This window comes from Halobacillus sp. ABR2_026, assembly GCF_056158545.1.
On record NZ_JBSWTM010000001.1, the window covers coordinates 2214544 to 2272214 of the forward strand.

Consider the following 57671-nt stretch of genomic DNA (forward strand, 5'->3'; position numbering starts at 1 on the left):
TTCAATTTCCATACTTCCATTTTCCTTATTAACTTCTGCTATTTCTCCTTGAACGAATGTCCCCTCTTCCACATGAGCACACCCCATCAATGCAATCGTAAAAACTGTAAAAATAAAAAACATCCTGCTTTTTGCCATGCGCCATTCCTCCTTAACGTTCCAGCTACAAAAGGTCGATATTACAGGAAATAGAAAATCACTCCGATAACATCCTCTTCCAATATCATGAGCCATTATCGAAACAAAACGTTATACACGATGAAACCTGCGATCATAAGTATCATAATAATGCCCGTGCTTTTCCATCCTAAATTCCCTAGTAGATCAGGAAGTCCTCCTCCATGAAAACTGCCAGAAGCGTCCTTTTTCATTTCTTCCTGCCTCAGTCTTTCCCGGGTGGTTTCAGGTTTCTTTTCACTCACTTGCGTCCCTCCATTCGTAGTTCCGCCAGTCTTATGTTTTTCATCAATCGTACAGAAGCGAGGGAAGTCTCACTAGCCGCTAAGCGCAGAAACCGGATATCTACGAGGTAAAGAGTGCTGGGTGAGACCCCGCAAGGCGTAAGCCTGAGGAGGCTCACCGCGCTCCCGCGGAAAGCGAGTCATCCCCCGCAGCCCCTGACTACCACACAAGCATCTCGAAATAAAGTCTTCAAGAAAAGGAGCTTTCGTTGAATAAGCCAAATATAAAAAAAGGAATTTCTATAATATTGGAAGTTCCTTTTTTTGCAGTTATATCAACACTAAACTTTAACAGAACCTTTAATAAAGATGTACCGTGCATCTGTTGCAATGATGAATCCATAAGCGACCAAGCAGCCAAACACTTAGTTTGGATTCCATTCACGCAATACAATGAATGAGGCCACAAAATCCCCTATAAGAACTGCTAAAGCCATCACACTTAATCTCCATCAGGAATGAGCAAGATTCTTCATTTATTCTCCTTACCTACCCATACGATTTCAGTTGGAAATCGTTTCACATCTTCTGTTGGATACAAAGAAGCGGTTGCTTTAACAACCGCCCCATACGTTGAATATTCGATTATAAGATCTTACCATCATTTATTTTCTTAAGCCGTTGGCGAGCGGTTTTTGAAGAATTGGTTATAGGTGTAAGACCTAATGCTTTCGCTAACCCGAACCTTGGCATATTGCCGTAAATGGCCTCATGTTGTGCAGGTTTAATTAAATAAGTCTCATGATAAATGCCAACTGCATCAGTGTTTTGTACTTTTTTATTAAAGTTCCTCCAGGCTTTCAAGTGTTTATCCCCTCGGGCATACTTCATTAAATCCTCTTCCGATTTCCAATATTGGACCATAAGAGTCGTACGGAAGCTGAAGAAATTCTCCATCGTAAGAAATCCAACATCCTTCCTTTTGAAAAGCTCTCTGACCATAGCTGGCATGGACAATAATACAGGCACCCATTTGTGCACGGCCCACCATTGATTTATACGCATACCGATCAGAAAGACGACAAATTCATTTTCCCTGGCGTTATCAGCTGTAAATCTACCTTTGAAAATCTCAGTTCCCATCATTCTTCCTCCTCAAGATTAAATAATATATCTTTAGTTTTCACACACCATTCAATAGCTGCATGAGTAGTACTAAGCCCATAATCCAGCGTAATCATCCAGAAAGGCTTATCCTTATGGTCACATGACTCTGTCAGGATCATCTGCTTGATTCCTTCATAAGTGTGATATCTCTCAAGAAGTTTTTCATGGTAGAGCTCTATTTGTTTGATCGAGGTAGATGTGTCCTGTTGGCGGCCGAAAAATAGCTTCAAAAGGAATTCATTTTTCTCTACGGGAAGTTCTTGTACAGGTTGTTGTAACCACTGGTCCAAGGCTGCTTTTCCAGACGATGTTATATGGTATTCTTTTTTATCAGGTTTTCCTTGCTGAGGTGTAATCGTCACCTCTGCAAACCCTTTATCCACTAACCCTTTCAAAGCAGGATATATTTGACCGTAGCTAATCTTCCAAAAATGATTTAAACTCCCATCAATCATTTGCTTCATCGAATATCCCGTGTGGTCTCCCGTCGTTAAAAGGCCGAGCAATGCATATAGTGTGTAGTTTTTTTGACCCATGGTACCCTCCCCTATATCTTTTTGATATATATCACTTTGATATATATAATTTATCAAATATTCAAATAAATGTAAACTTAAATTTATGGTTACTTGTATGCAATTAAGGGTTGAACCTTTCAACTTGAAATATTGAGGGGCCTGATTGACCAGATGAATATACTTGACGGCAAATTTGTTGACCATTTTCTTCCTTCCATTTAAACTGAGCCTATCAACATTTTTTGCACACACTCAACTTTCATCTTCAAGGAAGGAGAAATATACATGTTAGAGTTCCTAGAAGGAATGCACCCGGTTACCCAAGCGTTCATTAGTACATTATTCACATGGGGAATGACCGCCCTTGGTGCCTCCCTTGTCTTCTTCGTTAAACGAACCAATCAAAGATTTCTTGACAGTATGCTCGCGTTTGCAGGAGGGGTGATGATTGCCGCAAGTTTCTGGTCTCTTCTCGCACCTGCCATAGAGATGTCCTCTGATGGACCGCTCCCCTCCTATATACCAGCAGTGGTTGGCTTTTTACTCGGCGGTGCGCTGCTGCTTTTCATCGACCGCCTGATCCCATCCCTTGACACCGAACGCTATATGCACGATATCAAGGATGAAAGAGCAAAAAAACGGACAGCGCTTCTCATTTTTTCTATGACTCTTCATAACATCCCGGAAGGTCTGGCTGTAGGCGTCGCTTTTGGCGCGCTGGCTTCAAGCGGAACAGAAGCTACTCTTGCCGGTGCCATTGCCCTTGCCCTCGGTATAGGCATTCAAAACTTTCCAGAAGGAACAGCGGTATCCATGCCACTTCACAGGGATGGAATGGGGAAAAAGAAAAGTTTTATGTTTGGCCAATTTTCCGGCATGGTCGAACCGATTGCCGCTATTGTAGGGGCCTTTGCAGTCATACTCATTGAACCTATTCTCCCTTATGCCTTAAGCTTTGCAGCTGGAGCTATGATTTTCGTTGTGGCTAAAGAAATTATCCCCGGATCCCATGAAAAAGGAAATGTGAACTTAGCGTCCATCAGTTTGATGATTGGTTTTGCTGTAATGATGACGTTGGATGTTGCCCTTGGATAAAAAATGAAAACCCGACAGATTTTATCTGCCGGGTTTCTTTAATGAACCAATTCTTTGAAAACCTGCTGTGTTCGAATACCATACAGATGGTATTCCTTAATATCACAAACTTTAATGAATATACGATGGTAACTATCCGTTTTCATTAACTGCCTATTCCCGAAAAACAGTGCTTTGGTTTATTCGTATTGACGACTAACTTCTTCCAAACCACCGAAGACTCATCTACCTGAAAAATTCCTGGCTGGTTCTAAATCACTTCCAGCGAAGGATTTTTGCATTCAAACCATAAACAATCCTAAATAGAAAAACGAATAATAGTGAAACTCCTAGACCACTTAGAAACATATATATACTGTTAAAAAGAAATACTTGTGCGATCCATATCCCATTGAATACGAACCATATTATAATGGAAACATTATAAGTGATCTTAGCGAAGACGCCCTCATATCTAACCCCGAATAACTTTCTAATTAAATCTTTCATTTAATCCCTCACATTTTTTATAAGCATATGATAGATCGTCCTTGCCCCTATTACAAAACTGGTCATTTAGGCATGTTTACACGAACGATGTATTCTATTACCATTTACTATGAAATTATCTTCTCACATTTTTAACCAATTTAGTGGGAACATGTAGAAAATGATCGCTTCATGAAGGTCCCATCTGTTTTGATGGGGCCTTCTTATTCTTACCGTATCCATCTACAGGGCAGCTATATTAACTGCCACTTGCTATCCATTGATTTGATACCCCCACTTACAGCATGTACGCCATTCATCTACCCGACACCTACTTCAGCACTTCTCCTTTCTAGCAAAATGACATCGCGCCATACGCCATCCATTTCACCTATACGCTCTCGACGTCCCACTTCTCGGAAACCATACTTTTTATGTAATAGAAGACTTGAGACATTTTCAGGGAAAATCCCTGCTTGCAAGGTCCAAATTCCATTCTGTTCACTTAACTCAATCAAAGTCTTTAAGAGTAAACTGCCAATCCCTTTCCCCTTACTTGTTGAACTAACGTAAACACTCACTTCTGCAACCCCTGCATATACACGCCGACTTGAAGTCCGACTCAATGCCGCCCAACCTGCAACGTTCTCTTTTGAACGTGCAACAATTCGGCACTCAGGCATATGATCCTTATCCCACTCATCCCAAGAAGGTGCCTCTTCTTGGAAAGTTGCATTTTTTGTAGCTATTCCTTCAAGGTAAATTTCTCTCACCTGTCCCCAATCCATTGGGCGCATATTACCAATAGCTATTTTACCATCCATATCCTCACCTACTTCCATTCGTTGATGGAGGAGAAAAAACTCCCTATTCTTTTCAATATTAATATGACTAGAGGGGTCCTTAGGTATCCACCTCTAACTAAGGCAATCACTCTCCATCATGATCAGTTCTTTTCATGGCATAAAATGCACAGCATACTCTATTAAACCTGTAACACTCAATAAAAAAACCATAAAACACAACGCGTAAAGCACCATATTCCTACCTTTACTTCTATGTTTCATTTGCTTATATGTTATCCCCCCTAACACAATAGACATGATCCATGTAAACATCCCGACCGTTGAAAATAAATAAGAGGAATTCATGATCCAAGATACAGTCACAACCATATAAAAAACCATCAAAATCCAGCTAATCACATTAAACCCCCTTACTAGTGGACCGCAGAAGTTCCGTAACGAATATTATTAACGATTCTATGAAGTTGGATTCAGGATGTATAGTAATCAACATTCAAAGCCACTCTATCGAACAATCCTCAGTATTCAGGAAGTTTCAATAAAATCAGCGATCGACATCATTACATTGATCCACCTGAAGTACACGTTGGTTCAATGCTCCGTTTTCTATTTTACAAGGGTCTTCACCGTTGTTCATCTAAGACGTTTTTTATTGGTTTCTGAAGAACATTTACAAAAGTCGCGAAGACGCTAGTGGCTATAACCCCTATTAAACCTAGTGATATCGGCCCTGCGGGGTCATCCCCTGTGAAGTAAGCTAGCACCTTTAAATAAACAACCGCTAACAAAATAAAGAATATGATAATATAAGCGCATTTTTTTATTAGCTTCAATGATTGAAAAGATAACTCAGAGAGACAATTATTCTGTTCGATATAGGTTAATAGTTTAAACACTTGATACAAAGCTACAGAAAACGTTACACATATTCCATAGGCACATACTAAAAGAGGATATAGCGAATAATCACCAGGGCGCTCAATCGCATCCCTTCTAGCCGCTTCAGGCAACCAATATACACACACACCCAACACAGCAAGTCCAACAAGAAAAGCAATGACCTTCAAATATAAAGTAGAACTTATTTTTAAACTCATTTAAAGCACCTCATCGCTAATTAAATGTTAGCAATACTTTACCACATCATTTATCGATTAACAATAAATAAATATTGCTCAGCAATATTTAATCGTTACTTGGCGCAAAAAAAAAGAGCGTTTCTACCAATTGAGAAACGCTCTTCCTTTAAGCAATAACTACATTTACCTTAAACTTCCTCCCTTTACTTGGAATCTATACTGTTCATTGATCAATATGCTCTGAATCATACAAAAAGGAACACGGTTCACCGACGCTATACAAGTGTAAATGATGCATTGCTCTTGTACACGCTGTATAAAACAACCTTCTCAAGTTCTCGTCATCATACACTTTCTTAGAGGCATTGTAGATAATAACAGAATCAAACTCGATTCCTTTAGCAAGATAAGCAGGGATAATTAGGACACCTTTTTGGTACTCTTTCGTATTCTTCTCCACGAGGGTCAGATGTTGAATGGCGTTTAAAAACTGATAAGCAGCCACACTCTCTGCAGCTGACTTACAAATGATGGCGACCGTCTCTGACCCACGTTCCCTCAAATCTGCCACTTTCGCTTGAATAGCTTCATGTAGTTCGAGGTGATCATTCACCACTTTAAGAGTAGGCTTTTCCCCCTCGCGTTCAAAAGCTTTGATACGATCTCCTTCTTGAACAAGTCCGCGGGTAAACGCTATAATCTGCTTAGTCGATCGATAACTACGCTCCAATTGAACAAGTTCCGTATCATCTTCCCCATACAAACCAGAAAGATCCTCAAAGCTGGTTAAATCACCCGAATGGGCAAAAATCGCCTGGTTGAAATCGCCCAGTACCGTCATTCTCGCCGCAGGGAATAACCGTTTAATAAACTCGAATTGGAAAATCGAATAGTCCTGCGCTTCATCAATGAGGACATATTTAACCGATGAATTGGACTGAAAGCCTTGGATCAGTTCCTTCAAAAGCAAGAATGGCGTAGCATCTTCGTAATACAATTCATTTACATTCAACCTCTCACGCGTTAAGAGACAGGCTTCTTCCCACTCCGCAGGAATATCCTCAGGATTCCACAACTTTTCATCCATCGATTGATCGAATAGCTGCATGTATAACTTTTTTAAATTGATAAATTCGAGGGCGTCAATTTTTTTCCGTAAAGATTTCAGTCTTCTTTGCACAACTAAGCGCCCCAACATACGATTTTCTTGATCATAAAAATCGTAATTATCTTCTTCTAATTGATTGTATATTTTCTGAAGGTCATTTTTACCGAGCAGCTCGATTTCTTCCTGCACCCATGCCTTCTCCCTTTCCGTCTTTGCCAACTCATCAATTTTTTGCAACAACCCCTCTTTCAACTTTTCAATCCGATTTAGAAAGCGCAGGGAAGTATTCTTATTGTAAAATTCTTCAGCGATTTCTTCGGAGGACACAATGATTTCGCCTCGGAACTTAATACCTCTGAACAGCATCCCGGAAGTCTCCAATGCCTTCCGGTACCTTTTCATCCCTTCGAAAAATACAGAGGAAGCCTTGAATGGAATGCTTGCTTTTCTTGTTTGATATTGGGGATGATCCTTACATTCCAGCAGAAATTCCAACTGGTCGTACGGATCCTCAACCTTGAAGGAATTCTTCAATCGGTAATTCAGGTAATTTTGAAATGTCTCCTGCTCCATGTTCTCTTCGCCGAGTTCTGGTAACACATGGGACACGTAATTACTGAACATATTGTTGGGAGAAAAAAGAATGATCTGATCTGCTGTAACCTTTTCACGGTATTTATATAGGAAATAAGCAATCCGCTGAAGGGCTGCAGAAGTTTTGCCGCTGCCGGCCGCGCCTTGTACAACCAATAACTTAGAATTAATGTTCCGGATGATGTAGTTTTGTTCTTTCTGGATGGTAGCAACGATACTCTGCATATGTTTATGGGTGCTGTGCCCTAATACTTCCTGGAGAACTTCATCTCCGATCGTCAGGCTCGTATCGAACATCGACTCTATGACACCCTTCTTGATCGTGTACTGCCACTTCTTTTCAAGAACTCCTTCAACGGGTCCACTCGGAGTCGAATATTCAGCCGGACCAGGGGGGTAATCATAATAGATACTTGAAATGGGTGCTCTCCAATCGTAGACCAGGATCTCTTCGTTTGATTTATCCGTAACTGTCGCCACTCCGATGTGGACACACTCCGTTTCTGCAGTCCCTTGCTCCCTGAAGTCAACCCGGCCGAAATACGGTGATTTTTCGACTCGTTTAAGTTTCTTCAGTCTGTCAAAGGCATGTTTATGACTGCTTTGGGTAACAGACAAATCCTGTGCCTGCTGCCTCATTCCAATAATCGTTTCTAAATAATCATCAAACGTATCCATATTCACTTTCAGATCATCCCAAAAGTGCTTACGAATATGAATGACTTCTTCTTTGCGCTTGACCGAATCCGCTTCCACAGCATCAATTTTATTCGCCACCGTTTCCATTACCTTATCCAAATATTTCTGCTCTCTTTGAATGTCTTTATTCAAATCCTCCACTCCTCCCCTCTTTTTAAACACTATCGAACACTTTTTTCGCAGCATTTGACAAGTACTCAGTCACATGGTAAAATTAAAATGTAAAATAGGGGTATTATATCTTCTTATAATAAGTCACACTTGTGTTATGATTCTATCATTACTCATTTTGATATGCAATATAAAAGAACCTGGAAAATTCCAGGTTCTTTTTTTCTATTCCTACATAAAAAGGAACATTCCCTCACAAAAAATATGGTCTATCAGATTTGTTTTGAATATTAGGGAGTCCTTCGGTTACTGAAGAATTTTCTATTTCAGTTTTTCACCAAGCTTACATTGATCTATGCTATGAAGAAAAGTTACACAACTCTTTATTATCACTGCCACTTACTGATCGGATACTTATTGTGTTGCAAAACAATTCCAGCTTATCTGCTAAAGAAGTCAATATAATTATGAACAAAGCGGCTCGTTAACATATTTATAGCTCCAACAAGAAGTTGAGAAAAACTAATGAAGTAGTCAACATCTCCATTAGGTTAGGAAATGAATAGCATTGCTTATACTTTCCAGAAAGCTACATAGAAAAATACTAAAGCCCCCGATACATTAAGACTTGAATTGAGATATTCCTAAGTGCTTCTATACTCTTAAAAGGGGAACGCAATAGATCCCTTTCTTTATTAATTCATCTTCCTGAAAATATTGAAAGAGCGTTGAGGCTGTTTTTAAAATATCTGGTTAACAAACTGAATGAAGAAATAAACACTGTAGCCCAGAACAGCCAGACCACTTATTAATAGAATCGTTTGTCTACTCTTTTTGTTTAGCCATCTTTCTCCAAGATGTAATAGTATAGCTAAAAAAACAAACCATAGTAACGCGCCAAATAAAACTGATAATGGGTAAGCCATAGAAATGCTATTTCCATCATTTGCGATAGGTGTAAGCAAGCCCATCCACCACAATACAGTAAAAGGGTTAAAAGTAGTGATAGCTATCCCTATCCAAAAGGCTTTAAAATAATGCCTTCCGGGGTTCATTATACCCCTCATGCGTTTTTCACCCACGCCTTGAACTGTCCTCATTTCTTTAAAGATTCCCCAGGCAACATAAAAAAGCACAAAACTTCCAAAGAGCCATAGAAAAGTAACAATAATAGATTCTGTTCCAATAAAAGGCATGAGCCAAAGTAATATAGCTACTAAGACAATTGCATCCCCTGTGACAGCACCTAACCCTACTATGAGAGATGAAGTGAGCCCATACTTTGTACCATGTTTTATTTCTTCACCATTACTTGGACAAGTGGGAGAGGAGACAAAACCTATAATAAAGCCACTAAACAAGAGCTTAAACATATATGATCCTCCTTTTAATTCGATAATTCCACAACTATCGAATTGTTATTAAAAAAATTATTGCCCCCCCTTAGATGTTTGAAAAAATTCAACTAAATGATCGATTGTCTCTTCTTCAACCCAACACTCAATATTTTTCCCTTGGCGGTCCATACGTATTAATCCCGCGCGTCTTAGTTCCTTAAGGTGATGGGAAACTGTCGAGGGTGCAATATTTAACCCTTCTCCTAACTCTCCCACGGTTAACCGCATTTCTTTCTCTGTGCTCAGTTCACCCGGATTACAGTACTCGGCTAAATAAAGAAAAATGTTCAATCGATGGACATTAGAAAGCGCTTTGAACATTTCACTAAATTGATTAACGTTTTCATTATTATATTTCGACATGTTTCGAATTATAAAATAATAGGCAGTGATTGTCAAACTGACTCTATAGATATAAAAGACCTCCAATGGGAGGCCTTTTAGGAACAATTATCTAATCCCACTAATACAAATTGTTCGTCTTTTTTATCTATCGTAATCTCATTCGTTGTCCCTTGCGACAAGGACACATACCCGTTCGCTGCTTATGCCTAGTTTCTTAGCGGAACCCCTCCCGTTTGCGTGGACTTCAATCGACAAGCTTCCTCACCCCTTTTTCTGAGTACATTCAATTGGTCTTGTCCATTTCCACGTTCCCTAGGAATGTTACAGATTCCATTACTTTTAATGCCGATAGTAACTTGTGCCTCCAGTAGAATAAGGCACGTGGGTAACGCCGAATCAACTCCGCTGATTTGCGGAGGTTCCTTCTCCTTCTGGATACAAAAGTTCAATGGGACAATAAATAAATCACAAAAAAAGTGATGTAAATAGAATCTGATATTGCGAGATAAAGAGCCTGGTTCGATTCCTTTACTTTCTTAAGACTATAATTGAAAAAGCTGTCATATAAACTTACGACAAACAACAGGAATGAAAGGGCTAGAACGAATGTGTTCTCTGTAATTATTACGGCGAGTAAATAGATGAACCACCTTCGAAAAAAATTAAAGACTAAGACAATCATAAGTAATGACCATGATCCAGGATCAACTTCCAACTCTTCATCAGAAGATATATGACGGAGTCTTTTTTTGATATTCTTGTAATCCCTTACGTAATCCAGGTTGATGATCAATGCAATAAGAGAGTATGTAACAATAATCATGTATTCGTTGCCTCTTATGATTTCCCACACAAAGGTCCACCCCTCATTCCTAACTAGAGATTCAATCATTAACTATTGAAAGAGCCGCATCTAGTTATATAAACCACAACCTTTATCAGACCTTATATGATAAAGATTGAAAAAGTTAACAAGACGAGACTCACAAGAAACGAGGACCAGATCTTTCTTCCGTTAGTTATTCTGTTTTTATAAGCTTTATGTATAAAACTCAAAACAATGAGATGGAATATAAACAGAAAATAATAGAGAATTCCATAGATTCCCCACCGTGCATCTTCTAATACTTCGTTTAGAGAGCTGAACTGAAAAGCCATCATAAATATAATGACAGATAGGATCAACATACAAATAAAGAAACGGTGAATCTTATCCCAAGCGGGGTGCTTCAGGAATGTAGGACTTTTCTTAGTCTGCAGATAAAAGGTTAAACTGAATCCTCCCAGGACTAGACCCAGGAAGGTCATTGTCATTAGGACAGGTCCTCCAGAGGTAGCAGGAGCAGCGCCTAATGGAACAGCGATACCAGAATGGAAGGTTTCGGCTGTAAATGATAGAAAAACTAAGCATATGAAAATTAAGCTTTGCAATAGTGTCCAACGGGAAAATAGCATCGTTTCAATCAAACTCCTTGTTTATAAAGTATAGCGTTAAAGAGACCCGTTTCTGCATCCATGAAGATCCACCCTCCCACTCAAACTTCCAACGCATCATTACCTCAGCTTGTAACACTTGCTCCTTATGATCCCATAGTGTCGTCTTCCTTCATGAAAATGCCTGCCCCCATAATGATCACTCCAGCAAGAAATGCACTAAAACTTAATATTATTACAATCAACACAAAAATTATCCCATCATCTAAAACCAAATAAGCAAAGAAGAAAGGCAGGATAGAAAAAATGAGTGAAATAATGCCCCCGAATAACATTCGCGTTTTCTTTGTTTTGAGCACCATGGCGAGAAGCACAGATGAAAATAGTAAAGCAAAAACCAAAAGGATAGAGAAAAAGATTATGTAAGACATGAACACACCTATTCTTCATTTCTATTTGAGTAACGTAAGTAATTGTAGTTACCCTCGTGTTATTCAACCGGAGGCTCAGTGAACCCCAGTACATGGTCTTCCCTTATAAAACAAGGAAACAGCCAGAAAAATCCATCCAATCATCTTAGCCACGGGAAATGATGTTAAAAGATCTGGAGATCCTTTAACAAACGGAAACCCTACACCAAGAAAGTGTATAATAATTCCCATTCAAAAGAATCAACGTTTTTTTCAGGACTGCGGCCATTTCTCACAATGACCATAAAGCACAGGCGGCTAATGCCTCATCCCTTTACTAGTCACATCTCTCTCTACCCTTCTGGCTTTAAGTTGCGAGTCATTTTATAGACAATACTGCCGAACGCAAACTTCACTGGGTATAACGAAAGAATGATGGCTATGATGATACTAATCGTCTTTACCATTCCTGTTAAATGTAATAAATCGTTGATCACATAACTAGCTAAAACAATAAGACCATAGACAATAGCCACCGACAAAATAAATATGCTTGCAATAACTATCAAATGCAGGAAGGACATTTGTTTGATCTTCCCTAGTTTTTTGATGTTGCCATTACCCACCGAAAAAAAGAAGGAAGCCATTGGAGTTAATAATAAAAACCATGCGGAATAGCCGAACACTATCCATGATATACCCATCACCAACAGAAGCATCCAACCTAGTCTATTTAACTTTATTTTTTTCACGACCTCACCTCTACATCCAATAATTTCCTTATTTTCATTAACAACCTCTTTAGGTGGCAGTGGTTTTGCCTAACCCACAAAATTGAATCAGAGTTTAAGTATTCAGTATTTTATGTAGGCCTTTAGCCTGACCGGGATCTAAGGAGTAATATCCTCCAGAACCATCAGATAAAACAGCGCCTCCATCTTCTTGATACCAAACAAATCTTTTCACCTCTGGAGTATCTTCATACGTTTCGTCCGATCTTCTAATCGTGAAGAAGACATCTGGAGAGCTACACACTTTATCGTCAGGTTTTTCAATCTCTTCAGCAGATTCCACCAGCCCCTCCACCCGTTTTATTTTTGGGGAGTCTTCGATTACTTGATCCGTCTCCATGATTGGTCCGTCTTCTTTGGAATGAGGTGTGCCAACTAACATAATTTTATGTTTTTCTCCTGTACTTTCTACTGATGTCTCTTGATTTAACGTGTCACCGTTACTTTCTGCACACCCCACGATAAATACGGGTATACAAAGTATGAATATCATCCAACAATGTTTTTTGATAAGAACACTCCCCTTTTGTTGAACTGACTAATAATCTAAGAAGTTTCAGCACCATCCGTGAACTTTTTGTTTTCTCCAGTATCTTCTACGTAAGAAAGTGCTTGTTCGTTTCAAATAATCTCTCATAATGCTTTGGCGTTTTCAATAAGGAACGTTGGCTCCACCTCCAGACAACCAGTAGAATAGAACACCCATGGAAATCAAGAACCATATCACTCTCCATACGGGGGCTTTTCTGTTGAGCTGAACCCATTAAAAAAATCCCCCACACGTATGTCGTCATGATTGCGAAGTTAATCGAAGTGTACGAGTGCCTCAATAATGCTACCAACAAATATCATCCCTATGTATGAAGGGGATTTCAGCTGAATACTTTATTCATGGAGGTGACATTACATGGATCAAAACAACGAAGAGCAGTTGAAGGCAGCCCTCACCCCTTTTCGCAAAGACGCCACGAAAAAGACCCAAGCGATCAACGAGTCCATAAAAAAGAAACTGCCTTGGGATAGACTGAAGATTGAACAGGAGTGGGCCACGCGAAATGTGTTAAAAAGCGTCTCTCTCCCCGTGATCCATCCCGAAGATTCGCTCCTTCCAGTTTGGAATTTAAAACGCTACGAATTCCTGCTGAATGATAAACTCCCTTCTTCCGTTCACCCGAAGTTATGGTACCAGGGAAAACTGAATTTAAATGCCGGTCTTTTCCAAGTGACCGAAAACATTTATCAGGTTAGAGGCTACGACCTTGCTAACTTGAGTATTATTCGAGGAAAGACAGGCTGGATTGTAATTGATTGTCTTACGAGCAAAGAAACGGCAGAAGCCGCTTTTGAATTGATCGACAGCTACTTTGGCACAATTCCGGTCAGTGCCATCATTTTTTCTCATTCACACGTGGATCATTATGGTGGTGTAGATGGTGTCCTGAATAGTGGAACAACGGATGATGTGAAAATTTATGCACCGAGCGGATTTCTAAGTGCAGCTCTGGAAGAAAACGTGACCGCTGGTGTTGCCATGTCGAGGCGAGGATTTTACATGTATGGAGAGGTACTGCCTCGTGGAGAAAAAGGTCAAGTAGACAGCGGCATCGGCAAGTATGTATCGACTGGTGTGGTGACTTTAGTCAATTCAGCAGAAGAAATTTCCCCGTTCAAGGATGAACCTTATGTCGAGAAAGTCATCGATGGTGTGCGTGTGCAATTCCAAATCACTCCCGATACAGAAGCTCCAGCTGAAATGAACATGTACATCCCTGAAGAAAAAAGCCTCTGTATCGCAGAGAACTGTACCGCTTCACTTCATAACATCTATACATTACGCGGGGCTGAAGTGCGCGATCCTGTCGCCTGGGCGAAGTACATCCAACAAGCGATTGAGCTTTTTGGAGAAAATATGACCTCTGTATTTGAAGTGCACAACTGGCCAAGGCATGGAAGAGACTACTGCATCGATTATATGGAAAAACAACGGGACATGTATCAATATATTAATGATCAAACCTTAAGGCTGATCAATCAAGGCTATACCATCGATCAAGTAGGAAGATTGGTAACTTTTCCTGAGAGTTTAAAGGAGGAGTGGTTTAACAGGTCCTTTTACGGAACGGTCAACCATAACTCTAAAGCGGTATACCAAAAGTATATGGGATGGTATAACGGAAACCCTGTCGACTTAAACAAGCTCCTCCCGGAAGAGTCCTCAAAGAAATACGTGGACTTTATGGGCGGAGAAGATGAAGTCATAAAAAAAGCCAAAGAGAGTTTTAGAAAAGGCGATTACCAATGGGTGGCAGAAGTCATGAAGCACGTCATCTTCGCAAACCCATCCAATAAGAATGCCAAATACCTTTGTGCAGACGCTCTTGAGCAGCTTGGCTACATCGCAGAATCCGGACCATGGCGGAATGAATATTTGATGGGTGCTCAAGAACTGCGTTATGGAATTATTCCAATCCAGCAGTCTACCATTACAACAGAAGTTCTCGATATCATGACCCTCGAGCAAGTGTTAAACATGTTAAGTATCCGCATAAACGGGTTGATTGCAGGAGAGTATGATTTCAAATTAAACTTCATTATTCCTGATCGGAAAGAAAAAGCCTTAACGGAGATCAAACGAGGCATTTTCCGTTACTTATCAAAGGAACTGAAAGAGGATCAAGTAAAGGTCATCATGAGTAAAGAATCCTTATATGAGTTAGCAACCACCAACAACCGCCCTTCTCCTTCTTCCATCAAAGTTATCGGAAACATTACAAAGTGGCATCAATTCTTATGGGCGCTTGATCAAATAGAAACAGACTTCCCAATTATGACGCCTTTGAGTAAAAAACGTACCCATGATTACTAGACATTTAAACAAGTAATATCCTGAGCGATATTACTTGTTTTTTCGATTGCACCTACATAGTTATAATCATCTTCAGCCAGTCATTTCAGCTATAACGTCTCCTCCAATTTCTGTATGTTCGATCGGGAAATCAAATAAACCTGGCCTACCATGTCCATGCTGTCTCCCTTCATACGTACAGCACAATCTTTATTCGATGCATAAATATTTATTTCTTCTGACAAGGGAGACAATTCTCTTTGAACAAGTTCAAAATTATTTTCAAGATCATAATGAGATAAGATGGAGAAATCACCAAGGCCGATCCCTTCATAAACTTTGCTTTTTTCAACGTCAAACCCTAAGTTTTTCGAGGCTAGCCATTTAGCGGACATGTTGATCGCACCAGCACTTGCTCCAATCACAACGGCACTACTATTTTTAATCCACACCGATAATTCATATTCCATTAAGAAACTATTTTGCTTAAGAACATCTCCACCTAACAAGAATATAACGGAAGCCTTTCGTATTAACTTTTGGACATCTTCCTTATGAAGGCGATCATGAACTAAATGATATTCATCAAACGTAAGTCCAGCTTGATCAAGCCATGACCGTTCAGTAGCGCCATCATCTTCATTCGACTCAGAAGGAGTCGAACGGATCATAACGATTGAAGTTCGATCTTTGATATCGTCCTGTAAAGCCTTCTTCAAGTTCTCAGGAAAAAAGTTTGTAAACCAGCCTAAATAATAGTGAGTTTTCATCAGTACCCCCATTTAAAAATTTTCTGTTTTCACATTCATTAAACGATCTACTTTCACAACACCTTCTATGTAAACAAAACTAGTATTCTTATGAGCAAGTGTCCTCTTTACTTGAAACAAAAAGCATTTATTTCTTCCCTTTCCACTCTAAAATATAGGGGCAAGGTTCAGTAAAATAGAAACTTCCACACCAGGTACTACATCCATTAAAGCTGCCCAATCTTCGACTTCGACCCATTCAGCTACTAGACTGTATTCTGCACAAAGGGTTAATGCTGGAAATGATAACCCCATCGCCATCGCCAGTTTATAACCTTTTCCTGCTTTATACATATAAAGATTGATTACAGTTGCCATGATCGCGATAACTCCTACGATGAGCCATATAGCTATCCCTCCTTAGTGTTTCGGACGTGCTTCATAGGGGTGAAGTACCCCGATAATAGATTCTTTCATATCTTTATCTATACTTGTTATGACACCACCCGAGATTTCTTTATTTGTTAACCATCTGGATGCCTCGTCCTCGATTACAAAGCCAAGATAAATGCTTCTATGGCTGCAAGCCGTTGGCAGATCAATGTCTTCTTCTTCAAAGTACCTCCGGCTTCCCTTCACTTGGTACAGGTTCCACTGATGGGTATGTTCAGAACAGACGGAACTGATTAACTCCAACGAAGGAAGACAAGGTGTCCAACTGACAACCATTGTAATAGGGCCGAACCGCTCAATCGCCCCTCTCACTTCCGTTTCAAGTATTTTCTGATCGTTATAGTCCACTCTCATACTATGAATCCGCTCAGGAGTAGTCGTCTTCTTCTTTAAATTATCATGTTTAGTTTGACTTCTTCCTATAACGGAAACCATATACCCTTGATGTATCAGCCATAATGAGACGTCACTCAGCATCCCTGTTCCACCAATAATCAATGCATGTGTTCTACTCATAACCAACCTCCTTCCTATAAGAATATAACAAGCTTGATATTAACGAATCGGATAGAGGGTCACTCATGTTTCTATCATGTTCTTGATCCTTTGAATGTTTAGATCCTTGCCACTTCCCCATTCTTTAAGACCCAACTCTATAATCTGACTGATCTGTGCTATGGTAGTTAGGATTTTTAATTATTAAAATTTTTCCTAACCTCTCTGTTGACCGTTTATGCTTATAAACTGATGGTAATAAGAAATATATAGTCACCAACCATTAATTTTTCTGAAGGAGGAGGAGAAAAATTGTTTAATAAAAATAAGATGAGTAAGCACCAAAAAAGAGCAGGAGTGATTTTACTAGCCCTTCTTATAATCTTATTACCATTTCTAAATGAAAGAATTAATTCTCTACTCTTATTGTTCATATATTTCACTATCTATTGTGTGGGAATGTATACTGTAGATAAACTTACGAATGGAAATACCTCAAGTCATTAATAAAGATGATGTCTTCACAATGTTTTCCATGCTCTATTACGACTGACTCCAAGCTTTTTATTAAAGGATTAACTTAATACTGCCTTCTGTAGGTCCATTAAAATAGTTTGATTATTAGGGGTCATAGGAGGTAAGGAATCCAAATCAAAAAACTGTAAATCTCTAGTCTCGTCTTGATCTATTGTTGGTGTCCCTTCAAATTCTTCACTTATGTAAATAATGTTAACAAAATAGACTTCATCACCATTCGGATAAATGTAGTGTTGTGATTCACCAGAATAAATATTGAATAGCTCTAGATTCTGTACTCGTAAACTTGTCTCCTCAAATACTTCCCTTTTAACAGTATCTTCTACTGCTTCCCCAACTTCCACTGCTCCTCCGGGGTGTGACCATTGATGGTTGTCCCTTCTATGCTGCAATAAAACTCGATTGTGATCATCTAAAATCAGGCAACCTGCCACACTTACAACGAGGGGCATTGTGCCTACTTTTTCACGAACTTTCATAATATAGTCAGCCATGCTAACACTCCACTCTAATCATTAAAAAATCCATCACTTTTTGTAAACATTTCCAAAATCATTTTCTTCGATAGAAATGGCTCTGTCCTTGCTATTGTTACATTGTTGAACATTCAATTAATTACAATTATTTCAAAACAAGTAAATAATATCAATCCAATTCACTAATGCAAACAGATACAACTTTTAGCTGTGTTGCGTCCTTTTGCATTAGTTTATGAACTATTTAATAATATCCAACAATTAATATTGCCTCTTTTCTGTAAGACTCGAAATGGAATCTTACTTATTCATAGCAGCTTCTCACCATATGTGGCCGCTCTTTGGTGTACTTATTTGTAAAAAAGTTCGAGCTCCCCTCATACTCACACATTTGGATGACCTTATTTTCCTTCTTCAACTCTATATATCGATAGGTATGAGCCGGATCATCTGTAAACACCACCTCTGCAATGGTAGGCTTCGTCCGATTGGTATTCCGTTTGCCACTATGAAAGGTTTTCACTGATTCGATTTCACTTGATTTATAACCCTCTTCCTGCAGGTAATCCTTCACTTTCCTTTCCATCAGCACAGCATTCACGGGTCTGGAGCCGGCTAAAATAAGTGCCGGAATAACAACAGCACTTATTAGAATAATCCCCGTTACTTTTTTCACTTTACGGCTGGGCTGAAATTTACCAAGAAGAATATGAGCGGTTATCCCTCCAAAGAAGGCGAGACCGGTATAGATACAGGTCCACGTAAAAAAAGAGAAGTTTAAGTAAAGGAGTTGTGCCGAAAACGAAAGGACAAAAACGATTACAGGGGCGATGTACAGCTTGTTGAAGTAAGCGTATCCTATAACACCGAGCACGAATGCAAGACTGGGAAATAAAAATAGGACGAGTGGAATTAAGTACATAAGTAGTTACCTCCATTCAACCTTTAGTGTAATAATACACATAAAGTGTCTGATTTTCAACAATAACTACATAGAAAAGGACAGAAACCCTGAATGATCAGAACTTCTATCCTGGACGAAATAGAAACTGGAAAGCTCCTTTTCTTCATTTTCAGCCATTCCTCTATTTCCTTGGTTCTATTAAATTTTAGTGATGATATCATTTCTGTATAGGGTTTATTTACTAGCCCCCCTTATACTTGAAGCCTAGTAAAAAAGACTAAGGCCATTAATCCTTAGTCTTTTTTCGTTTGAAAATGATTTCAAAAAAAGCAGACATTCCATAACTTTTAGTTCCCGGGGCAAATATTTGTACTAATTCCCAACCATCTTTTTCATGTTCATCGATGACTTCATGGTAGTCTCCCTTTGGTTTATTAAAAGAAGACAATTCGATTCTCACAAATTTGTGCTCATACAAAATCAATGACCTCCTTTTCTTCCCTTCCATTCGTTTACGTTACTTAATCACAAAAGGTTACAAATATATGTATCCCAGCTTCTTGTATAACCGATAAGCCTCCTCATTTTTCCCGAAAACACTTAATCCAATTGATTTTACATCCTGTTCTTTGAGTGTATCTTGAAGCTTTTCAAGTGTGTTTGTTCCAAATCCTTTCCCTCTTTTTTCTATTAAGATATGGTTTATGTATGCAATATTAATTTCTGTAAGTACGCTGTACCAAAGAATTCCTACTTGTTCATTTGAATCTACGAGTACTATATTATGTACATATTGCCCCACAGTAGCTAATCCATTCTAAAACATGTCAACTATCATCATTATAAGATTCTTCTAGCGCCTGCTCAGATGTTAAGTTGAAATTTTGAGTGATTTCATTAGCATTGTCAGAAATCACAAACTCTTTATACCTATTAAGTTCTACTTCATCCACATTTACTAACTTAATTATTGTACCTTTCCATTCTATGGCAACAGTTTTAAAGCAGTAATAATTATTTCTATAAATTAGGGGACGATTCCTTTATTGCAGGATCACCCCCGTTCGTATTATAAGGTTAACCAGTTTATCTGGTTGACCTATTTTTTATGGGTTATTCTTTAAGTAGCCGGGTAGGACGTTCGCCCCCGTGGGACTCTGATCCCGTCTAGTATACTGTCCACCCCCTACTTGTAGAAACATGTTTGAGGCTGGTTGGGACTTAGATCCCGTATAACAAGCGAAGCTATGACACTACAAGCTAGGTTAGGGGCTGCCGGTGAATCTAACAAAAGGACGTGATAAAACATGGATCCAGTCATTGGCCTGGATATTGCGAAGGGAAAAAGCCAAGTACAAGCCTTTTTACAGAAGAAAGATCCTTACAAGAAGAGCTTTGTTTTCGAGCATAATGTTTTAGGGTTACATGATTTTCATCGCTTTTGGTTAGAGGTGGAAGAAATCACAGGGCGACCTCCGGTCGTCGTTTTTGAATCTACCGGTCATTACCATGAACCCGTTTTACAGTTCTTAGAAGAGCATCAAATTGTCTATTACTTGGTGAATCCGGTTCTATCTCATGAAGCTAAAAAAATGAGCCTAAGGAAAGTAAAGACGGACGCCATTGATGCCTTTCGTTTAGGGGAATTGTATTATCTATATGATGACCTTCAACCTTTCAAAAAGAAGGCTGTCAAAATCATGAATTTGAGGAATCTAACCCGTCAACATGACGCTCTAACGGGCACTTATGTACAAATTAAACTTCAGTTCCAAACGGTATTGGATCAAGTGTTTCCGGAATATAAGACGGTCTTTGGATCTCTTTATTCACCGACCTCCTTACGAACGTTACTCCACTATCAAACACCTCAAGGTGTTCGGGAGGAAACGAAGGAAAAGATCGCTGAAGTCATCCTCCACCAAGGAGTTAAACGCTCTTATGGATGGGCACTAGATAAAGCTCACCAACTCAAAGAGGCAGCAGGACGAGATCCTTTCAAGCGGAATCTATACTCGAGTCATGTGGTGAGTTTAACGATGTTCATTCAACTTCTCCTCCAATACCAAAGGCACCTATCGAAGCTACTGAAAGAGATAGATGCCCTGGCTGAATAATTTGATGAATATAAAATTATCCGATCAATTCCCGGTATTGGTGGAAAGATTGCGGCAACAATCCTATCCGAGATTGGGGATATTGATCAGTTTAACCACCCTAAGAAGCTTGTTGCCTACGCGGGGATTGACCCAAGTGTCCATGAATCGGGACAGTTTAAAGCAACCATTAACCGAATTACAAAGCGCGGATCGTCTAGCCTTCGCAAGAGTCTATATAACGCAGTCCAATGCGGAATAACCAAGAATCGCAATCCAAAACTAAGAGCTTATTACGATAAGAAACGCGAAGAAGGTAAGCCCCATAAAGTGGCGATTATTGCTTGTGCAAACAAGCTCATTCATTGGATCTATGCCATCTTAAAAAGTAAAAAGGCTTATGTGATTTAGAAAAAACCAATAAATTACTTATATAGAAAATGCTTCAAATCGATACTGTTGAAGTTTATTTAGTATGTTCATTTTTATTGTACCATGTCTGATTCATCTTTTTTACCCTTACCTATTGACCTTCTATTAGCTGGTATACGTGAAGACTCGATATCAAGATATATTAAAGGCAGTATTATTTTACTGACTCTAAAAAACACATTTTGATTGATTATTGCGGATGGGAGAGCCAGCAATATAAATAAGAACAACCTCTTTTATAATAAGAATTACGAATCTTTACCCCCTTGTTTTTTATCTAGAGGGGTTTTTCGTTGTGAAATATTTACATATTTAAGTAGTTCAGTGTAAACTGAATTTACATAAATATTCGAACAAAATTTATAATAGATAAGTTCATAATTGTCTAAATAATGTAAGTATTGTATTATAATTGTAATTCATTAAAAGCTTTTGACACGCTATTTAAATTTGGAAGGGAGGATATTTATGGAAAATTATATATGTAATGAGTGTGGAGGAGAATTCTCCAAAAATCAACTCGATTCAGAATTACTGGCAGAAGGTGAGTCTCTTTGCAAAGATTGTGTTAGCAACTTAATGGAAGATGGAAGAGACGCTGTAGATCCTAATCGTAATTTTGATTCGTATGAAGACTGGGACAAAAATGGACGTTAACTAAAATAACAGAAGTATTAAGAATAGACAGACCTCAATATAGTTGGTTAAGATTTTTTATTATTTCTTTGCTTACTATATTGGGTGCTATAGTATACTCGCTTTCCAAAACAATCAATCATTTTTTGAAAAACCAATCTTATATCTGCTCGATAAGAACCCATTTTGATCAATCTTTTGACAAATTGGGTTCTTGTTACTTATTGTAACTTGTGGGTTTGGGGGTGCTTATGAACAAACCTCATTTATAAGCTACACAAGTGGCTCACTCACCTGCAGTCACTGGCTCTATTGTCCGCAATACTCATTTGATTACATAACCATAAAAGCTTGATAAAAGCCGTATATTGCAAATACCCCAACGGCCAATTGGAAAAGACTAACGTATGGACGTTTAATTTTGTAAAATTCATCAACACTCTTAAGAATCATAAAACACCCTAAAATTAGCAAAACAAAGGGCAGCACCTTCGATGGTTCTTCAGTAAATAATGCATAACCTGCAAGAGTAATCCCTACAATTAATAATCCTGTTTTTGCCACCTTGAAAATATCACCTCACTATCCCTGGTGAAATTGTCCCTCACAAGATTAACACTTTCAATAAATTAACAAGTGATTTTTTACAATATTGCTTATGCTTCTTAAATATCTTCTTAATCACAATTTCAAGCCTTCAATTTCCCTGCACCCAACAGATAAACTAGCGATTCGTCTTGAGAAACGCCCCCTATTCTTTAAGACTCAGTTTCAAGATAATCAGAAGAAAACATAGCTTTATATTAAAAGAAAAGCTTTTTTATATCTTTAGAATCTAGTCCGTCTCCTCTTGGTAATGGAGGGAAAGATTTAGGTTGCACTCCTGGGGGTAGCTTTTCACCTTCCGGCATTTGAATAAATAGATCGTAAAATTTTTCTGTTGTCACTACTTTTGCACCTTTATCAGACTGTAGATAAACTGAATTTTTATCCTTGAAGAGGTAAACATGAATAACGATAACATCACTGAACTTTAATACACCTAACTTATTTTTCTCTTCAACATTAGAATCAATATCATAAGCTGAATTTATAGTGTTTATTATCCCTACAATTTTATCCTGGTTATTAATATCAATAGCATCCTTAGAATGTGGTTTTATGATTTGAATTCCTGCATCGTAATCTTCTATCCAAACTTGGGTATCTTCCTGTTTTTTCTCATTTTTAAAAGATTGGTTGGTATCTACTGGATAAGCGAATGATGATTGGGTAGCAACTAATAAAAGAAACGGAAAAATGAAAGCTGAATTCTTCATTTTTTTACCCCTTTCATTAAAATAAGTAGATTCAAAAGAGTTTATTAAAGAACTCCCTTTTATTATGAGACGAAATTGAGCAGGAAAAGTTTTCTTATTTTTAATAATATTCCATATAAAAAAGAAAAAGCTAAAGACTATAATTGTGATCTTTAACTTTTGCCCCCGTTAGCTTAATACTCGAAATCAAGATATATGAAGTTCAGGGTGCATTAGCCGGTATTATCAGCAGTATAAGTGTTCGTAATCAGTATGACATTTTCTATAGCCTTTTTATATTTGTGTAGAGCTAGACTAAATTCATAAAGAGTTTTTTGCTCATACAACTCTATTTTAATAAATTTTTCTTTGAGCGCATCTAATTCTTTAGTGATCTCTTCATTATCGATTAGTTCATTTGCTTGTTCAATTTGAACTGAAGAATTCAATAATCTAGTAGCTAGAGTTGATTCAGATGTTTCTAGAAGTTCTTTTAATTGTGTATCCGTTGGTGAGAAAAATGAATCTAAGTTATCTAGCTTTGGACTTTCTATTACTCCATCTGAATTAACGGCCTTTCTGGCTTCGAGCAAAAGACCGGCTGCATATTGTTTAGTTTCATCTTTAGGTACATTTTCTAGTTCAATTACAGCCCCCTCTTTATTTTCAAGAAGATCCTCTTTTGGTGTAACACCCGAAAAATACTCCTGAAAAGTAACTATCGAATTAGTTGACTCTTCACTTTTTTGGACATTGGTTACACTATTAGAATTTTCATCTAACACTGTTTGATCTTGAGAAGATTCGCTCGGTTGTACCCATACAAATGAGAGTACCAAAAGAAGAATTGCAATAATTGCTAAATAGACTTTATGCAAAATATCCCTCCTAATTAAGAACACTGTTTTAAAACTTCAATACTCTTATGTAAAATCATTTTATTTAACCCCCTCACCATACAAATTACTTCCCATACTTAGACAGAAGGCGATTACCATGTTATACAATCGCCCCCGTTTCTTTAAGACTTGAATTCGAGATGTTTTTACGATGTGTTACTACGCCCAAACTTGCCTGTTATAGGAAAAGTGAAACCGCCTAGCGTTAATCCTAATACAAGTGACCAGTTCATTTCACCGAATATGAAGTATCCGAAGAGAATAGCAGCGACTGCATAAGCGAGTGCAGAGATAATGCGATCTTTAATTCTTTTATTCATATTGCAATTCTCCTCCTATTACCTATATTTAATCTCTGTCCTTACTGACCTCTATTACCAACGGAGTACATTCCCAAACTATACCAATGTAAAAAAGGCGATCCTTCAATTGAAGAAACGCCCCCAAATCAGGAAGACTTGAAATCAAGATAAACAGATTTATGCTATTTTACTAAAGACTCGTAAAAAAGCTAATTTTTGTTATTTGATTCTATTTTCTGAACAGCTTCTTCAACTGCATCAATTACTACCTGTGGTTCCGATAACTGTGGAAAATGTCCACTTTTTTCAGCAATAATGTGTGTGCTATTTGGAGATAAGGATAGTAATTCTAATTGGTTATCTAGTCTATTTTGACGAGCTATCTCTGGCATCATACGACTTTGCTTCTCACCTGTAATAACGTATACTATTATTTCAGGAAAGGCTTCATTCTGCTGAATTTGACTGACCGTTGTCTTCACAAAATTAACTTCATTAAATTTTTTCTTGGAAGACAATGAATCAAACATAGAGAACAACTTGTTGATAGTTTTAACGAATTTGCCGTGGTGTTCATCAAGGTCGATATCTTTCGGATGGCTAGCTTCCAAAAAGACAATCCCTACTACTTCGTTAGGATATATTCGTGCAAATAAATTTGCATATAAGCCTCCTAATGAGTGTCCCACAAGCAAATATGGGGGTTCAATCCCTACTTTCTTTAATACTTCACGTAAATTTTCTACAATTGTCCTCCCATCTTGTTCTTCTTCAGGCTTATCACTACCAGCAACACCAAGACGATTATAGGAAAATACAGATGAGATTCCTGATATGTCAGGTAAAATTTTAATCCAACCTTCTATTGGCCCTAATCCGCCGTTAATTAAAACTATATTTGGTTTACCACTACCGCTAATATTATACTGAAATTTCCCTTTTGAAGTTTCAACTATATCTTTCTTTATTTTCAAACATATCACCTCATTCTATTTAGGATTTTTGTTAGTAATTTAACTATACCATCATCAATCCAAATCACATAAAACAATCATATGGTGTGAATATCTCGAAACTAAGTCTTCAACTAACCTGCCCAACTCTCTAATAATAAAGGGCGATCATTCTTATTGAATAATCGCCCCCGTTTCATGAAGACTTGATTTCGAGATAATTCGCCATTACTTATAAAACTTCAAACTGCTTTTATTTACGTTATCAAAAAGATAATCGAAGTAATCAAAAATGGTGAACCGAATATGCCAATCATCATTCCTAACCTTCTTTCTTCTCTATCTCCTTTATCTGTTGAAGCCACATTTAATTCAGACCTTCTAATAAACGTTTTCATAAGGAAAGCAGAAATTAAAGCTGACCCAAAACCGATAATATTAACTAAACTAATGAACATTTTCAGGCTAAAGAATATTGTAATTGACAATATGATTAATAAAAAGAAACCATACCTTAAAGCGTTTCTCAATGTCACACCTCTTTCTTTATTTTAATCGGGGTTATGCCAAAACAAGTAAACAAAAAATATTAACTTATGATATTCCCTATTAAATTAAAGCCCCCGTTTGTTGAAGGCTCGAATTCGAGATATACCTAAATATACTGCATCCTTATAGTCCCTTTTCCATCTTGATAAGTTACCGTTGAGTATGCTCCATTTACGAGTATATTCTGTGGAGGCATATGTCCAATATCTGCGTCATATATAACTGGTATCTCTTTTCCAAAAACATTCATCAAAGCATCCTCTAATTCAAAATCTTTGGTTGGAGAGTACCCACTCGCTCTTCCTATAAGTACTCCATTGACATTCTTAAACCATTCACTATATTTCATCTGCCACAAACACCTATATATCTCTGCAGCACTCCAATCAACAGATTCCAAGTACCAAATTACTCCTTCCTTGGCATGTTGAGTAGTGAATTCCATTACCTTATCGTATGGAGTACCAATCAAGGTTTGTAATGTATTCATGACACCTCCCAGTAATCTTCCTGAAAACTCATGAGATTTCTGACCGGTAAGTGATTTCCACTCTGTTTCTGTATCAAAGTAAAAACCTGTAGCTGGGTTCTCAAATGTTCGAGTCCAAGATGATTGGTATTGATTTGATGAGTATTGAATTACATCCTGACCTTTATTACAGCCTAAAACGTCCGTCCATTTTGTAGTAAGCTCGTCCCATTTAGGAGCTGATAACTCATTAAAATTCGTTCCATGTGCTGAAGCATTCCCAGTTATCGTCGTATATGCTAACAAAATCGTGCTAACATCTGAATAACCCAGTATCCATTTAGGGGGTAAGCTCTTAATGTAATTCCAATCAATTATAGGTAAGACTTCCATGGAAAACTGTCCTCCCCACGGAGGGATAATTGCCTTAACATTTTCATCCTCCAGAAATTTGATCAGCTCTTTTGCTCTTATAGATGCCTTAGCACTTCTAGATTTAGTTTCTGTCCATACTGTCTCACCTATTTTTACTATGAACCCTTTATTCTCGACGTTTTCTTTAGCTTTATGAACTAACATATGTAATTGCTCTTCTACCCCACTTGAAGGAGCTGTTACAGCAATCTCGTCATCTTTTTCTAATGCTGGCGGATACTTAACCACTCTATTGTCCCCCTTTAACCTCCCAAGATAATTATTTCATTATTACAAAATCAGATGCCATAATCAACCATTTATATGATAAAAAAGAGCGGCTATCCTATTAGATAATCGCCCCCGTTTGTTTAAGACTTGAATTCGAGATAACTCTTACTGTTCTTTTACTTTTGCTTATATAATGTTGATTTTTCATTATAAAATGGGAGATGTTTGTTTAGGGCGTTTCCAATAAATAAAATTCAGTTAAATACCTTATCAATTGCAGGTCTATCATAGTCTAAAATCCAGTCATAGTGTCTATCATAAGTATCTTTTATTGTAACAGGTGAAGTTGCCAACAAATCACAACCTCTGTCATCGTACACGTGAAAGATGGTTTTCCTATTGATGTTGATGAAGTAAACTCTATGGTAAATAATCGGTTTCAAACCCAAGTCTTGATTACAAATTGCTTTTAACAATGGAACATATTTAAAATCTGATGTTTTGCATCTTAGAGTAAATCTGTGAGTTTTGTATGTACCTTCTTCATCATCTTCTGGAAAAATATAAGGCAATGCTCGATGTTTCAATCTAAACAACAATGATTTATTTACATACGGGGAAAAATTCTTCAACTGATGTTTAAGGTTTTTCCCTTTATCAAAATCATTGACATCCATCACGACAAAAATCTCTTCTGTTGGAGAATGTAGGGATTCAAATAAAGTAATTGCCCTTTTATAACACCCCAATACATAAAGGTTGTTTGGATAAACATATTCCCTTCTCCAATCTACACCAAGTTCAAAACGAATCCCAATATCCCAACTATAAAACAAAGGTGGTCTAAGTTCTAAATTGGGGTAATTTTCGTTCATAAAGTCTTTTAACTGCATTTCAACACCTCGTAGTTTCTATTTACCAGTTCAACTGACTAGTAAAGCCCCCGTTTCTATAAGACTTGATTTCAAGATATGTTTCTTCAAATCGCCCTTATCTAAAACACGTAGTAGCACGAATATAACTATTCAAAATAGAGTTAAATAAGAGAATAGAAATACCAGTACAATATATTTATAAGCAATAATTGATGATTTCTTTTTAGTCGTCCCTTTTTTAACATCTTTCGTTAAAAAGTAAAGTAATACAATGATCAGAGAAAAATTAATTGTCTCTTTTATTGTTGATAGTCCCGTAAATAGTGTTAATAATAAGGCAATACCTATCAATGCCATTAATGATATGGTTATGTATTCCGCTCTAAACCTTTTGACGTCTTGCAAATTAAACACCCTCCAATAAGAAAATATTACTTTCCATTAAATGGAGTTCCCCCCCAACTTATATCTTCCCTGAACAATCGCCCCCGTTAGTTTAAGACTCGAGATCGAGATAACTTAATCATACAAAACTAAAAGGCTCAATACTTTCTATTCCAGAATCCATATTTTTTAACTTCAATTCATTATTTTTCACTTCTTCCTCACCGATGATAATTACATTTGGAATATTTTCTTTATTTGCTTTATCAAGCGCTTTACCTAATTTCTTATTGCCTAATTCTAACTCAATCTTAAAGCCTTGTTTTCTGAAGCTATCTGCTACAAGTAACGATTCCTTAGTTTTTCCTAGTGGAATTATGTAATAATCTATATCCGAGTTCACTTGTATATTATCAGCTTTACTTAATGCAGCATAAATAACATCTAAACCAAAGGATATACCTACTGTTGGAAATTCCTCATTTGTTTCCATAAGTCCACCTACTGCATTATTGTACCTTCCTCCACTACCAATGCTCGAATTTATTGATTTATCAGCTAAGAAAATCTCATATATTGTGCCAGTATAGATTCTCCAGGCCTCTTGCTAAGAATGGATTGAATATACACTGATTTTTAACACCAAGCATATCTAAATAAGATTCAAGATCTCTTAATTCGTTCAACCCTTGATTGACCATCTCACTTCGTTTTGCAATAGATTCAAAATAGCTTAAAGTTGTATTCCTTTCATCAGTCAAAAATGTTCTTATTTGGTCAATGATAGAATTGGATAGTTTTTTTTCTGCAAGTTCAGCAATTACTGCATTAACTCCTATTTTTTCTATCTTGTCTAAAACTAATATTACGTCATTAGTCATCTCTTCAGCCAATCCAAATTCATTTAGCATTCCGACTAGCAGTTTTCTATTATTATACTGAATCGTCACATCTACTTTTAGCCTATTAAAAGCTTCCAGAGCCATGCTCATTAATTCAGCTTCAGCTACCTGCGAATCAACACCTACTATGTCAACATCACATTGAGTAAATTCGCGGTACCTTCCTTCTTTAATTGGTCCATCCCTAAACACTTTTCCGATTTCGTATCTCTTGAAGGGCATTCGCAAAGTAGGATTCATCGCCACAACCTTAGCGAAAGGAATCGTGAGGTCATATCGTAATGCTAAATCTCTTTCCCCTCTATCTGATAATGTGTACATTTCTTCTAATATCTCTGAACCTCCGCCATATTTAGAAGCCAATAGCTCCGTATAGTTTAAAATCGGTGTTTCTAATGGTTTACAACCATATTGAATAAACACATCTTCTAATGTCCTTTTAATATTTCTTTTTACTACTTCTTCCCTCCCTATATAATCCTGTGTTCCTTTTACATTTTGATAGTTCATTTTCTTCATGGTTATACCTCCTGTGATTTTGAATATAAAAAAACCGCACTTGATTTAAGTGAAAAACTTAATCAAATGCGGTTCATGATAAATAGTCTTCCTATGTACGATGTTTAAATCGAATAGCAAGACTAGTACATATGATGATGTAGTTGTGAACAGTATGTAAGTTTATTCAATATCATTTTTGTTCACCTCTGATTTCTTGTAATGTATCATACTTCAAATTACTATTTTTTTCAAACATTTCCACCAATTCTTTACAAGCATACACTTTCCAAGAGAAGTATGTTAAATAAACGCCCCCGTTTCTTTAAGACTCGATTTCGAGATATCTTAAGCGATGTCCATATTTTGCTCAAGACAATAAACTAAGTTTGGTTTGTGGCAAAATCTAATATTTCTTGGTGCAATTCATTCCAATCATGATAATATTTATTGAACTCATCTGGATTTATAAATTTTCTTTCTGTCGATTCGTACTTGGCTTGAAAGTTATGTAGTTGTTCAATATCCATACGATAAAAAACTTGATAACCTACTTTAGGGTAGGGACTGTTTTCATCCCAGTGTTGGTTCTCACTGTGGTCTACTTCAATAAAGCCTAAAGGATAGCACCTTCCAGTAACATATCCTTCTTCATACGCTTCGCGCTTCATACATTCTTCCGGAGATTCTTGAAATTCGATATGTCCTCCTGGAAAATCCCAGCCTCTGTGATTTAAATTCACTAATAGTAACCTATCATCTTTAAAACAAAATCCATGTACGCTTGTAATAAATCTTCTCGGAGGAAGTGCTTTATCATACTTCCACGTTAACTTAACTACTGCTTCTCCCCAATTAACGTATTTAGTTGTCATTACTACTCTCCTCTGCAAGTCGTGATAAAAATGAGCAAATGTTAAAGAATTGCCCCCGTTACTTTAAGACTCAATTTCGAGATATGTCTTGGGAAGTCTTCAACTTGCCCCCCTTAGTTATACAACATACCTCAATAAGCCAGTTTCTTGGAAAGATAATACTGTTGATTATTATTATTAGGATGATCTTCTATTACACCAACTATTTCATAACCATATTTCTGGTAGAAATTTGGGGCTTGAAAGCTAAATGTATCTAGTTGAATGAGGTTGCATCTATTCTCTCTTGCTATTTCCTCTATATTATCTAATAACTGTTTTCCGTAGCCTTTTCCTCTAAGAGATTCATCAACCCATAAGAATTCAATATGTAAGTTATACCAAAAAATCCTTCCAGTAATGCCACCTAAAATTTTCTCCTCTTCATTTCGAAGCACAAAGCTAATATTCTTGACTGGGTGTTTTACTTCATCTGGTAATTTAGAAAGATTGTGTTCAATTACCTTTTTACGAATATAATTACTGTCTTCTTGATTCCATTGTTGAGTTATTTTCATAATGTTCCTCCATATAAGTTCTTGAATAAAATATTTTAGCACAACGATATTGCCTATATATATGTAAGAAAGGGGTAATGCTCTATTGAACAATTGCCCCCTACTATTGAATAAAATTCATTATTTATTTTTAATCATAGTAATAAACTCTGCAGATTTAGTAGTGAACTTATCCTTTTTTGTAAATCCTAGTTTTTGGTATAAATTAATTGCTCTTTTGTTAAATGTTGCGACTGATAGTCTTATTGGAATGCCGGCATAATCTTCTTTTATGTATTTAATGATAAATGAACAAAAATCATGCCCGTATCCATTTCCTGTATAATCAGGGTCCATACCAAGCCCCATATCTACAGCATTATCATTGTAAACACCATAATTATGGCCAACCGGTATTTGAGCTGTCTTACCTGTACATAAGAAACCAATTAATTTATCATTTTCGTCAGTTATAGCTTGATAAGAACCATCGAGTCGTTCTCTTATCTCTTCTTCATTCACTTCAATATTATAAAAATCATATGGCTTTTCATATTTCCAACCCAGTATCGTTCTAGCTGAATTTATGTTCATTTTCTTAATGTATAAATTCATAATGCCCTCATTTCTATTGTTTTTTTCATTAAAGTATATTCCTCAGTCCTGCCCATCCGTTAGAAATTATACAAATAGGAGCATTAATGCTTTAACAAAAAGGTGGATCAGAGCTATCTAAAATAAGCAGTCTCCATATTGGACCGGCTGCTCTTATTGTAAAGTTCTATTTTTTACGGTCTTTTTTAATGTAACTTATATATATACTAATTAACCCACCTACTGTAAAAGCAAGTACGGTAAAAGCAGATATCTGGGTACTAGGAAGGTCTCTGTTAAAAATGTTATAGAGTGATATAACCACTATCAAAAACAAGCCTATTAGACTTAGAGTTAATTTCATTTTGAAATACCTCCTGGCAAGTAATCATTTATCTCACATATAAGACCTCCGTAATTTGAATAGTAACATAATGTTTCATCTCAAATTTAAGACTTCAACTATCCTAATTAACATAAAAAGGAAGCGATCCCCAATGTTCAAGAAAAGCCCCCTTATGCGGAAGACTCGATTTCGAGATAAACTAATGAATTTCATTATAATTTAACTATACCGTTGATTAAGCATATTTTAGATATAGTCAATTTCCCAATAGATTTCATCGTCCTCATTATCACTCTGCCAAAATCCTGCTTTTTCTAATACTCGTATAGAAGCATAGTTTTCATTAGAACAGCTTGCTGTAATTTTTTTAACTTTTGGTTGTTTCAACCCCCAACGAACCATGGACATGACCATTTCAGTAGCGTATCCATTACCTTGATATCTTGGGAGGATACTATATCCTAAGTCCATTTCTCCATGTTCGTTTGGTCCACCTTTAAATCCCATATCTCCAATAATCGTGTTAGTTTCTGTATGTATAATAATTCCTTCCCACTCATTCTCTTCGGGATACTGATTAAATCGTTCAACTTTGTAAGGAAGTAATTCTTTATAATCATCCATTGGATATTCAGATGGCACATTATAACTTGTTATTCTTTCAAGCTCTCTATAACTGAATAAAGAGGCTTTCATCATTTCGGTTGTGAAAGTAACTAAAGTTAATCTATCAGTTTTGACAAATGGCATGTAATTATTCCCCTTCTATTGAATGTGTAATTGAAACTGTTTAGCTTGTAATCTATGACCATACAGGTCATATTCGTATTCTTATCCAATCTTAATTATTACCAACATTATTCCAGGTAGTGAACATGCTATAGTTCTTATTGAACAATCGCCCCCGATTGTTTAAGACTCGAAATCGAGATACTAGAGTAGTAACGGCCTTAATTTAAACCACCCACCACTTTAGGACTCAGTTAATTTAATGAACTCTTCTACATCTTGCACGCATAATTCCATTCCTTTTTCCCAGAATTCTTCTGAAGTAATATCTTCACCTAAGTGTTTCATAACTAAATCTTCCACAGTCATACTTCCAGAATCACGAAGTAAGTTTAAGTAATCTTCCTCAAACTCTTTTCCTTTCTCTTTTGCCTTTGCATAAATACCTAATGCAAATAAATAGCCAAAAGTATAAGGGAAATTGTAAAAAGGTGACTGGGTAATATAGTAATGAGGTGTCCAAACCCAAGAGTGTATAGAAGGTTGTTCTAGAGAACCATCATACGCTTCGTTAATTGATTCTTCCATTAGCTGATTTAAACGTTCGGTTGAAACCAAACCATTCTTACGTTTCTCGTAAAATCTCTGCTCAAATAAGAATCTTGAATGGATATTCATAAAGTTCATTACACTGCGTTTTAATTTTTCATCCAGTATAAATAATTTTTCTTCTTTTGTAATTGCCTTTTCCATAGATGCATCAAATATAATCATTTCGGCGAAGGTTGAAGCCGTTTCAGCAATACTTAACGGATAATGTTTATTCAAACCATTCACTGACTTCATGGCGTGATTATGGAAAGCATGACCCAATTCATGAACAAGAGTTAATACATTTAAAAAAGTCCCGGTAAATGTCATAAATATTCTAGATTCACCCGTGAAGGGAAAACCAGCACAAAACGGAATAGCAGACTTATTGGGACGATCCTCGGCCTCTATCCATCCTTCATTGAAAGCATGTCTAACAAAGCCTTCTAATTCGCTTCCAAACTGGTTAAAATGCTCCATAATGAATGGTACAGCTTCGTCGTATTTTATCTTTTGCTCACTTTTTGTTATGGGAGCCCAAAAATTATAAGCCTTCATGCGAGAATCGCCCAACGTTTCAGCTTTTCGATCCAGGTAATTCGAGAAAGGCTGTTTATATTTACTGACCACTGACCACATCGTATTCAGGGTTTCTTCTTTCATTCTGTTCTTTTTCAGAGGATCTTCTATTACATTTTGTATCCCACGTTTATTATTTACCTGTAAACGAAAGCCAGCAATATGATTTATGATTTTAGCAAATAATTCTTCCTTCTCCTTCCATATAGATTCTAATGCATAATGAGCTTCCTTACGTACTTCTTCATTAGAATGTGACCGCAAGTTAATGGCTTGTCCAACTGATAGATTCTCTTCTTTTCCCTCAACATTTATATGTACGTTAATATTACTTACTAAATTATTATAGAATCGCCCCCAAGCATGGTATCCATCAACCATTAGGTCAGCAATTAAACTTAGCTCCTCATCTGACAAATTCGCATCTGCATTTTCTCGCCATTCGTTTAGAATAAATTTATAATCTTGTAATGCCTTGTTTTCTAGTACCTTTTCCCATACATCTTCCTTTGTATTAGATAATATCTTCTTTACTTTCGATAATTCTTTTTCAAAACGAGATTCTATTTGGGCAACTTTTCCTCTTAGAATCCCAGCATCTTGATCCTTTGGATTTTGTGCAAGAAGACAAGTTATAAACGAATTAGCTTGTGATAGGTTCAGGCGAATATTACCTATGGCATCTACTACCTCTAAAACTTTACTGCCTTCATTTGTATCAAAAGATATAACACATTTTTCTAGGCTATGTACAAGACCTTCTAATCGATTGATATGATCTAAAAGTTGACTTGATTTTCCTTCCCCCTTAAAAAGATTATCTAAATTCCAAACTTTTGGATATTTGACTTTCCCCATAAAACCCTCCTGATAAATGTATTAAAAAGCTCAAAACAAACGTACGTTCTCACATTAACATATCTTGGAGGAAAAAACTTGAAAAATAAAAAGACATTGACTAACGAAATCAATGCCTCTTTTGAGTAATTTAATTAAAAGAACGACAGCCCATGTTAAACAATAGCCCCCATTACTTGAAGACTTGAATTCGAGATATATCATCAGTGGAAGAATCGATTTCGAGATAAAAGACCGTTCTAATAGAGTTTGCTTAAGCAAAGGAGGGGTTAGTATATCTGGATCCTCTGGTTTAATTTTTGATGTTCATCGTAAAATGGCAAAAGAAATCAGGTTTTCGATACTTTCTCGACAACCTGACAAATAGACAAGGCATTTATGCCTCGCTTATTTCTTAATTTAATATGTTCGTCACTTTTTGTTTCTTTTTAATCTTAAAACCAATATACCAATTATTGGGGCTATCATAAAGGTAGCACAGATTATAATATCAGCATACCAGATATACACGGGAGGAGAGGTTTCTGGGTTATATGGATCTTTACTATGTCGATAAAGATTCATGATTAATAAGAGTGCACCAAAAATAAAAAAATAGTACATTCTTTTTTCAGTTAACCATTTTTTTTGAGATTCGCCATTCTTCCCTAAATTTACCATTTAAGGACCCTCCTTCCTCTTATAACTATTAATAAAATAGATGTTACTGATGGTTTTTTGTTCTGCTTTTATCTATGTATGTAACAAAAAAATACAATGACCATGATAACAGTCCAACCAATGCAGTAATCCAGCCCTGGATATTTACTTCAAAGAATAAAACTATGAAGAAATAACCTAAACACAACAATCCAATACCCCTACTTAATTTATAACCCAAAATAGCCCCCCTCTCTAATTAGTGAAAAAGCCAATGTTTCTATTGAACAATTGCCCCCTAATCTTGAAGACTCGATTTCGAGATATATTCACTTTTGATTACATTACAAAGTTTTATAACTTCCTTATACTAACCCCCGATATTTCTTTGTAACTACGTATGTTCCTTATATATAGCTATAGGTTCTACCGCAATTTTAGGGAAATTCACTGATGCAAATGCTTCTTGAATTTGGTTGAATTCATTTATAACTTTATTCATAAAGTCAGCTAACGTTTTTTCAGATTCTAAATCAGGGTCTTTAATATTTTTGCCAAACTCATTAATTTTTTCAGTAATGCTTGTACTCTCTTTAATTGGAACTTTGGTTATTTGGCATATCATTTCCCATTTTCCTTCTAAATTAGAACCGTATTTGTAAATTATGTTCCTAATAGTTTCTCTTAAATACTCCTTATTAATAGTGCCAGCAAAAGTTAGATCAGTATTACTAGTCATTTCAATAGTTGTTAAGTCAGAATACATAGTGGATACGATCTTTGAAAATTGTTCAAACTCATCATCAGGCTGCTCTTGTGCATCACCAAACATCTTCAACATATCTAAAGGATCAAAATCGGGACTAGGGACATTACCTGTGCTTTTATCATTAATTATTTTATCTAGAACCCCGATATTAGAAAGGTTTTGAGATAATGTTTCATAATCAAATATTTCTATCTTGCCAGTAACCTTAACAAAATTTCTAGAAGTAGTTTTTAACGAACGATGGTCTAAATTAGTTACATCATTTAATAAGTTCTTTTCTTGAAGTCCTAATCTCATCTCCTCAAACGCGTAGTCGTGCAAGGACTTAGTATTTTGTAGGTTTGTAGTTGTTGTTCGATTGTAATTTACTTCTCCCGAAACAGGGAATCCCAATAACTCCATTAATATCGTTGTTTTAGCCTTGCTACCTACTTGGTTTGCTTTTTTTTCACTGTCAGTTACACTTTCCAATAGTCCACTGTTGATTTGAGCGAGTATAGATTCAATTTTGTCACCATTATAATAGATGAAATCCCTGTAAATAATAACCACCCCTCACTTAATATATATCAAAAAACTGTAGGACTAACTACTTCATAAAAACTCTAGACTAAGTCCTACATAAATTAAGACTGATACAAATATAAACCCAGAAAAGAATAACCCTTTCTGAACCCTTGTCCAATTTTTCATCCATCCCCAACGCTTTCGATCAACATCCAACCAAAAGAAATCCACGACTACCGCTAACACTACAATTACTAATGCTGCCAAACTTCCCATAGACTCCCCCCAGTTCTGTTAGGTAACTTAACTATATCATCAATAATCCAAATAATACCAACAATTACACAGCACTATTATTTAACAAATTTATCTCGAAACTGAGTCTTCCACAATCCTGCCCTTTAGTTGAAGACTCAGCTTCAAGATAAAACACAAACCAGTGCCATCCTCCTCCATTTGGAAAAGGATATCACTGGTTTCATCTAATGTTTCTATCATTCGTTTACTCATGACCCACTCACTTCATAAACGACACGCTCAGCAAGTTTCCTTCGCCTCACCGCCATTCGTGAAAAGTGGATACCTGCGAAAACGAGTCCGATGAATAACACCGCCATTCCATACCCTCCGATGACATTGCCGATGATGATCCCCAGGGCGCCGAGGATTTTACCGAACTGGAAAACGAGTCCGTTGAAAGCCATGTAGGCTCCTCTTCTCGTATCGTCGACGATATCGGCAAGGAGTGACTGCCGGGTCGGGACATAAAGCAGTTCACCAATCGAAAGGATGATAACGGCAACGAACAGACCTGGGATGTGGTTGCTGAATGCTAAAAACGCATACCCGAGACCGAACAGGGCGAACCCTGCATACATGATCGGTTCTTCCCTCTTCCCCTTGATCCATTTGGAAAATATGGAAGTGAACAGGACGATGAACAGTGTGTTGACCACGGTTAGCAGACTGATCAGGCGGATACCGTCGAGTTCGAATGCATATAGTCCGAACAGATCCATCATGCGCGGAACAATGTCCTGTTCGAGACGAACAGAAATAAAGTTGTTGCGTTGGAATTCGATGCCGAGAATGGCGATCCCACCGACCGTGAAAGCTAGGAACGGAATGTCCTTGACAACAAGGCTGTAATTTTTCAACAGCGGCTTCAGGCCAACCCCTTCTCTTGCTTTCTTTTCCATCACTTCATACGTATCGATGATATTAACGAGCGTCATCCACAATGTGACGGCACTGATACCAAGCAGGACGGCGATCAGCTCGAACAAATTCCTTTCAAAGAACCAACCACCGATCATGAGTCCGATCATCATCGATAAGTTGATAGCCCAATAGTTGATTGCATACATGAAGGCACGCGAATCTTTGGTGCTTACATCGATGAGCATCGCCTCGGCTGCTGGGTTGACAAATCCGCCTGCCATTCCGATGAGGAGGAGCATGAGAAAGGTCAACCAGGCCGATTCAAACCACGGGGAATTCGCAATCAGCATGCCGATAAAGGCGGACATCTTCAGGATCTCTCCGGTCACCATCAGTCGTTTTCTGCCGATAACATCAGCAAGATAGCCTCCGTAAAGCCCCGTCAGGAACTGGACAAACACTTGGATCAAGAGCAGAATTCCAGCTACCGTTGCATTGATTTTATTCGTGAAATAAATGGCCATGAACGGGAACACGGCCGCCCCTACGACCCGGCTCATGAATGATGTGTAAATGCGGATCCGTATGTTCGGGTGCAATTGTCTGAACATCTAACCCCCTCCTTCGTTATCCTCATTATGGACTTTCCAAAAAGGGGTAAAAAGGGTACAATCCAGTAAAATATGTCCCCTTTTAGGAGGTTATCCATGCGCGATGAACGCTATTTCACACTGCGGTCCTATTTGTTTGACCGAGAGCAAGAAAAAGTGGCTTCGTTCAAGCTCGAGGAACTCGAACAAATCTGGTATTGTTCCCGGAAAAACGCGAAAAGAGTTTTAAAAGATTATGAGAGTCGAGGCCTGTTTTCCTATCAACCCGGTCAGGGGCGTGGAAAACCTTCCCGCTTGGCATTCTCAAAACCTTTTCAAAAGGAAGTGGAGGGGTTCGTCAAGGGATGCGTCGATCGGGACGAGTTGGATGAAGCCGCCCACCTCCTTCGCCTCCCTATCCCTAAATCGTGGATTGCGAAAGCTTCCTATGATATTCGCAAGTTGTTCAACTACCGGGAACAGTCGGACCCGAAAGACATCCTACATGCCTTCATATCAAGACCAATGACGACCCTTGATCCTTTGCAAGTGTCGATTACGTTTGAAGCGCATTTGATCGAGCAGCTCGGCGATCCCCTTTTGAAATATGATCCTGACCAAGATACGGTCATCCCTCATATTGCTCATCATTGGGACTCTAGTAAAGACGGGAATAAATGGACCTTCTACCTCAGGAAAGGGGTCCGGTTCCATAACGACGAAGAGCTGACGAGTGAGGACGTAAGAGCGACGTTTACCCGGGCGATGGAATCGGATGCGTCTGTCTCCTGGTTGACGGAAGGTATTCGTACGATCGACTGTCCGTCTCCCTATAAAATGACCATCACATTGGATGAACCCAACCCGTTCTTTCCAAGGTATATGGCCGCATCCAATTTATGTATCCTGCCAGCAGGCGCTCCGTTCGATGAGTACGACTGGATCGGAACCGGACCTTTCTACTTGAAAGAACGGACGGAAAACAAACTCGTTCTTGCTGCTTTTGATGGGTACTTCAAAGAACGTCCGCTGCTTGATGAAGTCCACTTTTTCAAAGTGTCGCCTGAGGCAGCTAACATCATCAACTTCACGGTTGAAGAAGGCAAGACCGCTCGTCCTGCTCAAAAACATGAAGTGGAAACCGGCTTCCGTTTCCTGACTTTCAACTTCCATAAAGACAACATAGTGCAGAGCCCTTTCTTCCGAAAAGCCATGGATCAGCTGCTCGACATCCATGAGATGGCGGCTTCGTTAGGCTGGGAACCGTTCATAGAATCAGGAATCACGGATCCCCCTGACAACCATTACGTACCTGCCAGCAGTTTCGTCCCTGCACGGTCGAGAGCTCTCGAAAAAAATCCAGAAGAAATTCCGGCGCTCCTTGAAAAGGCTGGATACCGGGGGGAGACGCTGAAGCTGTTTCACCTTGAGTTCCCGAACGCCGTCAAAGAAGCCGAATGGCTGGAAGAAAGCGCGGCTATCTATGGCATCCACCTTGAGCGTCATCCATTTAATTTCACGAATTTTTATGAACAGGAGATGGGGAAAGATGTGGATCTCATTTTCATGGGAGAAGTTTCATCGAAAGACCCGCACTTATCGTTTCTAGGTGCCTTTCAAAACAAAAATCTATTTTTCCGCCGCTTTTTCCCAGAATGGGGCCTGAAATGGATTGACAGCAGGCTGGACCTTTTGAAAGCTGAAGAAGATGCTAAGGGACGGGAGCGGGTGATGGAGGAATTTGAAGGGTATATAAGGGAGCACCACTTATTGATATTTCAATACCATCCCGTTAAAATCCGTACGTTCCACCCGATGATCCAGGACGTGAACTTCCAGTCATTCGGTCACTTCAATTTTTCAAAACTTTGGATACCCCGATAAAATGGCAGGGCTTCCTCAAAAGGAAGCCCTGCCATATATCATTCCTTGGTTACATCTAAGAAGTTTATTTCATTTTTTAGATCTCCTGGCCCCCAAACCCATCGGTTCCGTATCGATCCAATACCGTTTGACGACATTGCCACCTTCTTCAATAAAATCTTCGTCTGCGATGCCGTTATTTTTCAAAATGGTCTTTATCGATCCTTTATTGATTTCATCACAGACGACAAGCACACGTTCGATGCCAAGTTCTCCCGCTATTTTTATAGCTGAACGGAGGCCCTCGGTAGCATAGCCTTTCCTGCGTGCGGATGGACGGATCCCGTAACCGATATGGCCGCCGGCATTCCGCAGTCCTTCGGTTAGTGCATGACGGATGTTGACCGCACCGACAACTTCATTATGCCCATCAATGTACCAGTAAGTAGAATTAGGTACGAAGCCCTCTTCAAGACCGATTCCGTTGTCGTAGTTATGTAAATCCAGCAGCATCTGACCGAAATCTGCCGGGTCTTTTCCAATCACCCAGGGTATCATCGCTTCCCCACTCTCTTTCCACTCCTCGTAGAATGAAAGGTAGGCGTCTTTCTTTTCGATAGTAGGTTCAATCAGCTTCAATGTTTCCATCTACTTCCACCGCCTTTTTAAAAACCTCTCATAACTTCTTTCCTTTTCCTGCATCGTTTACATTCCAATAGTTCTCCAGGGCTACCCTTCTTCCATCGCACACGTTCAAATGAGTGCAGGCCCAATCGGCACCTCCAGTCCTTCTCTTTCCTATTTTGAAGCGATCCTGCAATGACAAGCAAGCCGCCTGGAACGAGGATGGAGAAAAATACGATAAGATTCGTGATCACCAATACGTACAAAACTGGCGCAGATAGAACCAGGAGCCAACCGAGAGACTTCTTCGTGATCATATCACCATCTCTTATCAAAAAACAGTTCATCGAGGATGGGGATTCCATAGTGCCCGACCTCCGGGATTTCCGGTTTCATGACCCTCGCCTTTGCAACGGCATCAGGGATCACACGGCGGAGCCGGAACCCCCGCTTCTGGTAGAATGCGATGGCTTTCAAATTGTCGTTCGTTGTGATGACCTCCACCCTCACCCGTCCCAAACGGTCCGCTTCTTTTTCCACAGCCTGAACAAGAAAGGTTCCGATGCCCCTGTCCTTATCCAGACTATCGAGAGAAATAATTTCAACGGCTTCCCCATTGTCTATGTAAGAGACCCACCCGCGGATTTCCTCCCCCTCCAAGACAGCGAAACCATCCAAAGAGGGGCAATCATAGCGGCCGGAGGAAATGACCATATCGGTCCCACCCCAGTGGGTTTGAAAAAACTCCACCCTCACGATCAGGGGAAGCTCATGGACAGGTATGAGTTCCATATGGTGTTCTCCTCTGTTTTTTGTCATGAAATCTATTCATTCACTCAGGAAGTCGATCGAAGGTTTTCAATTTCTGATAGCGATCGACGGCGAGAATTCCCTGCCACTGTCTTCTACTGATGGCGAAAGCATCAGATGGTTCTCCCCAGTCCCAGGAAATGTCCCAAACGCCATCCTCATTCATCGTATCCAAATAAAAATCCAGGTTCTCCCCGATCAGGCGATGGTGTTTTTCAGCAAGGATATGCTTCGGTGAATGGATAAGATCAAGTGGGAGCGGTTTGTAACTGCTGCCCCATCCGGCTGGATCTTTATCGATGCATCGATCCGCAAGAAGGACCGTTTGGGCGTTCACGTCTTCAAACGTATAAGGCGTCCGCTCCTGGACTTTTTCTTTATGACGGAAAAGAACGTGCATCAACCGCTGGAAGCAGTTGACTTCATGAAAGTCCATCAAATCAAGGGCCATTAAATGGGATAAAGCTTTTTCGGCACTCTCCCAGCCGACGGTTGCCGATGCACTATCTTCATAGGACCAGTGAATGAGAAATCCAGCAAGTTCCGCCCCGGGATTGAACATCCAATTTTGCTGAATGCCCTCCTTCCATTGCCACCAAGGAGCATGTGGATGCTCATTGAAAGCGGGAAGGACTGAAGGCCACATCCCGGATGCATCATCATAGGTTTTCAAAAGATAGGCGATCATATCAAGAATGACAGGCTCTTTTGAAGCGACGTCCATTTCAAATAAGTACTGACCGGCGGCCCAGGTTGCCATTGGTGAGGATTCCGGCACCCAGAAATCCGGCTCGATGCCATGCCCGAACCCGCCATCCTCGTTCTGGAAGGCCTGGATGTAATGGATGACCTCGCTTTTCAACCCACCTTCCATCGAAGCATGCCAACGTGCTGCTTCCAATGGTCGTGCATTCCGCTTCATCCAGGCACTCGTCCGTTTCATCATCTCGTTATCCAGCCTCATTTCGCACACACCCTTCTAAAATGTTTTCCCTCCATTGACATTGATGTTCTGTCCGGTCATGAAAGATGAATCGTCACTGCACAGAAATTTAACCACATTGGAAATATCCTCGGGGTCCCCCATCCGCTTCAACGGCACATCTTTTAAATAGGACTCTTTTGTAGCAGCGGATACTTCTCCATGACGCTCCACGGGAATGAAACCAGGGTGGACCGCATTTACTGTGATGCCATGTTCACCTAATTCATTCGCCCATGAGCGTGTCATACCGACGACAGCGGATTTTGCGGTGACATAGTTGGAAAAACCCGGGTTTCCAAGCTTGACCACTTCACTGCCAATGTTGATGATCCGCCCCCATTTCTCCTCTTTCATCGAAGGCATCACCGCTTTGGTAAGGAGAAGGGGAGCTTTAGTCGTAAAGAGCAGTTGATCCAGATAATCTTCCCATTGAACTTCTTCTAAAGAAAATTCAGGTTGGGGGCCTGTGGCATTGTTGACCACCACATTGATCGATCGTCCTGCCAGACCTCCCGCCTCCTTTACGAGACGTGCTACATCTTCCTCAGATGTTACGTCCGCTTGGATCGCGAAAGCTTGTCCCCCTTCCTGGCGTATCGACTCAATTACTTCTGATGCGGCCGCCTCATCTCTATGATAGTTGACAATGACAATCACTCCAGCATTGGCCAAGGTTTTAGCCATGACTTTTCCAAGACCTTTGGAGCCACCGGTTATGAGCGCCACCCGTTCTTTTACTGTCATCGATGCTCCTCCTTTCATTCTCCCCTTACCAGAAGCTACCGTTTCGTCGTTCCTTCTTTACTAGCAATGGGTACAGGCGGATTTCATTCCTGATCCGGTCCCTGCCGGATTGAATGGATCATTGAAAAGCCGAAAATGAAGCCGAACAACATCGGGCCATTCGGGTCGTGTTTTGCAAAGAATTCCGTTACAGGATTCATTGGAAAATTGGTGTAGAATAACCAGTGGGAAACCGCTATGAAAAGACTCGGAAGGCCAATACCGAGGAACTCCGGCCACATGAACCCTTTGATCCTGTTTTGTTGATATCGAAGCCATAAAAAAGGAAGCGCAAATAGAATCCCGAAGGCTATCGGGTAAGTCAGGTCGAAAACGATGAGGGGGACAACTTCGAACTGCTTCTCGGCCCGCTCAACAAGAATACTTCGTACTGACAACATTCCCACCAAAGACCCCATGAGAAACATGGCAAATCCAAATTGAAACCAAAACCGCTTCATTCAAACACCTCACGTCTATGTATGACCATCACTCAAGAACCGTGATTTCCTCCGCCGTCACTTTCCGGCTTTCGGGATTTTCCGTAATAACGGTGCTTTCCTTAAGTGCAACCCGGACCTTCACCTGGGCTTCCCCACGAGCCTCTTCCCTGAATGCAGCCATATCCATGGTATCACCTTCCTGGGTATAGACCGGTGTATCATTAGGTACAAGAACTAGGCAGCGCCAGCCTTCATCCGGTTTATCTTCCATTTGATCACTTTCCACTGCCGATGAGCACTCGACTTCAAGACCGCCGATCTTCACAGCTGTCACATGACCTTCGAACGCATTAATGTCTTTGCCTGCTACACTGCAACCTACGACCAATAGTAAAAGAACGACACAAAACTTCTTCACGATGCCTCACCTTTCTGCGAATCCGAGCACAAACGACAGCGCTCTCCATTGTAATATTACTAAAAGCGTACCATGTTTGGAATAATTTGAAAATACTGACATAGGTGTTTTGGCATAAATAACCAAATTTCCTAGGATTCTAGATTTAAAAATTATTAAAAATTCTAAGCATTTCCTATTAAAAAACAAACAACATTTTCAAAAATTTATAGTTTTCAACTCATGAAGCTGAAGGCTGCAGCCCCTTCACCCGCTGTTTTTCCTCTTTTGCGACACCCACCCCATGAACATGCCCGTCCCGAAAATAATAGCAAGCGCAAGAAACGTACCGCTCCATTCAAACCCGTCTTCCATCACAGCGAATCGGTATAAATCATATTCAAACAAGCTTACCGAAAAGTCGAACATGGAGTCGTTCCATACAACAGCTGCAAAAAAGAACAACAGGTGTAAAACAAAGAACACAAGAAGCGCAGCAGCGCCAGCTTTAAATACTCTCACAGCCAGAGCCGAAGCTTTCATCGAACCCCTCTTTCCTTATCCGAAATGAACGTCTTCACTTTTGACCCTCATACGCCCGAGACCAGTGATACGGTTGAAGGTCACCGAGCGTTTTGAAAAGAAGACCACTCCCCTCATGAGTCACAGCTACCTTCACATCGTCCCCCCAAAAGAACAGCCGCTCCTGACATACCCCGCAGGGCGAAAGCACGTTATACTCGGCTTCTTCGTCTTCCCTTGCCATACATAGCGAATGAGTGACCTTCTGGTTCCGTTTATGTGCTTCCAGAATAGCCCCCGTTTCCATACACAAGTGGACAGCATCATTCATAACATCTGGTGAAACGCTCGTAAGGATCGTACCGTCCTCGATCCGGATCGCGGAAGCACCTCCCCATCCGCTTGAATACCGCTGCTCTATTAGCAACTGAGCTTCTTCATACAACTGTTGTTCGATATCCATTAGAATCCGCCTCTCTTTTTTTACCAATCTATTTATTTATACGGTAAAAAAAGGAGAAAAGTTTCATACGATTTTGGATGATCATTATAAATCTCTTAAAATTTGGGCAACCTATAGCTAATTCGTTTTCTTTCATAAGAGATACAAATGGTGTGATTCCAGTCACACTTAAGGACCGGGATGACTATGTTGGAGAAGAACCTTTCAGAGGAGGAGCGGTTATGTCAGAACTGAGAACTGGAGACGTGGTCCCTAGCTTTATTTTGCCCAATGCCGATGGAATTCAATATTCACTGGAAGCCCATAAAGAACAACATAAAGGGTGCTGGCATTTGATCGTGTTTTTCCGTGGATCGTGGTCTCAGGAGTGTGTCCGCTCGCTCCATCAACTGGAACACAACCTGGTTAATTTTCACAAAGAACATGTAACGGTCCTTGCCATTGCGTCCCAGAGCTCTCAAGGATTGAGTCTGATGGTGAAAAGAGAGGCACTCTCTTTTCCTGTGCTGGCGGATGAATTTCTAACGATCATTGAAGCTTTCGGTACCTACACGAGCAGCCAGGGAGAAGAAGTATTCGGAGAACCCGCGTTTTATCTCATCAATGATGCCGGAGAATTACTTTACCAACAGAAGCAGTCAGGGCCCTACGGAAGGTCCTGTCCCGAAGATTTGCTGAAAACCATCGGTAACATTAAACAATCGCAAGAAGAAAAGGGGAGCGCATCATAACGCCCCCTTTTCTTCTTGCGATTGTTTATCGTATTTACAAAAATCATATCCGAGAGCAGCGAGATCGATGCCACAAATGGACGTTGAACACGTATGAACCCTCCTCTATCTCGCATTAGACTCACGATTCAAGAGAATAAGCACTATAGATAACCTTCTCTCCATTCCCTTTTCAACAAAGAATACATGTAGTGATCATAATAACGTCCTTTATAATAATGTTTTTCCCGGAAGACTCCTTCCCTGGTAAAGCCTAGACGTTTCAAGAGATTGTATGACCGTTCATTTCCGACAGCAACAAACGCTTGGACCCGGTTCAGGTTCATATGTTTGAATCCACTGTGAATACACGCGGTTAACGCTTCCTTCATCAAACCTTTTCCCCAAGCGTCCGGAAACAGGTCATATCCAATTTCTGCCCTATGATTGCGGGTGTCCCAAAAATGGAACCCGCACGTACCTACAGGAACTCTTCCATTTTCCTTATCTTCAAGGATCCAGCGGTTATAGCCTTTCTGTTCCGGATCTGCATACCAATCCACAAGGGCCTTGGCCTGCTCGGGATTCTCCATGTCGGTTTCATCATACAAATATTCACAAACTTGTTCGTTACTGAAATGCTTCCATATGAAATTCACGTGCTTCTCACTGACATTCACTAAGGTCAAACGGTCGGTTTCAAGTGTAGGAAAAAACATGGGCTCCCCCCTCAGGTTTTGGGACATAACTATCGTGGACAATGGCTTCTATTCGATTAAGTTAAAGGATCTGTTAAAGTTTAGTGTTGCTATTACTGCAAAAAAGGAACTTCCAATTCCATGGAATTTTCTCTTTTTTTAGTTGGCTTATTCCACTAAAGCTCCCTTTTCTTGAAGACTTTATTTCGAGATGACGGAGGGTTCATTGCCTGGTTGAGCGTCAGGGGTGGCTGGGAAGCCACTCGCTCGTATAATATAGTTACCAGATCATTTTTGGTGGACCTCACTACCTTCTTCCGAGGTATAATGAGGGCAATCAGATGGAGGTGTCGACGCCTCGCTTGAAGCCATGTCTTCGTAGGAAAGAATGACACCTCCCTCTTTACAGGATAATCCGTATAAGCTGGATGACACGTCGTTGTCGTATATCTAACGAGCCTGGATACTTGTAAAGATTCGGAGGAACCCTCCCATCTGGTAATTATTACAGGGCAGGTGGATTTTTTTGTATTATCTCGGCATTGATATTGGGAAACAGAACCATGAGGCTGGTTTAATTGATGAACATGGCCAACCGATAGGTAAAACCGTACGTTTCTCTAATTCCAAATCAGGGAGCGACAAACTTCTAAATTTTTTAAATCAACACGAGATTACACCAGATAATTGCGCATGTGGACTTGAGGCCACAGGTCATTACTGGCTATCCGTCTTTTCATTTCTACATAAGCTTGGATTTAAAGTAACCTCGTTCAATCCTCTACAATCCGATGCCTTACGGAATTTTTATATTCGTAAGACGAAAACAGATGAACGAGATGCGTACCTCATCGCTCAGGTTATCCGGATTGATAACCCGGAGGCTACCCCATTTATTGAAGATGACCTCCTTCAGTTAAAGAACTTGGAGCGACTTCGCTATTCTTTAGTGGACCAAAGTTCAGATATCAAACGAAAGATTATTTCTCTTCTCGATCAAGTGTTTCCGGAATATGAACGTTTGTTTTCCGATACTTTTGGTGTATCTTCTACCGAAGTTCTCCTTCATTATCCTTTGCCTGAAGACCTTCTATCTATTGATACAAAAAAACTGGCTGAGCTCCTAAATCAAGCTAGTAAAGGGAGATACGGCGAGCGGCGTGCTCAGGAAAAGGCAGATCAATTGAAAGAAAAAGCACAGGAAAGCTTCGGCATATCCATAGGAGGAGAAGCATTTCGGGTGCAGATTCACATTCTCCTTGAACAACTATCCCTCTTGGACCGACAAATTAGCGAGATAGAAGCATCGCTCATAGAGCTTTCAAATCGCCAGGAGCACTACTTAACTACAATTATCGGTATTAGCGATGTTCTTGCGGCAGCCATATTAGGGGAGATCGGTTCCATCGACCGTTTTGAACGTCCTGAACAACTCGTTGCCTTCGCAGGATTAGATGCTTCTGTACACCAATCAGGCAACTTCCAAGGAAACAGGATGAAGATGTCGAAGAGAGGGTCTCCTTACCTCCGTCGTGCCATATGGCAAGCCGCTTTTGTCGCTAGCTTTCAAGATCCAGCTTTGTCTCAGCACTATAAAAAGCTAAGAAAACGAGGGAAAGCCCACGGAACAGCCGTGGGAGCTGTAGCCCGTAAGCTGACCCACATTATCTTTGCGATATTAAGGGATAAGAAGCCTTACGAGTCTCGCCCGAAATAAAGTCATAACAGAATTAAGCTAAAAGCTTTTAAATGCCTCTTCCAAGAGGTTTATTTGGCATGGAGACAAAAATGCTTCATAAAGGATAATGAAATTTCACTTTACAACCTTGACTTTTTATAGCTGGTCTTTCCTGTGGGGGAGTGGCGAGCCTCCTCAGGCTACCGCCCTGCGGGATCTCGCCGATCTCCTTTCTCCCACGGGAGTCTCGCAGCTTCCCAACCACCCCATTCGATCATGCGAGAATCGAACCCCTACACCAAGAAAGACCACTTCCCCCCCTATTACTACCTATAGTAAGAAAGTGCTCTATAACAAGCGGTTATGAGCTCCATCCATACGATGGAGATAAGGGATACAGCCCTCCATTCGTATAGTGTGCGCCTACTGAAAGTAGTTTCGAGACACTTATATGGCAAAAGGGGCGGAGGGGAATGGCGAGACTCCTGCGGGAAAAGAGTGCTTGGTGAGACCCCGCAGGACGTAGTCCGAGGAGGCTCACCGCGCTCCCGCGGAAAGCGAGTCATTCCCCTCAGCCCCTATCCACTCAACAAAAGTCTCGAAACGGAGTCTTCAACAATCCTGCCATTTAGTGAAAGGCTCCGTTTCGAAATAATAATTCAACAAGATTACATGGTTGGGTCGTAAAAGTAGATCATCTAAAGATTTCGACACTTGGAAATAAATTACTTTTTACCATCCTATCATTCATTGTCCCTTCGATCTGTTGATGCAAATATCAACACTGAACTTTAACAGAGCTAAGTTAAGAATAAAGAAACATAAAGAGCAGGAGAGCGGCCAACTCTCCTGTAAATAGTCGAAACGATTTATTCTCTAACCTTCTCTTCAAGGCTCCATCCTCCTCTGTTCAACGAAGCACGCCAGAACAAGTGGAGGATGCCTGCTGTGGCAGCTCCATATCCGACAAAATGAAGGGCAAGAAATAATAAGAAAGTTCCATAATCACCGGCATCAGCAAAAGAGTTACCAGCAATATGACTTTCATTACTAATAGCTATAACGTATAGAGGACCGAAAACAAACCAGAAACGTTTCCAAAAATATGGCTTGAATGCTTCCAACATTTATATACCTCCGTTCTTAGTAAGACCGATCGATCTCCACATCTTCCTGTACGTCACTTTCCGTCGTTGGTTCATTGTTGGATAGTTGTTCATTCAATACACCGACTTCTTCCCGCAGCATGCGCAATTCCTCTTGAATCCCCTGTAGTTCTACCGTATAGTTATTCGTTTGAATCGATGGGCTGTTTCCTCCGTCGGAAGCGGCACAGCCCGCAAAAAGGATACAGCCACCCAGAAAATAAATAGGACCTCTCAATTTTTCGATATCCACGTTAGTCCTCCTTTCTCAACATGGATTGAATATAAGCCGTGTCTCTTTCATCAATTTTATAGAAAGACGCATCCTGCCATGTTCCATTTTTCTTTTCTGCGAGGATCGCACCTCCATCGATGAACCAAAGGCGGTAATCAGCAAGGCCGATATGCCGCTCTTTACTGACCAGGTCCACTGAGGCGTCCGGCTGTTCTACATCCACCGAAACCCTTTCCGCAGGTTCTTTATCCAGAAGAATCCCAAGCATAGAGTCTATTTCCGCCCGGTTATCGACATCTGAAAGAACCCTTCCTGAAGGTTGATCAGCCCCTTCTTTTTGAATGGACATTTCATAGACAGGATCATCAGAGGTCCATACACCGGTAATGTAGCCACCACCGAATAAAAGGCCGAGTCCTGCTATCCAAAATAGAACTTTCCACATGATAATCCCCTTTCTGTATGCTTCAGTGCCCGTCCGAAAGCGCCAAGAAAAAAAGCCTCTTGTCAAAGCAGGTGTGTGATAGATGATCCGCCATTCCACATCCATCCCTTAGAAAGAAAACGCCTCCAGAAACGAACATCCTGTCGTATCGAATACGAGTAAGAAACGTTTGATAGCTATTTCTCCTCCTCAGACCACTCCTCACGTAATAAAGAAAACAAGAGGGCATCATGGTTACGATCGTCCTGGAAGAGATAGCCTCTCAGCCGTCCTTCCTCTTGGAAACCTAATCGTTTGAGAAGAGCGTAAGAAGGCTCGTTGGCGGGAAAAGTTACAGCACCCAGCCTGAATAGATTCAAATCTTTGAATGAATACTGGATGACTTCAGATAAAGCTTCCGACGTGATACCTCTCCGCCAGAACAATGGATCCAGCTCATAACCAACTTCCGCTTTCCGACTGTAGGGACTCCATTGATTCAAGCCGATCGTCCCGATGAATTCGTCCGTTTCTTTCCAAATCATCCCCCAGCGGATGCAATTCTTTTCCTGGAATCCATCACTGAAGGAACGTACGATGTTTTCTGCCAGTACTCTGGATGTCAGAGAAGGCATCCCGTAATACCGGGTAACTTCATCTTGGGACATGATCGCGTAATAGCGGTCGATGTGATGCTCAGAAATATGGACGAGCTTCAAACGTTCGGTTTCCAATTCATGAAATTCCACGATGTTCTCTCCCCTCAGTACAATCGCTCCGTATAACTTTTATTCAAACGTTTCTGCATAGAACGTTCATCCAGCTGAAGTCGCTTGGCGTGATCCACAAGCATCTCTTGCGGCAGAAGGCCGCTCTTCTTTTTCAAGCCATGTGGCCGGGTCCCATAACCCTGAACGTTTGAACGCTTTTGCACAATGGATGTAACACTCCTCCACCTCGACGGCAATACCAAGTAGTGGGGCTTTCCCTCTGACAGTCATTTTTTCAAGCAGTTCCTTGTCTCTCACAATGGACGCTTTCCCGTTCACACGCAAGGTTTCTCCTAGTCCAGGGATGAAAAAAATCAGACCGGCATGAGGATTCTCGAGCAGATTGCGCATAGAATCGACCCTCTTGTTGCCCGGACGTTCGGGGATGATCAAGTACTTTTCATTCAATACATGAACGAACCCTTTACCGTCACCTCTTGGGGATACATCACAATTTCCTGCCCCATCAGAAGTTGCAAGAGTTAGAAAAGGTGATTGTTGGATGAATTCGACACAATGGACATCCAGATGATTGATTTGTTTATTTTGGACGAGTTCACTCGGTTCTCCTATGACCTCCCGCAGCTCGTTTTTCGAAGTTATGATATGTTGGAACATCTGCCATTCCTTCTTTCCTATCAATAGTAATCAGCTGAGATTTATGAAAGTTTCGCTTACATGAAAATTCTCATTGCACAGCTGCCTTTTTTTATGTAAATTAGACAAGTATGTTTTTTAGGAGGGATCATCTATGAATCAATCAACGACACAACGGGTACAAATGACAGCTGCAGACCCTTCCGCGATCGGACTTTTCGGACTGGCTATGGTTACACTTGTGGCTTCTTCCGCTAAACTCGGGTGGACAGACGGCGTTTCTTTCGTCCTCCCATGGGCGATCTTTCTTGGTGGGCTTGCCCAGCTGTTCGCTGCTGTACAAGATGTCAAACATAACAATACGTTCGGAACGACAGCTTTCGCCGCGTTCGGCCTCTTCTGGTTCGGGGTCGGCTTTTCCTGGCTGATCGACTTCGGCGTTTTCGGGGAATCGGCCGCTCAGGCAGTCGATCCTCATCAACTCGGAATTGCTTATATCGGTTATCTGATCTTTTCCCTGTTCATGACCGTCGGCGCTATGGAGACGAACAAAGTGTTGTTCATCATCTTCGTATTGATCGATTTCTTGTTTATCGGACTTTCTCTGTCCACACTCGGTGTGGCTCCACACGCGACACACCTTGTAGCCGCCGTAGCTGAATTGATGATTGCCATCATGAGTTTCTACGGCTCAGCTGCCAGCGTATTGAACGTCCATTTCGGAAAAGTTACGCTCCCACTAGGCAAACCGTTCGGCATTTTCAAATGATAGACGCCGGGATTCTGTCCCGGCTTTCTCTATGAACCCAGCTTTTCGATTAGAGGGCGAACCGTCTTCCAGAATAGGAGAACAAGCCCCATACCGATAAGCACCCAACTTGAGATCAACGGAAACATAAGTCCCCCGTCCTGTACAGCGCTCCAATATTTCCCCGGTGGTTCTCTCCACTCTTCCATTAAAGACATGCGGATTACTGCACTTACCGCTATGAACCCGTAAAGCACAATACCACTGAAAAACATCAAAAAACCGACCCAGTCCCTCTTCTCCATCATGGTTCTCCTATCCATAAATCGCCTTTTCCGCTGCATGACGATCATATTTATTGACGTAAAATTTAAACTCCACCATGTACTCATACCTGTGGGCAGGCGAACCTACTGAAGGCGTCTGGCTGAACGCAGCTACCCTGTAACCAATTCCTTGTTCCACCAATTTTGAAGATACCGTGAAATAATCCTCCTGCTGAAAAGTCGTATAGACCAGTGTACGCTTATTCGAAAAGATATAGGAAAGTAGATTCTTGAGGTCTTCCATTCTATGTCCTCCCTGTATGCTGGTTTTACTCTATCATAATTCCTTTCCAATATTAACCTCTCTGACGCGTGTTTATGACATCTGCTGAATTTCCAAAAAATGATTGACGGAATAGAAAGTGTCGAATATGATACAACTATAAATTGTATCGATAGAGTTCAAGACTTTTGATAGGATGTCTATCATACTGGACTCTGAACCCGTCACCAGCGAGGAGGTTGTCAAATGTTAGCCAAACTATTCAATTGGTTCGGACCGGGGTTACCGAAGGTCGATCTTGTACTGAGCAAAACCGAATATACCCCTGGAGAAAAAGTAACGGGCTCCTTCCATTTAATTGGAGGGTTGAATCAACAGGTCATCCACCGATTGGAATGTGATTTGATGAAAAAAGGTCCCGGAAACAAAGCCTCCCTCATCCAGCCGGTCACGACCGTTCTGATGAATCGTGAACTTGATTCGAAAGAAGAAAGTGAATACCCCTTTCATTTCGTGCTGCCGGAAGAGCTCGATATTGAAGATTCTGAAGCGACCTACCTCCTTCAAACGAAGCTGGTGCTAAAAAACGAAGCCCAAACGTCAGACACAGACGAAATTCATATTGTCATCCGTTAAAAAAGGAAAGAAGCGTACATCTTCTTTCCTTTTTTAATAGGCTCTGTTAAAGTTCAGTGTTGATATTTGCATCAACGGATGGGGGAGTTGGGAAGCTGCGAGACTCCCGTGGGAGAAAGGAGATCGGCGAGATCCCGCAGGGCGGTAGCCCGAGGAAGCTCTAGGAAGATCGCCACTCCCCCACAGGAAAACGAGTGGCTTCCCAGCCACCCCTGACGCTCAACCAGGCAATGAACCCTCCGTCATCTCGAAATAAAGTCTTCAAGAAAAGGGAGCTTTAGTGGAATAAGCCAACTATAAAAATGAGAAAATTCCATGGAATTGGAAGTTCCTTTTTTGCAGTACTATCAACACTAAACTTTAACAGAGCCTTTTAATAAGTACACTGTCAGGTTTACATAATTTTATTATTGAAAACTCACCCTATTCAGTTCCCACGAATAAACGGTTTCTTCCAGACATTCACCGTGAATGGTTATGGTCAACTGGTCTACTTTTTCAGCTCCTGTCGCTTCATAAAAGGAACAAGCCGGATTCAGGGACAAGACCTTTACGTCCAACCGTCGGCACCCAGCGGTTTTAGCCCCTTGGAACACAGCATGTAACAAAGCTCGACCAACCCCTAGCCTGTGGTATTCCTGCAAAATATAAATCGAGCTCAATTCTGCCTTCCCTTTTTCCGTATCTGCTGGATATACCCATGTAGCAAAACCGAAGACCTGCCCTTGATCATTTTCTGCTACAAGGATGTTCGAGTTTTCCATGTTCTCCTGCCACAGCCTTTCCCTTTTCCCATAGGTCAGACGGTCAAGGTAAGCATCTGGAATCAGGCCTCGGTATGTTTCCAGCCAGGCATCTACATGGACTTTAGCAATGGCTGGAACATCCCCATGACGGGCTTTTCGTATCTTCATTTAGTCTTCATCCTTTTTCCCGCCAAAATCGTACCCGGACTTTCCCCAATAGATTAAAAACACGGCAGGGGCTATGATCATCGCGATGGCGATTATAAAGTTCATATTAACCCTCCTTATTATGGTAACGATTAACAGCACGGGTACGTTTCACATATACTCGAATTTTTCAAAAAAGCTCTGTTAGAGTTAGTTGTTGATTTATGAACTTTATGCGGAGCCTTTCTAAACTAAGACCATATGGTGAACGTGTGATTTCCGGATGTAAGGTTCAACCATTAACTGCTGATCGGAAGTTATTCCTTACAAAAGTAGTCGTTTCTAGAGACCGTTTTAGCAAAGGGCAGAGGGAAACGGTGAGATTCCTATGGGACGAGTGGGACCGGTGAGACCCGGAAGACGGAGCCTGAGGAGACTCAACGCCCGCCCTATGGAAAGCTTTCAATAGCGAAATCGTCCTGATAGACACGACGGGGATAACTCAAACAGGAACGGGATGTGATTTTCATTCCTTTGCTCGTTGACTTATGACGCTTGTTTTTGGACGATGGAGCAAGATGAACCTTTTACTCAAGCCCTATTACCTATACAAAGATGAACCTCATGTTAGAAAGACCACCACTACACTTTACCTGAGCCTTCATAAAAAAAACGCCACCTGCAACAGGTGGCGTTTCACGGTTATGCGGCCATTTTGTCTGACTGCCCTTTTTTGATTTTTGAAATGGCGTGGATGTTGATCAACATCCCAGCAGAAAACATCATCATGAGCAGTGATGTTCCCCCGTAACTTACGAACGGAAGCGGAACTCCGGTCAAAGGCAGAAGCCCCGTAAGCCCGCCAAGGTTGATGATCGCCTGAATCCCGATCAAACCGGAGACGCCGATCGCAAGCAGGCGTCCGAACGTATCATGACTTTCCATACTGATGTAGAAACCGCGCAGGACGATCAAACCGAGCAGCAGTAAGACGACACCTACACCGATGACACCGAGTTCTTCTGCAATAACAGCCATGATGAAATCGGTGTGAGCTTCTGGCAGGTAGCCGAGTTTCTGCACTCCGCCTCCAAGGCCCGTGCCGATCAAACCTCCATTATGGATGGCCAAGTAGGAATTGATCAACTGATATCCGGCATCATCCGCATATTCAAAAGGTTGATAAGCCCCGTCAAATCTGGAAAGCTGTTCCTCACTCAGACCGAAATTGTACATAAAAACAGCTCCGGCAAGAGCGATTCCGATCATGGAAAATAAATGGACTTTCCTCAGGCCGCTCGACATGATGATGAGTCCGGATACAGCGAGAGCGATAAGGGCTGTCCCTAAATCAGGCTGCTTAAGAATCATCGCCACGACCAGCATCATCAGGATGATTGGCGGCAGCAATGCCCGCGTGAAATCTTCAATATACCCACTCTTCTTTGTGAAGATTGTCGCCATATAGATAATCAGTGACATCTTTGCAAGTTCGGCCGGCTGGAACTTCCCGAGACCCGGGACCGGCAGCCATGACTGGGCATTGTTGGACGTATGTCCAAAGACGAAGACGAGCGCCAGCAGAACCACCGTTCCAAGCAGGATCAGCTTGAATAGACGGCGATAATTTTTATAAGGGAAAATCATCCCTAGGAACAGGGCGACAAGTCCGATCCCCCATGCCATCAACTGCCTTTTGAAAAAGTAATCAGGGGTTACTTCGTAGACCATGACACCACTGACCATACTGGCACTGTACACCATCACCGTTCCGAATGCAGACAAAGCCAATACAGCAAATAGGATGGTAAAATCAACGTTCTTCAAAATTCTGCGTATCATGTGTAACCCTCTTTCGTTTGGTGCTATTATGTAAATTATAAGGCTTCTTCGTTAGTAAAAAAAGCATTCCTTTCAAATTACTCCGAAAGTCTATATAATTACGATTAGATTTGTAGGAGGTTTGTGGAATGATTTATTTTTATGTCGGATTAGGTGGGATGATCGGCGCATCCCTTCGGTTTCTGATCGGTGTATGGCTCAAGGATCCTGACCTGTGGTTCCCCTATTCCACATTGACCGTCAACTTGACCGGAAGTTTCCTGCTCGCCTGGTTCACCATGGGACTCGTAGAAAGATACTCCCTGTCAGCCACGTGGAAAGCGGCACTCGGAACCGGCCTCGTAGGCTCGTTCACGACGTTTTCCACGTTGAGCATGGACGCGGTGTCTCTATATGAAAACGGTGACCTGCTGCTCAGCCTGGTTTACATTGTCCTGAGCATCTCAGGAGGCCTCCTAATGTCGACATTTGGGTTCAAGCTCGGAAAAAGGAGGGAAGTATGATGCTTAGTCATGTGCTGCTCGTCGGAGCGGGCGGGTTCTTAGGGGCCGTCCTCCGCTACGGAATCAGCCAATGGATCAACAGTCAGACGACGACCGATCTTCCAATCGCCACCTTACTTGTCAACGTTGTCGGTTCTTTATCCCTCGGAGCTTTAACTGGAAGCGGCCTTTCCTCTACTTGGATGCTTTTTTGCGGAACGGGTCTTCTCGGTGCGTTCACGACGTTCTCCACATTTAAACTGGAAGCCATCCAGCTCCGCATGAAGAGAAAATGGAAACGGTTTATCCTATACACCATCCTCAGTTATGTATTGGGAATCCTGCTTGCCTGGCTCGGATATTTTTCTGCAAGTACATTTCTGCAATAACGATGAAAAAGGCACCCCTAATGGGGTGCCTTTTGGTTTACTGGAAATCATAAGCTTCGATGATCCGGACGGATAGCTTTTCATAACCTTGTTCATTCAGGTGAAGAGCATCACTGAAATACCGCGATGATTTTTCCTCGAACAGATCATTCGTCGGGATATATGTGATGTGATCATACGAATCTATGATTGACTGACTGGAACGATTCCATGCAGTAATGATCTCCCTTATTTCGGGCTTGTCCGGAAACGGATTATACAATCCGAGAAAAAGGACAGGCGCATCCGGATTTTTCTCCCGAATGTGGTCGAGGATCATTTTCACATTTTTTTCATAATCCTTTTTTCCAAGTGCTATTTTTTCTTTATGCAGAGGGGAAAGATCTCCTCC

At 40.2% G+C, this 57671-nt stretch carries 66 protein-coding genes and 4 pseudogenes (2 of these 70 only partly in view); 12 read left to right on the forward strand and 58 right to left on the reverse strand.

The window, feature by feature from the left end; genetic code table 11:
- From ACXADE_RS11425 to ACXADE_RS11440, 4 genes are all read right to left on the reverse strand, one after another.
- Positions 1–138, reverse strand: partial view of a hypothetical protein gene (locus ACXADE_RS11425; RefSeq protein WP_474980594.1) — the start only. The gene continues 195 nt to the left of window position 1, outside the view; only the first 138 of its 333 coding nucleotides appear in the window; it begins with the start codon at positions 136–138; its stop codon lies off the left edge, out of view.
- A 95-nt stretch (positions 139–233) separates the two neighbouring features.
- On the reverse strand, positions 234–422 hold the full coding sequence (locus ACXADE_RS11430; protein WP_474980595.1) for a DUF6366 family protein: 189 nt from the start codon (positions 420–422) through the stop codon (positions 234–236).
- A 624-nt stretch (positions 423–1046) separates the two neighbouring features.
- Positions 1047–1544: a DUF4188 domain-containing protein gene (locus tag ACXADE_RS11435; protein WP_474980596.1), complete on the reverse strand. Its 498-nt coding sequence runs from the start codon at positions 1542–1544 to the stop codon at positions 1047–1049.
- A complete protein-coding gene (locus ACXADE_RS11440) occupies positions 1544–2104 on the reverse strand; it encodes a PadR family transcriptional regulator (protein WP_474980597.1) in 561 nt (186 codons plus the stop codon). The genes ACXADE_RS11435 and ACXADE_RS11440 overlap by 1 nt, the downstream gene beginning before the upstream one ends.
- A gap of 267 nt (positions 2105–2371) precedes the next feature.
- Between ACXADE_RS11440 and ACXADE_RS11445 the strand changes: the two genes are divergently transcribed.
- Complete coding sequence (locus ACXADE_RS11445; RefSeq protein WP_474980598.1) at positions 2372–3181, forward strand: ZIP family metal transporter; 810 nt, start codon at positions 2372–2374, stop codon at positions 3179–3181.
- Between the two features lie 788 nt (positions 3182–3969).
- On the opposite strand, the gene ACXADE_RS11450 is transcribed toward ACXADE_RS11445, so the two are convergent.
- From ACXADE_RS11450 to ACXADE_RS11495, 10 genes and pseudogenes are all read right to left on the reverse strand, one after another.
- On the reverse strand, positions 3970–4473 hold the full coding sequence (locus tag ACXADE_RS11450; RefSeq protein WP_474980599.1) for an N-acetyltransferase family protein: 504 nt from the start codon (positions 4471–4473) through the stop codon (positions 3970–3972).
- 605 nt (positions 4474–5078) lie between these two features.
- Complete coding sequence (locus tag ACXADE_RS11455; protein WP_474980600.1) at positions 5079–5552, reverse strand: DUF2975 domain-containing protein; 474 nt, start codon at positions 5550–5552, stop codon at positions 5079–5081.
- A 205-nt stretch (positions 5553–5757) separates the two neighbouring features.
- Complete coding sequence (helD, locus tag ACXADE_RS11460) at positions 5758–8067, reverse strand: RNA polymerase recycling motor HelD (protein ID WP_474980601.1); 2310 nt, start codon at positions 8065–8067, stop codon at positions 5758–5760.
- Between the two features lie 719 nt (positions 8068–8786).
- Positions 8787–9419 carry a LysE family translocator gene (locus ACXADE_RS11465; RefSeq protein ID WP_474980602.1) on the reverse strand — a complete coding sequence of 211 codons (633 nt, stop codon included), beginning with the start codon at positions 9417–9419 and terminating at the stop codon, positions 8787–8789.
- 57 nt (positions 9420–9476) lie between these two features.
- Positions 9477–9806, reverse strand: coding sequence for an ArsR/SmtB family transcription factor (locus ACXADE_RS11470; RefSeq protein WP_474980603.1), 330 nt, complete (start codon positions 9804–9806; stop codon positions 9477–9479).
- Positions 9807–9947: 141 nt separating this feature from the next.
- Positions 9948–10209: pseudogene (locus tag ACXADE_RS11475) on the reverse strand (IS1595 family transposase); the annotation flags it as partial.
- Positions 10210–10233: 24 nt separating this feature from the next.
- Positions 10234–10611 carry a hypothetical protein gene (locus tag ACXADE_RS11480; RefSeq protein ID WP_474980604.1) on the reverse strand — a complete coding sequence of 126 codons (378 nt, stop codon included), beginning with the start codon at positions 10609–10611 and terminating at the stop codon, positions 10234–10236.
- A gap of 757 nt (positions 10612–11368) precedes the next feature.
- Complete coding sequence (locus ACXADE_RS11485; protein WP_474980605.1) at positions 11369–11653, reverse strand: hypothetical protein; 285 nt, start codon at positions 11651–11653, stop codon at positions 11369–11371.
- Positions 11654–11985: 332 nt separating this feature from the next.
- Positions 11986–12384, reverse strand: coding sequence for a disulfide bond formation protein DsbD (locus tag ACXADE_RS11490; protein ID WP_474980606.1), 399 nt, complete (start codon positions 12382–12384; stop codon positions 11986–11988).
- 94 nt (positions 12385–12478) lie between these two features.
- Positions 12479–12805: a hypothetical protein gene (locus tag ACXADE_RS11495; RefSeq protein ID WP_474980607.1), complete on the reverse strand. Its 327-nt coding sequence runs from the start codon at positions 12803–12805 to the stop codon at positions 12479–12481.
- A 525-nt stretch (positions 12806–13330) separates the two neighbouring features.
- Here ACXADE_RS11495 and ACXADE_RS11500 point away from each other — a divergent pair.
- Positions 13331–15289: an alkyl/aryl-sulfatase gene (locus ACXADE_RS11500; RefSeq protein WP_474980608.1), complete on the forward strand. Its 1959-nt coding sequence runs from the start codon at positions 13331–13333 to the stop codon at positions 15287–15289.
- An 89-nt stretch (positions 15290–15378) separates the two neighbouring features.
- Here the strand turns inward: ACXADE_RS11500 and ACXADE_RS11505 are convergent, their stop codons facing one another.
- The 7 genes from ACXADE_RS11505 to ACXADE_RS11535 all read right to left on the reverse strand — a co-directional run bounded on the left by ACXADE_RS11505 (position 15379) and on the right by ACXADE_RS11535 (position 19684).
- Positions 15379–16038, reverse strand: a complete 660-nt coding sequence (locus ACXADE_RS11505) for a Type 1 glutamine amidotransferase-like domain-containing protein (protein ID WP_474980609.1) — start codon at positions 16036–16038, stop codon at positions 15379–15381.
- 147 nt (positions 16039–16185) lie between these two features.
- Entirely contained in the window at positions 16186–16395 is a 210-nt protein-coding gene (locus ACXADE_RS11510) for a hypothetical protein (protein ID WP_474980610.1), read from the reverse strand.
- A 42-nt stretch (positions 16396–16437) separates the two neighbouring features.
- Positions 16438–16986 (reverse strand): Rossmann-fold NAD(P)-binding domain-containing protein, encoded by a 549-nt coding sequence (locus ACXADE_RS11515; RefSeq protein ID WP_474980611.1) that lies wholly within the window; start codon positions 16984–16986, stop codon positions 16438–16440.
- 554 nt (positions 16987–17540) lie between these two features.
- Entirely contained in the window at positions 17541–17996 is a 456-nt protein-coding gene (locus ACXADE_RS11520) for an NUDIX hydrolase (protein ID WP_474980612.1), read from the reverse strand.
- Positions 17997–18282: 286 nt separating this feature from the next.
- A complete protein-coding gene (locus ACXADE_RS11525; RefSeq protein WP_474980613.1) occupies positions 18283–18900 on the reverse strand; it encodes a DUF2651 family protein in 618 nt (205 codons plus the stop codon).
- Positions 18901–19168: 268 nt separating this feature from the next.
- Positions 19169–19360 carry a DUF4177 domain-containing protein gene (locus ACXADE_RS11530; RefSeq protein ID WP_474980614.1) on the reverse strand — a complete coding sequence of 64 codons (192 nt, stop codon included), beginning with the start codon at positions 19358–19360 and terminating at the stop codon, positions 19169–19171.
- A gap of 57 nt (positions 19361–19417) precedes the next feature.
- The gene (locus tag ACXADE_RS11535) at positions 19418–19684 is read right to left on the reverse strand and encodes a GNAT family N-acetyltransferase (RefSeq protein WP_474980615.1); all 267 of its coding nucleotides are present in this window, start codon (positions 19682–19684) and stop codon (positions 19418–19420) included.
- A 505-nt stretch (positions 19685–20189) separates the two neighbouring features.
- Between ACXADE_RS11535 and ACXADE_RS11540 the strand changes: the two are divergent.
- A pseudogene (locus tag ACXADE_RS11540) lies at positions 20190–21389 on the forward strand (IS110 family RNA-guided transposase).
- Positions 21390–21878: 489 nt separating this feature from the next.
- Positions 21879–22067, forward strand: a complete 189-nt coding sequence (locus tag ACXADE_RS11545) for a hypothetical protein (protein ID WP_474980616.1) — start codon at positions 21879–21881, stop codon at positions 22065–22067.
- A 312-nt stretch (positions 22068–22379) separates the two neighbouring features.
- On the opposite strand, the gene ACXADE_RS11550 is transcribed toward ACXADE_RS11545, so the two are convergent.
- From ACXADE_RS11550 to ACXADE_RS11570, 5 genes are all read right to left on the reverse strand, one after another.
- Positions 22380–22610 (reverse strand): hypothetical protein, encoded by a 231-nt coding sequence (locus ACXADE_RS11550; RefSeq protein WP_474980617.1) that lies wholly within the window; start codon positions 22608–22610, stop codon positions 22380–22382.
- 239 nt (positions 22611–22849) lie between these two features.
- Positions 22850–23365, reverse strand: coding sequence for a hypothetical protein (locus ACXADE_RS11555; RefSeq protein ID WP_474980618.1), 516 nt, complete (start codon positions 23363–23365; stop codon positions 22850–22852).
- 212 nt (positions 23366–23577) lie between these two features.
- Complete coding sequence (locus tag ACXADE_RS11560) at positions 23578–24222, reverse strand: hypothetical protein (RefSeq protein ID WP_474980619.1); 645 nt, start codon at positions 24220–24222, stop codon at positions 23578–23580.
- A 167-nt stretch (positions 24223–24389) separates the two neighbouring features.
- Positions 24390–24563 (reverse strand): hypothetical protein, encoded by a 174-nt coding sequence (locus ACXADE_RS11565; RefSeq protein ID WP_169516202.1) that lies wholly within the window; start codon positions 24561–24563, stop codon positions 24390–24392.
- Between the two features lie 191 nt (positions 24564–24754).
- Positions 24755–25519 carry an alpha/beta fold hydrolase gene (locus tag ACXADE_RS11570; protein ID WP_474980620.1) on the reverse strand — a complete coding sequence of 255 codons (765 nt, stop codon included), beginning with the start codon at positions 25517–25519 and terminating at the stop codon, positions 24755–24757.
- Between the two features lie 285 nt (positions 25520–25804).
- On the opposite strand from ACXADE_RS11570, the gene ACXADE_RS11575 reads away from it, so the two are divergent.
- On the forward strand, positions 25805–26053 hold the full coding sequence (locus ACXADE_RS11575; protein ID WP_474980621.1) for a hypothetical protein: 249 nt from the start codon (positions 25805–25807) through the stop codon (positions 26051–26053).
- 100 nt (positions 26054–26153) lie between these two features.
- Here the strand turns inward: ACXADE_RS11575 and ACXADE_RS11580 are convergent, their stop codons facing one another.
- The 12 genes and pseudogenes from ACXADE_RS11580 to ACXADE_RS11635 form a co-directional block, all read right to left on the reverse strand.
- Complete coding sequence (locus tag ACXADE_RS11580; RefSeq protein ID WP_474980622.1) at positions 26154–27179, reverse strand: S66 family peptidase; 1026 nt, start codon at positions 27177–27179, stop codon at positions 26154–26156.
- Between the two features lie 236 nt (positions 27180–27415).
- Positions 27416–28054: a DUF3885 domain-containing protein gene (locus tag ACXADE_RS11585; RefSeq protein ID WP_474980623.1), complete on the reverse strand. Its 639-nt coding sequence runs from the start codon at positions 28052–28054 to the stop codon at positions 27416–27418.
- A gap of 505 nt (positions 28055–28559) precedes the next feature.
- Positions 28560–29841: pseudogene (locus tag ACXADE_RS11590) on the reverse strand (histidine--tRNA ligase).
- 362 nt (positions 29842–30203) lie between these two features.
- Positions 30204–30695, reverse strand: a complete 492-nt coding sequence (locus ACXADE_RS11595; RefSeq protein WP_474980624.1) for an NUDIX hydrolase — start codon at positions 30693–30695, stop codon at positions 30204–30206.
- Between the two features lie 131 nt (positions 30696–30826).
- Positions 30827–31252: a GNAT family N-acetyltransferase gene (locus ACXADE_RS11600; protein WP_474980625.1), complete on the reverse strand. Its 426-nt coding sequence runs from the start codon at positions 31250–31252 to the stop codon at positions 30827–30829.
- 120 nt (positions 31253–31372) lie between these two features.
- A complete protein-coding gene (locus ACXADE_RS11605; protein WP_474980626.1) occupies positions 31373–31846 on the reverse strand; it encodes a GNAT family N-acetyltransferase in 474 nt (157 codons plus the stop codon).
- Between the two features lie 571 nt (positions 31847–32417).
- Positions 32418–32921 (reverse strand): GNAT family N-acetyltransferase, encoded by a 504-nt coding sequence (locus ACXADE_RS11610; protein ID WP_474970537.1) that lies wholly within the window; start codon positions 32919–32921, stop codon positions 32418–32420.
- A 222-nt stretch (positions 32922–33143) separates the two neighbouring features.
- Entirely contained in the window at positions 33144–34928 is a 1785-nt protein-coding gene (locus tag ACXADE_RS11615; RefSeq protein ID WP_474980627.1) for a M3 family oligoendopeptidase, read from the reverse strand.
- Positions 34929–35339: 411 nt separating this feature from the next.
- Positions 35340–35588, reverse strand: a complete 249-nt coding sequence (locus ACXADE_RS11620) for a hypothetical protein (protein ID WP_474980628.1) — start codon at positions 35586–35588, stop codon at positions 35340–35342.
- Between the two features lie 373 nt (positions 35589–35961).
- Positions 35962–36888, reverse strand: a complete 927-nt coding sequence (locus ACXADE_RS11625; protein ID WP_474980629.1) for a DUF6414 family protein — start codon at positions 36886–36888, stop codon at positions 35962–35964.
- Positions 36889–36930: 42 nt separating this feature from the next.
- The gene (locus ACXADE_RS11630; RefSeq protein WP_474980630.1) at positions 36931–37119 is read right to left on the reverse strand and encodes a hypothetical protein; all 189 of its coding nucleotides are present in this window, start codon (positions 37117–37119) and stop codon (positions 36931–36933) included.
- A 230-nt stretch (positions 37120–37349) separates the two neighbouring features.
- Positions 37350–38615 carry an MDR family MFS transporter gene (locus tag ACXADE_RS11635; protein WP_474980631.1) on the reverse strand — a complete coding sequence of 422 codons (1266 nt, stop codon included), beginning with the start codon at positions 38613–38615 and terminating at the stop codon, positions 37350–37352.
- A gap of 96 nt (positions 38616–38711) precedes the next feature.
- Between ACXADE_RS11635 and ACXADE_RS11640 the strand changes: the two genes are divergently transcribed.
- A complete protein-coding gene (locus tag ACXADE_RS11640) occupies positions 38712–40478 on the forward strand; it encodes an ABC transporter substrate-binding protein (protein ID WP_474980632.1) in 1767 nt (588 codons plus the stop codon).
- Positions 40479–40547: 69 nt separating this feature from the next.
- On the opposite strand, the gene ACXADE_RS11645 is transcribed toward ACXADE_RS11640, so the two are convergent.
- The 9 genes from ACXADE_RS11645 to ACXADE_RS11685 all read right to left on the reverse strand — a co-directional run bounded on the left by ACXADE_RS11645 (position 40548) and on the right by ACXADE_RS11685 (position 45484).
- Positions 40548–41105, reverse strand: coding sequence for a GNAT family N-acetyltransferase (locus ACXADE_RS11645; RefSeq protein WP_474980633.1), 558 nt, complete (start codon positions 41103–41105; stop codon positions 40548–40550).
- Positions 41106–41122: 17 nt separating this feature from the next.
- Entirely contained in the window at positions 41123–41398 is a 276-nt protein-coding gene (locus ACXADE_RS11650; RefSeq protein ID WP_474980634.1) for a hypothetical protein, read from the reverse strand.
- 1 nt (position 41399) lies between these two features.
- Positions 41400–41873 carry a GNAT family N-acetyltransferase gene (locus tag ACXADE_RS11655; protein ID WP_474980635.1) on the reverse strand — a complete coding sequence of 158 codons (474 nt, stop codon included), beginning with the start codon at positions 41871–41873 and terminating at the stop codon, positions 41400–41402.
- 40 nt (positions 41874–41913) lie between these two features.
- Positions 41914–42855, reverse strand: coding sequence for a hypothetical protein (locus ACXADE_RS11660; RefSeq protein WP_474980636.1), 942 nt, complete (start codon positions 42853–42855; stop codon positions 41914–41916).
- A gap of 15 nt (positions 42856–42870) precedes the next feature.
- Positions 42871–43620, reverse strand: coding sequence for an SDR family NAD(P)-dependent oxidoreductase (locus ACXADE_RS11665; RefSeq protein WP_474980637.1), 750 nt, complete (start codon positions 43618–43620; stop codon positions 42871–42873).
- A gap of 83 nt (positions 43621–43703) precedes the next feature.
- Positions 43704–44120 carry a hypothetical protein gene (locus ACXADE_RS11670; protein ID WP_474980638.1) on the reverse strand — a complete coding sequence of 139 codons (417 nt, stop codon included), beginning with the start codon at positions 44118–44120 and terminating at the stop codon, positions 43704–43706.
- Positions 44121–44148: 28 nt separating this feature from the next.
- The gene (locus ACXADE_RS11675; RefSeq protein WP_474980639.1) at positions 44149–44520 is read right to left on the reverse strand and encodes a hypothetical protein; all 372 of its coding nucleotides are present in this window, start codon (positions 44518–44520) and stop codon (positions 44149–44151) included.
- A 246-nt stretch (positions 44521–44766) separates the two neighbouring features.
- A complete protein-coding gene (locus ACXADE_RS11680; RefSeq protein ID WP_474980640.1) occupies positions 44767–45042 on the reverse strand; it encodes a hypothetical protein in 276 nt (91 codons plus the stop codon).
- A gap of 34 nt (positions 45043–45076) precedes the next feature.
- Positions 45077–45484: a cytidine deaminase gene (locus tag ACXADE_RS11685; RefSeq protein WP_474980641.1), complete on the reverse strand. Its 408-nt coding sequence runs from the start codon at positions 45482–45484 to the stop codon at positions 45077–45079.
- Positions 45485–45705: 221 nt separating this feature from the next.
- Here ACXADE_RS11685 and ACXADE_RS11690 point away from each other — a divergent pair, with 221 nt between their 5' ends.
- A complete protein-coding gene (locus ACXADE_RS11690) occupies positions 45706–46215 on the forward strand; it encodes a peroxiredoxin family protein (RefSeq protein WP_474980642.1) in 510 nt (169 codons plus the stop codon).
- A 143-nt stretch (positions 46216–46358) separates the two neighbouring features.
- Here the strand turns inward: ACXADE_RS11690 and ACXADE_RS11695 are convergent, their stop codons facing one another.
- Entirely contained in the window at positions 46359–46913 is a 555-nt protein-coding gene (locus ACXADE_RS11695; protein ID WP_474980643.1) for a GNAT family N-acetyltransferase, read from the reverse strand.
- A 505-nt stretch (positions 46914–47418) separates the two neighbouring features.
- On the opposite strand from ACXADE_RS11695, the gene ACXADE_RS11700 reads away from it, so the two are divergent.
- Complete coding sequence (locus ACXADE_RS11700) at positions 47419–48609, forward strand: IS110 family RNA-guided transposase (RefSeq protein WP_474978960.1); 1191 nt, start codon at positions 47419–47421, stop codon at positions 48607–48609.
- An 830-nt stretch (positions 48610–49439) separates the two neighbouring features.
- Here the strand turns inward: ACXADE_RS11700 and ACXADE_RS11705 are convergent.
- From ACXADE_RS11705 to ACXADE_RS11725, 5 genes and pseudogenes are all read right to left on the reverse strand, one after another.
- A complete protein-coding gene (locus ACXADE_RS11705; protein ID WP_474980644.1) occupies positions 49440–49697 on the reverse strand; it encodes a hypothetical protein in 258 nt (85 codons plus the stop codon).
- Positions 49698–49713: 16 nt separating this feature from the next.
- Positions 49714–49968, reverse strand: coding sequence for a hypothetical protein (locus tag ACXADE_RS11710; protein WP_474980645.1), 255 nt, complete (start codon positions 49966–49968; stop codon positions 49714–49716).
- Position 49969: 1 nt separating this feature from the next.
- The gene (locus ACXADE_RS11715; protein ID WP_474980646.1) at positions 49970–50395 is read right to left on the reverse strand and encodes a hypothetical protein; all 426 of its coding nucleotides are present in this window, start codon (positions 50393–50395) and stop codon (positions 49970–49972) included.
- A gap of 176 nt (positions 50396–50571) precedes the next feature.
- The gene (locus ACXADE_RS11720; RefSeq protein WP_474980647.1) at positions 50572–51123 is read right to left on the reverse strand and encodes a GNAT family N-acetyltransferase; all 552 of its coding nucleotides are present in this window, start codon (positions 51121–51123) and stop codon (positions 50572–50574) included.
- A gap of 14 nt (positions 51124–51137) precedes the next feature.
- Positions 51138–51762: pseudogene (locus ACXADE_RS11725) on the reverse strand (pyridoxamine 5'-phosphate oxidase family protein).
- A 133-nt stretch (positions 51763–51895) separates the two neighbouring features.
- Between ACXADE_RS11725 and ACXADE_RS11730 the strand changes: the two are divergent.
- The gene (locus tag ACXADE_RS11730) at positions 51896–52510 is read left to right on the forward strand and encodes an acetate uptake transporter (RefSeq protein WP_474980648.1); all 615 of its coding nucleotides are present in this window, start codon (positions 51896–51898) and stop codon (positions 52508–52510) included.
- A 29-nt stretch (positions 52511–52539) separates the two neighbouring features.
- On the opposite strand, the gene ACXADE_RS11735 is transcribed toward ACXADE_RS11730, so the two are convergent.
- Together ACXADE_RS11735 and ACXADE_RS11740 are read right to left on the reverse strand one after the other, a co-directional pair.
- Positions 52540–52794 (reverse strand): hypothetical protein, encoded by a 255-nt coding sequence (locus tag ACXADE_RS11735; protein ID WP_474980649.1) that lies wholly within the window; start codon positions 52792–52794, stop codon positions 52540–52542.
- Positions 52795–52804: 10 nt separating this feature from the next.
- The gene (locus ACXADE_RS11740; protein ID WP_474980650.1) at positions 52805–53059 is read right to left on the reverse strand and encodes a hypothetical protein; all 255 of its coding nucleotides are present in this window, start codon (positions 53057–53059) and stop codon (positions 52805–52807) included.
- 225 nt (positions 53060–53284) lie between these two features.
- On the opposite strand from ACXADE_RS11740, the gene ACXADE_RS11745 reads away from it, so the two are divergent.
- Complete coding sequence (locus ACXADE_RS11745) at positions 53285–53674, forward strand: sporulation protein (RefSeq protein ID WP_474980651.1); 390 nt, start codon at positions 53285–53287, stop codon at positions 53672–53674.
- A 407-nt stretch (positions 53675–54081) separates the two neighbouring features.
- Here the strand turns inward: ACXADE_RS11745 and ACXADE_RS11750 are convergent, their stop codons facing one another.
- Complete coding sequence (locus ACXADE_RS11750; RefSeq protein WP_474980652.1) at positions 54082–54588, reverse strand: N-acetyltransferase family protein; 507 nt, start codon at positions 54586–54588, stop codon at positions 54082–54084.
- A 681-nt stretch (positions 54589–55269) separates the two neighbouring features.
- Positions 55270–56409: an FtsW/RodA/SpoVE family cell cycle protein gene (locus tag ACXADE_RS11755; protein WP_474980653.1), complete on the reverse strand. Its 1140-nt coding sequence runs from the start codon at positions 56407–56409 to the stop codon at positions 55270–55272.
- A gap of 128 nt (positions 56410–56537) precedes the next feature.
- Here ACXADE_RS11755 and crcB (ACXADE_RS11760) point away from each other — a divergent pair, with 128 nt between their 5' ends.
- A complete protein-coding gene (gene crcB, locus ACXADE_RS11760) occupies positions 56538–56912 on the forward strand; it encodes a fluoride efflux transporter CrcB (RefSeq protein ID WP_474980654.1) in 375 nt (124 codons plus the stop codon).
- Positions 56912–57280: a fluoride efflux transporter CrcB gene (crcB, locus tag ACXADE_RS11765; protein WP_474980655.1), complete on the forward strand. Its 369-nt coding sequence runs from the start codon at positions 56912–56914 to the stop codon at positions 57278–57280. The genes crcB (ACXADE_RS11760) and crcB (ACXADE_RS11765) overlap by 1 nt, the downstream gene beginning before the upstream one ends.
- Positions 57281–57317: 37 nt before the next feature.
- On the opposite strand, the gene ACXADE_RS11770 is transcribed toward crcB (ACXADE_RS11765), so the two are convergent.
- Positions 57318–57671: the 3' portion of a DUF459 domain-containing protein gene (locus ACXADE_RS11770; protein ID WP_474980656.1), read on the reverse strand. Its footprint extends 354 nt past the window's final position; the window shows 354 of its 708 coding nt (coding positions 355–708); its start codon lies beyond the right edge, outside the window; it ends in the stop codon at positions 57318–57320.

Bases quoted from the DNA above. Each gene is read 5' to 3' on its own strand.
- ACXADE_RS11575 (WP_474980621.1), top strand. From the start codon at position 25,805: ATGCCAATCATCATTCCTAACCTTCTTTCTTCTCTATCTCCTTTATCT.
- ACXADE_RS11445 (WP_474980598.1), top strand. From the start codon at position 2,372: ATGTTAGAGTTCCTAGAAGGAATGCACCCGGTTACCCAAGCGTTCATT.
- ACXADE_RS11600 (WP_474980625.1), bottom strand. From the start codon at position 31,252: ATGAAAATAACTCAACAATGGAATCAAGAAGACAGTAATTATATTCGT.
- ACXADE_RS11685 (WP_474980641.1), bottom strand. From the start codon at position 45,484: ATGGATATCGAACAACAGTTGTATGAAGAAGCTCAGTTGCTAATAGAG.
- ACXADE_RS11605 (WP_474980626.1), bottom strand. From the start codon at position 31,846: ATGAATTTATACATTAAGAAAATGAACATAAATTCAGCTAGAACGATA.
- ACXADE_RS11470 (WP_474980603.1), bottom strand. From the start codon at position 9,806: ATGTCGAAATATAATAATGAAAACGTTAATCAATTTAGTGAAATGTTC.
- ACXADE_RS11660 (WP_474980636.1), bottom strand. From the start codon at position 42,855: ATGAGGCTGGATAACGAGATGATGAAACGGACGAGTGCCTGGATGAAG.
- ACXADE_RS11610 (WP_474970537.1), bottom strand. From the start codon at position 32,921: ATGCCATTTGTCAAAACTGATAGATTAACTTTAGTTACTTTCACAACC.
- ACXADE_RS11495 (WP_474980607.1), bottom strand. From the start codon at position 12,805: ATGTTAGTTGGCACACCTCATTCCAAAGAAGACGGACCAATCATGGAG.
- ACXADE_RS11465 (WP_474980602.1), bottom strand. From the start codon at position 9,419: ATGTTTAAGCTCTTGTTTAGTGGCTTTATTATAGGTTTTGTCTCCTCT.
- ACXADE_RS11500 (WP_474980608.1), top strand. From the start codon at position 13,331: ATGGATCAAAACAACGAAGAGCAGTTGAAGGCAGCCCTCACCCCTTTT.
- ACXADE_RS11645 (WP_474980633.1), bottom strand. From the start codon at position 41,105: ATGGAAACATTGAAGCTGATTGAACCTACTATCGAAAAGAAAGACGCC.
- ACXADE_RS11585 (WP_474980623.1), bottom strand. From the start codon at position 28,054: ATGCAGTTAAAAGACTTTATGAACGAAAATTACCCCAATTTAGAACTT.
- ACXADE_RS11435 (WP_474980596.1), bottom strand. From the start codon at position 1,544: ATGGGAACTGAGATTTTCAAAGGTAGATTTACAGCTGATAACGCCAGG.
- ACXADE_RS11555 (WP_474980618.1), bottom strand. From the start codon at position 23,365: ATGAAGAATTCAGCTTTCATTTTTCCGTTTCTTTTATTAGTTGCTACC.
- ACXADE_RS11655 (WP_474980635.1), bottom strand. From the start codon at position 41,873: ATGGAACTCATACCTGTCCATGAGCTTCCCCTGATCGTGAGGGTGGAG.
- crcB (WP_474980654.1), top strand. From the start codon at position 56,538: ATGATTTATTTTTATGTCGGATTAGGTGGGATGATCGGCGCATCCCTT.
- ACXADE_RS11455 (WP_474980600.1), bottom strand. From the start codon at position 5,552: ATGAGTTTAAAAATAAGTTCTACTTTATATTTGAAGGTCATTGCTTTT.
- ACXADE_RS11545 (WP_474980616.1), top strand. From the start codon at position 21,879: ATGGAAAATTATATATGTAATGAGTGTGGAGGAGAATTCTCCAAAAAT.
- ACXADE_RS11670 (WP_474980638.1), bottom strand. From the start codon at position 44,120: ATGAAGCGGTTTTGGTTTCAATTTGGATTTGCCATGTTTCTCATGGGG.
- ACXADE_RS11565 (WP_169516202.1), bottom strand. From the start codon at position 24,563: ATGAATAAAAGAATTAAAGATCGCATTATCTCTGCACTCGCTTATGCA.
- ACXADE_RS11640 (WP_474980632.1), top strand. From the start codon at position 38,712: ATGCGCGATGAACGCTATTTCACACTGCGGTCCTATTTGTTTGACCGA.
- ACXADE_RS11505 (WP_474980609.1), bottom strand. From the start codon at position 16,038: ATGAAAACTCACTATTATTTAGGCTGGTTTACAAACTTTTTTCCTGAG.
- ACXADE_RS11630 (WP_474980630.1), bottom strand. From the start codon at position 37,119: ATGGGAAGTTTGGCAGCATTAGTAATTGTAGTGTTAGCGGTAGTCGTG.
- ACXADE_RS11715 (WP_474980646.1), bottom strand. From the start codon at position 50,395: ATGTGGAAAGTTCTATTTTGGATAGCAGGACTCGGCCTTTTATTCGGT.
- ACXADE_RS11680 (WP_474980640.1), bottom strand. From the start codon at position 45,042: ATGAAAGCTTCGGCTCTGGCTGTGAGAGTATTTAAAGCTGGCGCTGCT.
- ACXADE_RS11755 (WP_474980653.1), bottom strand. From the start codon at position 56,409: ATGATACGCAGAATTTTGAAGAACGTTGATTTTACCATCCTATTTGCT.
- ACXADE_RS11740 (WP_474980650.1), bottom strand. From the start codon at position 53,059: ATGGAAGACCTCAAGAATCTACTTTCCTATATCTTTTCGAATAAGCGT.
- ACXADE_RS11510 (WP_474980610.1), bottom strand. From the start codon at position 16,395: ATGGCAACTGTAATCAATCTTTATATGTATAAAGCAGGAAAAGGTTAT.
- ACXADE_RS11695 (WP_474980643.1), bottom strand. From the start codon at position 46,913: ATGTTTTTTCCTACACTTGAAACCGACCGTTTGACCTTAGTGAATGTC.
- ACXADE_RS11480 (WP_474980604.1), bottom strand. From the start codon at position 10,611: ATGATTATTGTTACATACTCTCTTATTGCATTGATCATCAACCTGGAT.
- ACXADE_RS11515 (WP_474980611.1), bottom strand. From the start codon at position 16,986: ATGAGTAGAACACATGCATTGATTATTGGTGGAACAGGGATGCTGAGT.
- ACXADE_RS11690 (WP_474980642.1), top strand. From the start codon at position 45,706: ATGTCAGAACTGAGAACTGGAGACGTGGTCCCTAGCTTTATTTTGCCC.
- ACXADE_RS11635 (WP_474980631.1), bottom strand. From the start codon at position 38,615: ATGTTCAGACAATTGCACCCGAACATACGGATCCGCATTTACACATCA.
- ACXADE_RS11595 (WP_474980624.1), bottom strand. From the start codon at position 30,695: ATGACAACTAAATACGTTAATTGGGGAGAAGCAGTAGTTAAGTTAACG.
- ACXADE_RS11440 (WP_474980597.1), bottom strand. From the start codon at position 2,104: ATGGGTCAAAAAAACTACACACTATATGCATTGCTCGGCCTTTTAACG.
- ACXADE_RS11450 (WP_474980599.1), bottom strand. From the start codon at position 4,473: ATGGATGGTAAAATAGCTATTGGTAATATGCGCCCAATGGATTGGGGA.
- ACXADE_RS11485 (WP_474980605.1), bottom strand. From the start codon at position 11,653: ATGTCTTACATAATCTTTTTCTCTATCCTTTTGGTTTTTGCTTTACTA.
- ACXADE_RS11520 (WP_474980612.1), bottom strand. From the start codon at position 17,996: ATGGCTGACTATATTATGAAAGTTCGTGAAAAAGTAGGCACAATGCCC.
- ACXADE_RS11705 (WP_474980644.1), bottom strand. From the start codon at position 49,697: ATGTTGGAAGCATTCAAGCCATATTTTTGGAAACGTTTCTGGTTTGTT.
- ACXADE_RS11620 (WP_474980628.1), bottom strand. From the start codon at position 35,588: ATGGTAAATTTAGGGAAGAATGGCGAATCTCAAAAAAAATGGTTAACT.
- ACXADE_RS11745 (WP_474980651.1), top strand. From the start codon at position 53,285: ATGTTAGCCAAACTATTCAATTGGTTCGGACCGGGGTTACCGAAGGTC.
- ACXADE_RS11525 (WP_474980613.1), bottom strand. From the start codon at position 18,900: ATGTACTTAATTCCACTCGTCCTATTTTTATTTCCCAGTCTTGCATTC.
- ACXADE_RS11730 (WP_474980648.1), top strand. From the start codon at position 51,896: ATGAATCAATCAACGACACAACGGGTACAAATGACAGCTGCAGACCCT.
- ACXADE_RS11735 (WP_474980649.1), bottom strand. From the start codon at position 52,794: ATGGAGAAGAGGGACTGGGTCGGTTTTTTGATGTTTTTCAGTGGTATT.
- ACXADE_RS11650 (WP_474980634.1), bottom strand. From the start codon at position 41,398: ATGATCACGAAGAAGTCTCTCGGTTGGCTCCTGGTTCTATCTGCGCCA.
- ACXADE_RS11615 (WP_474980627.1), bottom strand. From the start codon at position 34,928: ATGGGGAAAGTCAAATATCCAAAAGTTTGGAATTTAGATAATCTTTTT.
- ACXADE_RS11750 (WP_474980652.1), bottom strand. From the start codon at position 54,588: ATGAAGATACGAAAAGCCCGTCATGGGGATGTTCCAGCCATTGCTAAA.
- crcB (WP_474980655.1), top strand. From the start codon at position 56,912: ATGCTTAGTCATGTGCTGCTCGTCGGAGCGGGCGGGTTCTTAGGGGCC.
- ACXADE_RS11665 (WP_474980637.1), bottom strand. From the start codon at position 43,620: ATGACAGTAAAAGAACGGGTGGCGCTCATAACCGGTGGCTCCAAAGGT.